This is a genomic window from Cellulomonas endophytica (assembly GCF_004123805.1).
In the GTDB taxonomy this organism is placed as follows: Bacteria; Actinomycetota; Actinomycetes; order Actinomycetales; family Cellulomonadaceae; genus Cellulomonas; species Cellulomonas endophytica.
On sequence record NZ_RWJX01000007.1, the window covers coordinates 1 to 57,671 of the forward strand.

Sequence of the window (57,671 nt, forward strand, 5' to 3'; positions counted from 1 at the left end):
GGCGGTGCCGGCGGCGGTCGCGGCGGCTTCGGCGGCGGCGGTCGTCCGGGTGGTCCCGGCGGCGCCCCCGGCGGCGGCGGTGGCTACGGCCCCGCGCGTCCCGGTGGCGGCGGCGGTCGTCCCGGCGGTGCCGGTCGCGGCTCCACGCAGGGCGCCTTCGGGCGCGCCGGCGGCCGTCCGGTCCGCGGGCGCAAGTCCAAGCGGGCGAAGCGCCAGGAGTTCGAGCAGATGCAGGCGCCGTCGCTCGGCGGCGTCAGCGTCCCCCGCGGCAACGGCTCCACGGTCGTCCGCCTGCGGCACGGCTCGTCGCTGAACGACTTCGCGGACAAGATCGACGCGAACCCGGCGTCGCTGGTCACCGTCCTGTTCCACCTGGGCGAGATGGCGACCGCGACGCAGTCTCTCGACGAGGACACGTTCGGCACGCTGGCGCAGGAGCTCGGCTACGTCATCGAGATGGTGTCGGCCGAGGAGGAGGACCGCGAGCTGCTCGAGTCCTTCGACATGGACCTCGACGCCGAGCTCGAGGCCGAGGGCGACGACGAGCTGCAGGCGCGCCCGCCGGTCGTCACCGTCATGGGCCACGTCGACCACGGCAAGACCAAGCTCCTCGACGCCATCCGGTCCACGGACGTCGTCGCGGGCGAGGCCGGCGGCATCACCCAGCACATCGGTGCCTACCAGGTCCGTGCCGAGCACGAGGGCCTCGACCGGGCCGTCACGTTCATCGACACCCCGGGCCACGAGGCGTTCACCGCCATGCGTGCCCGTGGTGCGCAGGTCACCGACATCGCGATCCTCGTGGTCGCGGCGGACGACGGCGTGATGCCCCAGACGATCGAGGCGCTCAACCACGCCCAGGCGGCGAACGTGCCGATCGTGGTCGCGGTGAACAAGGTGGACAAGGAGGGGGCCAACCCCGCCAAGATCCGCCAGCAGCTCACCGAGTACAACCTGGTCGCGGAGGAGTACGGCGGCGAGACGATGTTCGTCGACGTCTCGGCCAAGCAGGGTCAGGGCATCGACAGCCTCATCGAGGCCGTCCTCCTCACGGCGGACGCGGCGCTGGACCTGCGGGCGAACCCCGACAAGGACGCGCGCGGCGTGGCCATCGAGGCGAACCTCGACAAGGGCCGCGGTGCGGTCGCCACGGTGCTGGTCCAGTCCGGCACCCTGCGCGTCGGCGACGCGGTGGTCGCGGGCACGGCCCACGGCCGCGTCCGCGCCATGTTCGACGAGCACGGCGACCCCGTCGTCGAGGCCGGCCCGGCCCGTCCGGTGCAGGTCCTCGGGCTCACGTCCGTCCCGAGCGCCGGCGACACGTTCATCGTCGCCCGCGACGACCGGACCGCCCGTCAGATCGCCGAGAAGCGCGAGGCCGCCGAGCGCGCCGCCCTCCTGGCCAAGCGCCGCAAGCGCATCAGCCTCGAGGACTTCACGCAGGCCCTGCAGCAGGGCAAGGTCGAGACGCTCAACCTCGTCCTCAAGGGCGACGTGTCCGGTGCCGTCGAGGCGCTCGAGGACGCGCTGCTCAAGATCGACGTGGGCGAGGAGGTCGACCTGCGCGTCATCCACCGCGGCGTGGGTGCCATCACGCAGAACGACGTCAACCTCGCCACGGTCGACAACGCGATCATCATCGGCTTCAACGTGAAGTTCGCGGAGCGCGTCGAGGACCTGGCGGACCGCGAGGGCGTCGACGTGCGCTTCTACTCGGTCATCTACCAGGCGATCGACGACGTCGAGGCGGCCCTCAAGGGGATGCTCAAGCCGGAGTACGAGGAGGCCCAGCTCGGTTCCGCCGAGATCCGGGAGATCTTCCGCTCGTCGCGGTTCGGCAACATCGCCGGCTCGATCGTCCGCTCCGGCACGATCGTCCGGAACTCGAAGGCGCGCGTCACCCGCAACGGCAAGGTCGTGGGGGACAACCTCACCATCGAGTCGCTCAAGCGGTTCAAGGACGACGCGACCGAGGTCCGCGAGGGCTTCGAGTGCGGCATCGGCCTGGGGTCGTTCAACGACCTCGAGATCGGGGACGTCATCGAGACGTGGGAGATGCGCGAGAAGCCGCGCAGCTGACACCGGCCGTCTGCAGCCCCGGGCCGTCGCCGGCCGGGGCAGAGGGGAGGACCCATGGCCGACACGCCACGGGCACGCAAGATCGCCGAACGGATCCAGCAGGTCGTCGCGCAGATGCTCGACACCCGGATCAAGGACCCGCGCCTCGGCTTCGTCACCGTCACGGAGGTCCGGGTCACCGGGGACCTCCAGCACGCGGACGTCTTCTACACCGTCCTGGGCGACGAGGAGGCCCGCACCGGCTCGGCCGCGGCCCTCGCCAGCGCGAAGGGCCTCATCCGCTCGGAGGTCGGCAAGGCGACGGGCATCCGCCTGACGCCCACGATCGACTTCCACCTCGACGCCGTGCCCGAGACGGCCGCGCAGCTCGCGTCGGCGCTCGCCGAGGCGCAGCGCCGGGACGCCGAGGTGGCGGCCCTGGCCGCCCGCGCGTCCTACGCCGGCGAGGCCGACCCCTACCGCCGCCCGGTGGAGGACGACGAGGACGACGCGGGCACGGCCGACCGCGCCTGAGCGCGTCCGACCGGACCGACCGCACGACGCAGCACGACCGACGCAGGGCCCGGGCCGCCACGGCCCGGGCCCTGCGTCGTCCCCGACGTGCTCGCGCCGGCGTGAGGGCGCCCGCGTCGCCCGCGGGAACGGGTGCTGCACCGGCCGTCCGCCGCGCGGCGCCGGGACGGGCGGACCCCCGCGCGCCGGCCCGCCGGCGCAGCATCCCTCCGGGGACCGGACCGTGGCGGCGGCAGCGCCGGCGGTGCCCCGGGCGGCGGGTGAGAGCATGGCGCGCGTGAGCAGCCCAACCGCACGTCCGCGCCGCCCGACCGCACCGGACGGGGTCGTCGTGGTCGACAAGCCGGCGGGCTGGACGAGCCACGACGTGGTGGCGCGGATGCGCCGGCTGGCGGGCACCCGCAAGGTCGGGCACGGCGGCACGCTCGACCCCATGGCGACGGGCGTGCTCGTCGTCGGCATCGGCCGTGCCACGCGCCTGCTCACGTGGGTCTCGGGCGCCGACAAGGAGTACACGGCCACCGTCCGCCTGGGGGTCAGCACCACGACGGACGACGCCGAGGGCGAGACCGTCGCGACCCCCGGCGCCGCCGGCACCACCCGCGCCGAGGTCGAGGCGGCGGCCCTGCCGCTCACGGGGCAGATCCTCCAGGTGCCCAGCGCCGTGTCGGCGATCAAGGTCGACGGGCAGCGCGCCTACGCCCGGGTGCGGGCGGGGGAGAGCGTCGAGCTGGCCGCCCGCCCCGTCACGGTCAGCGTGCTGGAGGTGGGGGAGATGCGCCCCGGACGGGTCGAGGACGGTGACGGCGACGGCGAGGGCACCGACGTGCTCGACGTCGACGTGCGGGTCGTGTGCACCTCGGGCACCTACGTGCGCGCGCTCGCCCGCGACCTCGGCGCCGCGCTGGGCACCGGCGGCCACCTCACGGCGCTGCGGCGCACGCGGGTCGGCGGCTTCGACCTGGCGCAGGCCCGGACCCTCGAGGCGCTGGCCGAGGTGCCGGAGGACACGCCGCTGGCCGTCCTCGACCCCGCCGCCGCGGCGCGGGCCACCCTGCCCGTGCGCGACCTCGACGAGCGCGAGGCCCGCAGCCTCTCCTACGGGCAGCCCGTCGAGCTGCGCCCGGGCCGCTCCGGCCCCGCCGCCGCCATCGGCCCGGACGGCGTCCTCGTCGCCGTGCTCGAGCCCCGAGACGACCGCGACCGCCCTCTGCTGGTCCTCACCCCCGCGGGCTCCTGAGCCGGGTGGTGGACGGCGGCGCCGCGCCGACCGCCGGGACGGCGCCGCCCGCCGCCCGCACCGCCCCACCGGCACCGCCGGGCGTGCGGCGCGTACCCGGACGGTCCTGCGGGGTGGCACCCTTGTCCGCTGGGCCGCACCGGGCGGCCGCGAGGGAGGCACGCGTGCACGTCTGGCGGGGTCTGGCCCAGGTGCCGGCCGGCTGGGGGCCGTCCGTGGTGACGCTGGGCAACTTCGACGGCGTCCACCGCGGCCACGCGGGCGTGCTGGCGGAGATGGCGGCGGACGCCCGTGCCGCCGACCTGCGGTCCGTCGCGGTGACGTTCTCCCCGCACCCCGCGCAGGTGCACCGCCCCGACACGGCGCCGCCGCAGCTCACGGGCGACGCGGACCGGCTCGAGCTGCTCGCCGACTGCGGCCTCGACGCCGTGCTGCTCGAGCACTACACGCTCGCCTTCGCCCGCCAGACGCCGCGGGAGTTCGTGCAGCGGTACCTCGTGGGGGCGCTGGGCGCCCGGGTCGTCGTCGTCGGGCGGGACGTGCGCTTCGGCTGGCAGAACAGCGGCGACCTGGCGACGATGCGCGCGCTCGGCGCGGAGCTGGGCTTCACGGTGGACGTCGTGGACGACCTCGTCGACGAGGCGCCCGCCGACCCGGCGGACGGGCGGCGCCGGCTGTCGTCGACGTGGGTGCGCGAGCTGCTCGCGGCGGGGGACGTCGCCGGCGCCGCCGCCCTGCTGGGCCGGCCGCACCGGCTGCGCGGCCTCGTCGTCCACGGGGACGCCCGCGGCCGCGAGCTGGGCTACCCGACGGCCAACCTCGCGCAGGACGCCGCGGGCATGGTCCCCGCCGACGGCGTCTACGCCGGCCGGCTGCGGCGCGTGCGGCGCGCGGACGGCACGCCCTACGCCCCGGTCGACGCGGACGTCGTGCTGCCCGCCGCCGTCTCCATCGGGACGAACCCCACCTTCGACGGCGTGCAGCGCCGCGTGGAGGCCTACGTGCTCGACCGCACGGACCTCGACCTCTACGACGAGGAGGTCGTCGTGGAGCTGCTCGTCCGGCTGCGGCCCACGCTGCGCTTCGACGGCGTCGAGCCGCTCCTGGAGCAGATGGCCCGGGACGTGGCCGACGCGCGGGCGCTGCTGGGCGCCCCCGAGCCCGCGTAGGACCGGGCCGCCGCGCCGGGGTCCTCCCGGGCGGCGGCCCCTCCCGCGGGCCGGGCGGGGTCAGCCCTCGCGCGCCGCGACCTCGAGGGCCGCGTCGACGTCCGCGACGAGGTCCGCGACGTCCTCGATGCCGACGGACAGCCGGACGAGGTCGTCCGGCACCTCCAGGGCCGACCCGGCGACGGACGCGTGCGTCATCGCCGCGGGCAGCTCGACGAGGGACTCGACGCCGCCGAGCGACTCGGCCAGCGTGAAGAGGCGCGTGGCGGCGCAGAAGGCCCGCGCCCGCGCCTCGCTGCCCAGGCGGAACGCCACCATGCCGCCGAAGGCGCGCATCTGCCGCGACGCGACCGCGTGCCCGGGGTCGTCGGGCAGCCCGGGGTAGTGCACCGCGGTGACGGCGGGGTGCGCCTGCAGGTGCGCCGCGAGCTCGGCGGCGTTGGCGCTGTGCCGCTCCATGCGCACGGCCAGGGTGCGCAGCCCGCGCAGCGTGAGCCACGCGTCGAACGGCCCGGCCACCGCCCCGGCGGCGTTCTGGAGGAAGCCCACGGCGTCGGCGACGGCGTCCGTGCCCGTCGGCCCGACGAGCCCGAGCGGCAGGCGCACGCCCGCGCCGACGACGAGCGCCCCGCCGACCACGTCCGAGTGCCCGCCGATGTACTTCGTCGTGGAGTGCACGACGACGTCCGCGCCGAGCGCGAGGGGCTGCTGCAGGTAGGGCGAGGCGAAGGTGTTGTCGACGACGAGGAGGGCGCCCGCGGCGTGGGCGATCTCGGCCAGGCGCGGGATGTCGGCGACGCCGAGCAGCGGGTTCGTCGGCGTCTCGACCCACACGACGCCGGTCTCACCGGGACGCACGGCGGCGGCCACCGCGTCGGGGTCGCCGAGGCGTGCCGGCGTGTGCGCGACGCCCCAGGGCTCGAGGACGCGCGCCACGAGGCGGTAGGTGCCGCCGTAGGCGTCGTCGGGGATGACGACGTGCCGCCCCGGGGTCAGCGTGGCGCGCAGGAGGACGTCCTCGGCGGCCAGGCCCGAGGAGAACGCGAAGGCGCGCTCGCCGCCCTCGACGGCCGCCAGGGCCGTCTGGAGGGCGTCCCGGGTCGGGTTGCCCGAGCGCGAGTACTCGTAGCCGTTGCGCAGGCCGCCGACGCCGTCCTGGGCGTAGGTGGACACCTGGTAGATCGGCGGCACGACCGCGCCCGTCGTCGGGTCGGGCTCGAGCCCGGCGTGCACGGCGCGGGTGGAGAACCCCGAGGGGCGCCCGTCGGGGGCGGTGGTGCTCGCGTCCGGGGTGCCGCCGGTGCTCGTGCCGGCGTCCGTGCCGCGGCCCTCGGAGGGCGTGCGGGGCTGGTGGGGCGCCGTCGCGCCGGGGTCGGTGGTCACGGGGTCCTCCTGCGAGAGGTCGGCGGGGGCGTCGGGGGTCGGGGGTGGACGGCGGTCAGCGTGCGGCGTGCTCGAGGAGGTCGGCGCGCGTGAGGACGCCGGCGGGGCGCCCCTCGTCGACGACGAGCAGCGCGTCCGCGTCCTGCAGCGCGGCCGTGGCGGCGGCGACGGGCTCGCCCGCGCCGACCTGGGGGAGCGGGTCCGCGAGGTGCTTGCGGACGGGGTCGGACAGGCGCGCGGAGCCGCTCCACAGGGCGTCGAGCAGCCCGCGCTCGGTGACGGCACCCAGCACCTCGCCGAGCGTGACGGGCGGCTCCTCCGTGACGACGGGCAGCTGGGACACGCCGTACTCGCGCAGGATCTCGATGGCGTCGCGGACCGTCTCGTTCGGGTGGGTGTGCACGAGCGCGGGCAGGCCCCCGCTCTTGCCGCGCATCACGTCCCCGACGGTCGCGCCCGTGCCCTCCTCGCGCAGGAAGCCGTACGAGCGCATCCACGGGTCGGAGAAGATCTTCGACAGGTAGCCGCGGCCGCTGTCGGGCAGCAGCACCACGACCACCGCCCGGGCGGCGGCCTCCGGGTCCTCGCGCTCGAGCCGCTCGGCCACGCGCAGCGCCGCGACGACCGCCATGCCGGAGGACCCCCCGACGAGGAGCGCCTCCTCGCGCGCGAGGCGACGGGTCATGGCGAAGGACTCCGCGTCGTCGACGGCGAGGACCTCGTCGGGCACGGCCGGGTCGTAGGCGCTCGGCCAGAAGTCCTCGCCGACGCCCTCCACGAGGTACGGCCGGCCCGTGCCGCCCGAGTAGACCGAGCCCTCGGGGTCCGCGCCGACGACCACGACCGGCCCCTCCGGGCGGTCCCGGCTCACGTCGTGCAGGTAGCGCCCCGTGCCGCTGATGGTGCCGCCCGTGCCGACGCCGGTGACGAAGTGCGTGACGCGCCCCTCCGTCGCCGCCCAGATCTCGGGACCCGTCGACGCGTAGTGGCTCGCGGGCCCGTCGGGGTTGGCGTACTGGTTCGGCTGCCAGGCGCCCGGCGTCTCGCGGACGATGCGGGAGGCGACGCCGTAGTACGAGTCGGGGCTGTCCGGCGGGACCGACGTGGGGGTGATGACGACGTCCGCGCCGTAGGCCCGCAGCACGTCCCGCTTCTCGGGGCTCACCTTGTCCGGGCAGACGAACACGCAGCGGTAGCCGCGGCGCTGCGCGACGAGCGCCAGGCCGACGCCCGTGTTGCCGGAGGTGGGCTCGACGATCGTGCCGCCCGGGCGCAGGTCGCCCCGGCGCTCCGCCTCCGCGACGATGCGGGCCGCGATCCGGTCCTTCACGGAGCCGCCGGGGTTGACGTACTCCACCTTCGCCAGCACGGTGGCGGAGAGGCCGGCCGTCACGGCGTGGAGGCGGACGAGCGGGGTGCCGCCGACGAGGTCGGCGACGTGGTCGACGTACTGCACGGGCTCTCAGGCCTCTCGTCCACGGGTCAGGTGCGTCCCGCCACTGTGCCACGACCGGCCCGGGCGCCCGTGCTGGTACTCTGGACGACGCCGTTCGATCGGCCGCGGAACGAGAGAGCCCGGGTGGACGTGCCCCGGAGCACCGCGCAACGAGACACCAGGGAGAGACGTGCCGCTCGACAACGCCACGAAGCAGACCATCATGACCGAGTACGCCACGCACGAGGGCGACACCGGTTCCCCCGAGGTGCAGATCGCGGTGCTCACGCAGCGCATCAAGGACCTCACCGAGCACCTGAAGGCCCACAAGCACGACCACCACAGCCGCCGTGGGCTGCTGCTGCTGGTCGGCCGGCGTCGTCGCCTGCTGGGCTACCTGCAGAAGATCGACATCGCCCGCTACCGCTCGATCATCGAGCGGCTCGGCCTGCGCCGCTGAACCACCGGACCAGCCCGGACCCCCCGCGGGTCCGGGCTGGTCCCGCGTGAGGGCCGCAGGCCCACCGCACCACCGCTGAGCACCAGAGCACGACAGTCACCAGAGCACGACGAGCACCAGAGCACGACGAGCACCAGAGCACGACCGGCACCACCGCACGACAGCACCACGTCACCACGCGAACCGCGCCGGCCCGCCTGCGCACGGTCCTCGGTAGTGGCCGCCAGCAGCCCCGACGCCGGGCGCTGCGACGGCCTCGATCGAAGACCGCCCGGGACCGGGCCGGCGCCCCCCGATCCTTAAGGAGGGCACCCGTGGAGGGTCCCGAGATCCAGTTCGCCGAGGCCGTCATCGACAACGGCTCCTTCGGCACGCGCACCGTCCGCTTCGAGACGGGCCGTCTCGCCAAGCAGGCCGCCGGTGCGGCCGTCGCCTACCTCGACGGCGACACGATGCTCCTGTCGGCCACGACGGCCGGCAAGCACCCCAAGGAGCAGTTCGACTTCTTCCCCCTGACGGTCGACGTCGAGGAGCGCCAGTACGCCGCGGGCAAGATCCCCGGCGCGTTCTTCCGCCGCGAGGGCCGCCCGTCCACGGACGCGATCCTCGCGTGCCGCCTCATCGACCGCCCCCTGCGCCCCCTGTTCGTCAAGGGCCTGCGCAACGAGGTCCAGGTCGTCGTCACCGTCCTGTCGATCCACCCGGACGACTCCTACGACGTGCTGGCCATCAACGCCGCGTCGATCTCCACGCAGATCTCCGGCCTGCCCTTCTCCGGCCCGGTCGGCGCCACGCGCATCGCGCTCGTCGACGGCCAGTGGGTCGCCTTCCCCCGCTACTCCGAGCGCGCCCGCGCCACGTTCGACATGGTCGTGGCCGGCCGCGTCGTCGGCGACGACGTCGCCATCGCGATGATCGAGGCCGAGGCGCCGGACAAGAGCTGGGACCTCATCCACGGCGGCGGCGGCACCGCCCCGACCGAGGACGTCGTCGCGGCGGGCCTCGAGGCCGCCAAGCCGTTCATCCGCGCGCTCGTCGTCGCCCAGCAGGAGCTGGCGGCGAAGTCCGCGAAGGAGACGCAGTCCTTCCCGACGTTCCCGGACTACCAGGACGACGTCTTCGCCGCCGTCGAGCAGGCCTCCTCGGCCCGCCTCGGCGCCGCGCTGTCCATCGCGGACAAGCAGGAGCGCGAGGGCCGCCTGGACGAGATCAAGTCCGAGATCCTCGACGAGCTGGCGGACGAGTTCGCCGGCCGCGAGAAGGAGGTCTCGGCGGCGTACCGCTCCGTGCAGAAGAAGCTCATCCGTCAGCGCATCCTCACGGACGGCTTCCGCATCGACGGCCGCGGCCTGCGCGACATCCGCACGCTCTCGGCCGAGGTCGAGGTCCTGCCCCGCGTGCACGGCTCGGCGATCTTCGAGCGCGGCGAGACCCAGATCATGGGTGTCACCACGCTGAACATGCTCCGCATGGAGCAGCAGATCGACTCGCTCTCGCCCGAGACGCGCAAGCGGTACATGCACCACTACAACTTCCCGCCCTACTCCACGGGCGAGACGGGCCGCGTCGGCTCCCCGAAGCGCCGCGAGATCGGCCACGGGGCGCTCGCCGAGCGCGCCATCGTGCCGGTGCTCCCCAGCCGCGAGGACTTCCCCTACGCGATCCGCCAGGTCTCCGAGGCCCTCGGCTCCAACGGCTCGACCTCCATGGGCTCCGTCTGCGCCGCGACGCTGTCGCTGCTCAACGCGGGCGTCCCGCTGAAGGCGCCCGTCGCGGGCATCGCGATGGGCCTCGTGTCCGACACGGTGAACGGTGAGACCCGCTACGCGGCGCTCACCGACATCCTCGGTGCGGAGGACGCCTTCGGCGACATGGACTTCAAGGTCGCCGGCACGCGCGAGTTCGTCACGGCCATCCAGCTCGACACGAAGCTCGACGGCATCCCCGCCTCCGTCCTGGCCGGCGCGCTGACGCAGGCCAAGGAGGCGCGCCTGGCGATCCTCGACGTCATCTCCGAGGCGATCGACGTGCCCGACGAGATGAGCCCCTTCGCCCCGCGGGTCATCTCGGTCAAGGTCCCGGTGGACAAGATCGGCGAGGTCATCGGCCCGAAGGGCAAGATGATCAACCAGATCCAGGAGGAGACCGGCGCCGACATCTCCATCGAGGACGACGGCACGGTCTACATCGGCGCGGTGGACGGCCCGTCCGCCGAGGCCGCGCGGGCGGCGATCAACGCGATCGCCAACCCGCACATGCCCGAGGTGGGCGAGCGCTTCGTCGGGACGGTCGTCAAGACCACGACCTTCGGCGCCTTCGTCTCCCTGTCCCCGGGCAAGGACGGGCTCCTGCACATCTCGCAGATCCGCAAGCTGGTGGGCGGCCGCCGCGTCGAGAACGTCGAGGACGTGCTGGCCATCGGCCAGAAGGTCCAGGTCGAGATCGGCGAGATCGACCCCCGCGGCAAGCTCTCCCTGCACGCGGTCGTCGAGGAGGGCGCGGACGGCGAGGCCGCCCCCGCCGCCTCGACGGTCGACGCCTGACGGTGCCGCTGGACCTGCCGCTCGTCGCCCCGGGCGTCACCGGGGCGGAGCTGTCCGCCGGGCAGGAGGGTGACGGTCTCGTCCGTCGCTCCGTCCTGCCCGGCGGGGTCCGGGTGCTCACGGAGCACATGCCCGGGCTCCGCTCGGCCACCGTGGGCGCCTGGATCGGCGTCGGCTCGCGCGACGAGGAGTCGGGCCACCTCGGCTCGACGCACTTCCTCGAGCACCTGCTCTTCAAGGGGACCGCGCGGCGCACGGCGATGGACATCGCCGAGGCGTTCGACGCCGTCGGCGGCGAGGCCAACGCCGCCACCGGCAAGGAGCACACCTGCTACTACGCGCGGGTGCTGGACGAGGACCTGCCCATGGCCGTGGACGTCATCACGGACATGGTCACCTCGGCCAGGCTCGACACGGACGAGCTGGAGACCGAGCGCGGGGTGATCCTCGAGGAGCTCGCGATGAACGACGACGACCCGAGCGACGTCGTCCACGAGCAGTTCGCCCTCGTGGCGCTGGGGGAGCACCCGCTCGCCCGGCCCATCGGCGGCACGCCCGACCACATCCGGGCCGTGCCGCGCGACGCCGTGTGGGAGCACTACCGCGACCACTACCGGCCCGAGCGGCTCGTCGTGAGCGCGGCGGGCAACGTCGACCACGACGCCCTCTGCGCCCAGATCGAGGCCGCGGTGGCCGCCGGCGGCTGGACCCTCGACCCGGCGGCGGCCCCCGCGGCGCGGCGCGTGGCGGGGCGCGACCTGCCGCCGGGCACCGGCGGCCTCCCGGCGGACGCGCGCGAGCGCACCGTGCGGCGGCAGACGGAGCAGGCGAACGTCGTCGTCGGGTGCGCCGGCCTCACGGCCACGGACCCGCGGCGCTTCACGCTCTCGGTCCTCAACGCCGTCCTCGGCGGCGGGATGTCCTCGCGCCTCTTCCAGGAGGTGCGCGAGAAGCGTGGCCTGGCGTACTCCACGTACTCCTTCTCCTCCGGCCACGCCGACACCGGCGTCTTCGGCCTCTACGCCGGCTGCACGCCCGCGAAGGTCGACGAGGTGACGGCGCTGCTCGTCGCCGAGTGGGAGCGCCTGGCGGACGGCGGGGTCGACGAGGCCGAGCTCGAGCGCGGCATCGGCCAGCTCTCGGGCGGGCTCGTGCTCGGCATGGAGGACACGGGCTCGCGCATGAGCCGGCTGGGCAAGGCCGAGCTCGTGCACGGGGAGCTGCTCAGCGTCGACGAGTCGCTGACCCGCGTCCGCGAGGTCACCGGCCGCGAGGTGCAGGAGCTCGCGGCCGAGCTGCTCGGCCGGCCCCGCACGGTCGTGCGCGTGGGCCCGCTCGGTGACTGAGCACGCAGGCGCCCCGGCGCCGAGGACCGCGGCCCTCCGGGTCGCGGTCCTCGGCGCGTCCGGGCGCATGGGCGGCCACGTCGTCCGTGCCGTCCGCGCCGCCCCGGGGCTGGAGCTCGTCGCCGAGGTGACCTCCTCGGCCGGTCTGGACGCCCTCCTCGACGCACCGGCCGGCGAGCGCCCCGACGTCGCCGTCGACTTCACCGTGCCGGGCGTGACCGAGATCAACGTGCAGGCCCTGGTCGGGGCGGGCGTGCACGCGGTCGTCGGCACGACGGGCTGGGACGCCGACGCCCTCGACCGCGTCCGGGGCGCGCTCGACGCGGCGCCCGGGGTCGGCGTGGTCGTCGCCCCGAACTTCGCGCTGTCGGCCGTGCTCGCCATGACCTTCGCGGCACGGGCGGCGCGCTTCTTCGAGTCCGTCGAGGTCGTCGAGCTCCACCACCCGGACAAGCTCGACGCCCCGTCCGGCACGGCGCTGCACACCGCACGGGCGGTCGCGGCGGCGCGCGCGGCGGCCGGCCTCGGGCCCGTCCCCGACGCCACGGCCTCGTCGCTCGACGGTGCCCGCGGTGCCGACGTCGACGGGGTCCGCGTCCATGCCGTCCGGCTGCGCGGGCTCGTCGCGCACGAGGAGATCCTCCTCGGCAACGCCGGCGAGCAGCTGACGATCCGCACGGACTCCTTCGACCGGTCGAGCTTCATGCCGGGCGTGCTGCTCGCCGTCCGCGAGGTCGTGCGCCGGCCCGGGCTCACCGTCGGGCTGGAGCACCTCCTGGACCTCGGGGCGTGAGCGCCGCCCGGCGCCGCGTGCCGGTCGCGCTGCTCGGCGCGCTGGCCCTGACGGCGCTGCTGGGGCTGTACGTCGTGCTCGTCGTGTCGCGCGCCTGGGCGCTCGTCACCTCCGGGCAGGCGGTCGGCGTCGCCCTCGGGCTCGCGTTCCTCGTGCTGCCGCTCGTCGTCCTCGTGCTCATCGCACGCGAGTGGCGCCTCGCGGCCGACGTGCAACGCATGGCCGACGCGCTGGCCGCCGCGGGGGAGCTGCCCGTCGACGACCTGCCGCGCTCGCCCGGCGGACGCGTGGACCGCACGGCGGCGCTGGCCGCGTTCGAGACGGCCCGCACGGAGGCCGAGGCGGACCCCGACAGCTGGGCCGTCCGGTACCGGCTGGCCTTCGCCTACGACGCCGCGGGCGACCGCCGCCGCGCCCGCGAGAACCTCCGGCTGGCCCGCACGCTGTGGCGGGCCGCGGGGGCGCCGGGTCCGGGCGGCGCCGGCAGGCGTTGACCACCGTCGGGTGACGGGTTCACCCGGACGGCTCAGCCCGACACCCGTCCGGCCGATGGGACGGAGGACGGGGGCTGCGTCCGCGAGCCCCCCTGCCCGGAGGACCCGCAGATGCCAGTGATCGCACGGACCCGTCCGACCGCCACGAGGGCGAGGTCCGCCCGGCGGCCCCTCGCCGCGCTGGGCGTGCTCGCCCTGCTCGGGGTCGTGGTGCCTGCGGGCGCCGCGTCCGCGGCCAACAGCGGCTCCGTCAGCAAGGTGTCCGGCGAGGAGAAGGTGGACGGCACCGCCACCTACGGCTTCTCCTGCACCATGGACAGCGGCACCGGGAACGCCTTCTCGTGGCGCCTCATGAACACCGCGACGACCGTCGAGTACCAGCGGGGTGACGCGACGGACTACACGGTGAACACCGGGACGAGCCGCTCGGGCACCTTCTCGATCACCTTCACGGGTCTGGCCGCGGGCACCTACCGCATCCAGGGCATGTGCTGGACGGACCCGACGCGGAGCTACGGCTACGTCCCGGCGGTCGCGTACGCCTCCGTCGCGCCCGGGTCGGTCGCCACGACCACGTCCCTGTCCGCGTCCCCGACGACCGTCGTGGCCGGTCGCAGCAGCACCCTCACGGCGTCCGTCCCCGGCGCCCCCGCCGGCGGCCAGGTCGAGTTCCTCGTGGACGGCGCCCCGGTCGGCACCGCGCCCCTCGGCACGGGCCGCACCGCGACCCTCACCCGCGCGTTCCCGACCACCGCCGCCGTGACCGCGCGGTACGTCGGCGCCTCCGGCTACCTGCCCTCGACCTCGGCGCCGCGCACCGTCACGGCGCTGACCACCGTCGTCGCGCCCTCCCCGGCCACCCTCTCGGCGCCCGTCGTCGTCGGCACCCCCGTCACCGTCGCGACCGGCACCTGGTCGCCGACCGTCGCCGACGGCACGGCGCTGACCTACCGCTGGACCGTCGGCGGCGAGACCGTCGGGACCGGCGCCTCCTACACGCCGGTCCCCGCCGACCTGGGCCGCGACCTCGCCGTCGACGTCACTGGGACGCACCCCGAGCTCGCCCCGGGGACCTCGGCGACGGTGACGGGCGGCCCGCAGGCCGTCGGCCGGGGCACGCTCGCCGCGGGCGCGCTGACCCTGGAGGGCACGCAGGACGGGGCCGCCGTGCTGGGCACGCCGCTCGTCGTCGACCCCTCCGGCTGGGCGGCCGGCACCGGCTTCGTCCACCGCTGGAGCGTGGGCGGCGCCGACGTCCCCGGCGCGACCGGCCCCTCGTACACGCCGCGGCCGCAGGACCTCGGGCGACCCGTCGCCGTCACGGTGACCGCGCAGGCTCCCGGCATGACGGACCTGGTCCGCACGCTCGACGCCGCGCCCGCCGTGGTCACCCCCACCCTCGCGGTCCGGCCTGACGGCGTCGTCGTCGGGCAGGACGCCCCCGTGCACGTGACGGTCGCCGGTCCCGAGGGCGGCCCGGTCCCGACCGGCACGGTCCAGGTGACGCTGACCGCCCCCGACGGGGCCACCACGGTCCTCGCGGCCCCGCTCGTCGGTGGCGCGGCCGACGTGACGGCCCCCGCGCCGGCCGTGGGCGATCACGCCGTCACCGCCGTCTACACCCCGGACGCCGGCGCGCTGCCCGACGGCGGCACGACGGCGGTCGCGCCCTACACGACGGCGACCGGCTCCGCGACGCTGTCGGTCGCGAAGGCGTCGCCGACCGTCACCGTGCCGACAGGCGTCTCCGTCCCCGTCGCCACCGCGGGCATCGTCGTCGCCCGCGTCGCCGGAGCCCGGCTCCCGGAGACCTTCGTCCTCGAGGAGGGCGGTGCCCCGGTCCTCGAGGGCACCGTGCCCGTCGACGGGGTGCTGGAGCTGACGCTGCCCGTCCTCGCGCCGGGCACGCACGAGCTCGTGCTGCGCTTCCCCGAGGGCGCCTCGACGCTCGCGGCGGAGTCGGCGCTGCGCGTCTCCGTCCAGGGCGAGCCGGAGCGCGAGGGGCTGCTCCCGACCGCCGCGCTCGCGACGCCCGAGAAGGCCACCGCGCCGGGGCAGCCGATGGAGCTCGTCGCCGAGGGCTTCGACGAGGGCGAGACGGTCGCCTTCTACCTGCACTCCGACCCGGTCCTCCTCGGCACCGCCGTGGCGGGTGCTGACGGCACGGCCCGACTGCTCGTCACGGTCCCCGACACCGCGCCGACCGGTGAGCACACGGTGGTCGCCACCGGTGGGACGTCGGGGCGCTGGGCCGCGCTCGAGCTCGAGCTCGCCGTGGCGTCCGCACCGGCCCCGGGCACCCCGACGGCGCCCACGACCGGGACCAGCCCGGTGACGGCGACCGTGACGGAGGCGACGGTCCCGGCGACCGCCGCCGGCGCGGGGACGCGCCCCGCGGCGACCACGACGCGGACGGCGGCGCGGCTGGCCGCGACCGGGGCCGAGACGGGTGCCGTCACCGCGCTCGCCTGGGGCATGGTGCTCCTGGGCGGTGCCCTGGTGGTCGTGCGCCGCCGCCGGGCCCACGCCTGACCGGAGCACAAGGAGCGGAGCAGGGCCCCGGGCAGCCGCCCGGGCCCTGCTCCGTCGTGCCTCCCGTTCCCGCATCCCGTGGCGGCACCTTGGACGCGTCGGCGCCCGGCGGGGTGCGACCCCCGCGCTAGCGTCGGCGGCATGGCCTGCCGACTGAGCGAGCTCGTCCTCGACTGCCGTGACCCCCGGGCTCTGGCGGACTTCTGGTGCGCCGTCCTGGGGTACGTCGTGCTCGACGAGGACGACGGCGCCCTCGAGATCGGCCCGACGGCCGGGTTCGGCGGCCCGGCCCCGACGATCATCCTGTCGCCCTCGTCGGAGCCGCGGACGGGCAAGCTCCGGCTGCACCTGGACGTGAACCCGACGGACCGCGACCAGGACGCGGAGCTGGAGCGCCTGCTCGCCCTCGGGGCGCGGCGCGCGGACGTCGGGCAGACGGGCGAGGAGTCCTGGCACGTGCTGGCCGACCCGGAGGGCAACGAGTTCTGCCTGCTTCGCCGGCGCCTCGACCCGCTCTAGGTCCCGACCGCTGCAGGGGCGTCAGCCGAGGCGCTGCGCCAGCGAGACGAGGAGGCCCTCCGGGCCGCGCACGTAGGCCATGCGCCACGCGTCCTCATACCGCCCCACCCCGCCGACGAGGCCCCAGCCGTCGGCCGCGAGCCGCTCGACGAGCCCGTCGAGGTCGTCGACCTCGAAGGCCACGTTGCGCAGGCCGAGCGCGTTCGCCATGGCCCCCGGCTGGCTGGGGGCGTGGTCGGGGCGCTCGAAGGTCGACAGCTCCAGGCACGTGCCGCCCCCGGGCGGGCGCAGCATGACGATCCGGGTCCGCGCACCGGTCATGCCGATCACGGTGTCGAGGAACTCGCCCTCGATCGGCATCGGCCCGCCGTCGACCTCGAGCCCGATCCCGACGAAGAACGCCGTGACCGCGCCGAGGTCGGCGACGGTGATGCCGACGTGGTCGAAGCGACGGACCTGCGCCATGGGGACCTCCGGGACGACGGGGCGCACGCCGGCGGCGTGCCCTCACGGGGTCCAGACCGGCGGGGCGTGCCGTCCTCATCGGCCCCGGCCGCCGCATGATGGCGGTCATGGCCACCACCTCGGCCCGCGCGCTGCGGCTGCTGTCGACGCTCGCCGGCGGGCGGGTGTGGCCGGCGGCGGACCTCGCCCAGCGCCTGGAGGTGTCCGCACGGACGCTGCGGCGCGACGTCGACACGCTGCGCGGCCTCGGGTACACGGTCCAGCCCGTCAAGGGCGTCGGGGGCGGCTACCGCCTCGTCGGGGGCGCCCGGCTCCCGCCGCTGGTCCTCGACGAGGAGCAGGTCGTCGCGATCGCCGTGTCCCTGCAGGCGGCGCCGCGGGTGCTCGCGGGGCTCGACGGCGCCGCCGCGTCCGCCCTGGCGAGCGTGCGACAGGTCATGCCGGAGCGGCTGCGGCTGGAGTCCGACGCCCTCGTCGTCACCGCGCTGCCCAACCTGTGGGAGTTCCCGGCGGACCTCATCGACGCGGGCGTCGTGCGCGCGGTCGGCGCGGCGGTCCGGCGCCGCCACCTCCTGCGCGTCGTGGTCGACGGCGGGGACGGCGGGGCTGACGGCGCGGGGGAGGCCGTGCTGCTCGAGCCGTACGCCGTCGTCGTGTGGGCGGCGCGGTGGTACCTCGTGGCCGCCGACCCCGCCGGGTCCTCGGACGGCCGGTGGCGGGTCCTGCGGCTCGACCGCCTGACCGTGCGTGCACCGACGGGGACGCCCTTCGCGCCGCGCCCGCTCCCGCCCGGCGGGATTGCGACGCTCGTGCAGGAGACGCCCGACCGCGGCGACGTCCTCGCGTCCTGGCCGTGCCAGGGGTCGGCGGAGCTGGCGGTGCCCGCGCCGCTCGCGGCCCGGTTCGCGCCCGGAGGAGCGGTCGTCGAGCACGTGACGGAGGGCGTGTGCCGGCTGCGCATGGGCGCGTGGTCGTGGACCGGCCTGGCCGGCCTCTACCTCACGTTCGCGGCGGAGCTGCGTGCGGTCGAGCCCGACGAGCTGCGGGCGGCGCTGCGCGGGATCCGCGAGCGCGTCGACCGGTCGGAGGCGGCCACGGCCGACGACGCCGGTCGCGTCGACGACCGCCGAGGTCCGTGAGCCCTGCGGCCATCCGGTGTCCGCTCCGCCTGCCACCGTCGACCCCGCGACCGGTGACCGCCGCGTCGAGGCCGTCGGCACCCGCGCCGGGCGGCACGGAGGGACGACCATGCGGACGATCATCATCGGCGGCGGCATCGGGGGCCTGGCGCTCGCGGCCGGCCTGCGGCGCCACGGCCTCGACGTCACCGTGCACGAACGGGACACGGACCTCGCCGCCACCGGCGGGTACCACATCACGCTCGACACGGCGGCCCTGGCGGCGCTGCGCGCGCTCGTCGGTCCGGAGCACCTCGAGCGGCTCCTGGCCTCGGCGTCCGCGGTCCGGCGCCGCCCGCCGGACGTCTGGTGGGACTGGCGCGCCCGCCCGCTCGGCCCGGTCGAGGTGAAGGGCCTCGACCGCGACAGCGTCGACGTCGACCGCATCACCCTGCGGCTGCTGCTCGCGGAGGCCGCCGGCGACGCGCTCCACGTGGGCCGGACCTGCGTCGGGGTGGAGCGGGAGCTCGCGCCGGGCCCGGCCACCGGGGTCGGCGCGACCGGTGGGGGCGGTCCCGTGCGCGCCCGGTTCGCCGACGGCACCGTCGAGCACGGGGACCTGCTCGTCGGCGCCGACGGGACGGGCTCCCTCGTGGCGCGGCACCTCGCCGGCGGCCCCACGTCGCGCCCGGCGGGCGTCCTCGGGGTCTCGGGCCGCACGGCCGCCGCCGCCCTCGACCCCGACGAGCGCGAGCGCCTCGGCCCGCGCTCCAGCCTCGGCGTCGGCCCGGCCGGCACGGCGCTGTACGCCGGCTTCCTCGACCCCGAGGGGTTCGCCGTGCTCGACGCGGCACCGCAGCGCGCGGCCGTCACGGTCGGCCCCACGTACATCTGGGGCGTGATGGTGCCCGACACCCCGGACTCGGCGGCGTGGCGCGGGCTGTCCGGTGCCGAGCTGCGGGACGCGACGCTGGGGGCGCTGCGCCGCGTCGGGTGGTCCGAGCGCGCGCTGCAGGTCGTCGCCCGCACGGGCACGGACGGGGTCGCGGCCTACCGCTTCCACGCCGGGCCGGACGACGTGCGCGAGATGGCGCCCTGGCCGGCCGGGCCGATCACCGCGCTCGGCGACGCCGTCCACGCCACGCCGCCCACCGCGGGCAAGGGGGCGGGCACGGCCCTCGTCGACGCCGCCGCCCTGCTCGAGGGGCTGCTCGCCGTCCGGGCCGGCACCACCACGCCGCTCCTGGCGGTCAGCGCCTTCGAGCAGGCCATGCGCCACCGCGGCACGGCCGTGGTCGCGCTGTCCATGGTCACCGTCCGCCGCGTGCTCGCCAGCAGCACCCCGGCCGGCTCGGCGCTGACCCGCGCGTCCCTGCCCCTGCTCGCGGGCGCCACCGCGCTGCGCACCCGACGGGAGCGCCGTGGCTGACCGGGCCCTCCCGGGGGCCGCCGTGCGGCAGGATGCCCCGCGAGCGGGACGGGGCAGGGACGGGGCGGTCCGAGCCCGGTCGCCGGGGCGGTCAGGACCGCGGTCCTCGTCGCGGTCGGCTCCTTCGCCGCAGGCGTGGTCCTCGCCGGGGTCCGGCTGACGCGGCCGACGCAGCGGACGTCCCCGGCACGGCGGGGCCCCGCGGGTGGCAGGCTGCGGCCGTGATCCCTCCCGCCCCGCCGCCTGCCCGGCTCGAGGCCGCCCGGTACCTCGCCGCGCTGCGGGCGGACGCGGCCCGGCTGCGCGCCCTGGCGCTCCGGGCGGACCCCGCCTCGCCCGTCCCCGCCTGCCCGGGGTGGACGGTCGACGACCTCCTCCGCCACGTCGCCGACGTCCACCTGCGGCAGGCGGCGGCGATCGCGGAGGGGCAACGCGTGCCGCCCGGCGACCCGGCGGGGGCGGCGGCGCCCGAGGAGAGCACCGTCGCGCACCTCGACCGGGCCGCCGCCCGCATCCTCGCGGCCGTCGACCGGCCCGCGAGCACCCCCTGCTGGACGTGGCCGGAGCCCCGCGGGCGGCTGGCGTTCTGGCAGCGGCGGATGGCGCAGGAGACGCTGATCCACCGGGTCGACCTGGAGCAGGCGACGGGCGAGCCGTCCGACCTCGCCGACGACCTCGCGCTGGACGGCGTCGACGAGGTGCTGACGGTCTTCCTCCCGCTCTCCCTGCCGTCCGACGGCCCGGGGCTCGGCATCGGCCCGGACCTGCGGGCGTCGGTCCTCGTCGGGTCCGGTGCCGTGGCCTGGGGCGTGGAGGTCACGGGGGCGACGGCCCGGGTCGCGGCCGGCGCACCGGCGGGTGCCGCGCAGGTCCGGGGGGACCCGGCGGCGCTGCTGCTGTGGCTGTGGGGCAGGGGCGGTGAGGAGGGGCTGGACGTCCAGGGGGACCGGGGCCAGGTCGCCGCGCTGCGGCGGGCCCTCGTCGCGGCGACGCAGTAGGCGGGGCGGACCCACCCTTGCCCGTGCCGGTCGGGCCACGGCAGGCTGGGGCCCCCGGTCCGGTCGGAGGAACCCCATGGGCACGCTCGTGTACGCGGCCAACGCCTCGCTCGACGGCTACCTCGAGGACGAGGAGGGCCGGTTCGACTGGTCGGAGCCCGACGAGGCCGTGCACGCGTTCTGGAACGGGCACGAGGAGCGGGTCGGCACCTCGCTCTACGGCCGCCGGATGTACGAGACGATGCGCGTCTGGGAGACCCACGACTGGCTCGCCGACGAGCCGCAGGTGGTGCGCGACTACGCCGGCATCTGGCGCGACGCCGACAAGGTCGTCTACTCCACGACGCTCGAGAGGGTCACGACCGCCCGCACCCGCCTCGAGCGCCGCTTCGACCCCGACGCCGTCCGGGCGCTGAAGCAGGGGTCCAGCCGGGAGCTGAGCGTCGGCGGCGCGACGATCGCCGCCGAGGCGTTCCGGCACGGCCTCGTCGACGAGTGCGTGCTCGTCCTGTGCCCCGTCGTGGTGGGCGGCGGGAAGCCGGCGCTCCCCCGGGGCCTCCGGCTCGACCTGGAGCTGCTCGACGAGGGGCGCTTCGCCAACGGCTGGGTCCACCTGCGCTACCGCGTGGGGAACGCCCGCTGACCCACCGTGCGGACCCTGGGCGGCTCGCGCAGGGGCGTCCGGGCGTCCGGGCGTCCGGCTCAGGGTGTCGCGGTCGCGTCCTCCTCGGCGGCCCCGACCACGACCCGGGGCCGTGGGACCGGCGTGCCGTACCCGAGGAGCCGGGCGCGCGCGGCGGCCGCGAGCAGCCGCGGGTGCAGCAGGACCAGCGGCGGCGCCATGAGGTGGAAGACGCCGGCCACCCGCTCCTGGGTGGCGGTGTCGCCGTGCGCCGCCAGCCGCCCCAGCTCGCGGGTCCAGCGGCCCAGCAGCGCCGGCACCCGGCCCTCGCGACCGGGCACCGTGGCGTAGCGGCGGTCCTCGCCGGTCGCCATCGCCCACGGCAGGGCGGTGAGGCGGCCGAACCTGCGCTGCAGCCGGCGCGTGCTGCGCCCGGGACGCCACCCGCGGCGCACCTCGTCGCGCAGCGCGACCGCCTCGAGCGCGGCGACCGCCACGCCCTGCCCGTAGATGGGGTTGAACGCGCACAGGGCGTCCCCGAGCATGAGGACGCCGTCGGGCAGCGCCGTGCGGCGGCCCGGCCGGTGGCGTCGGTTGGCGGTCCGGCGGTGGACGACCACCTCCGTCACGGGCTCCCCGGCGGCGGCCAGCTCGGCCAGCACCGGGTCGGGCAGCGCCGCGAGCCCGGCCCGGAACGCCTCCGGGTCGCGCCCGGGCCGCCGGTCCCCGATCCCGACGGCGCCGACGAGCCACCGGCCGTCCTCGACCGGCAGCGCGATCCCGCCCACCGGCCGCCCGGGGGAGGCGAGGACGATCACGCCGGCGGTGAGGACGCGGTCCCGGCTCAGGGCGTAGGCCCGGCTGGCGTACCCGACGCCGGCGTCGACCTCCTCCGTCGGCGGGACGGGCAGGCCGAGCGCGCGGAGCCACACCGGCAGGCGGGAGGCCCGCCCGGACGCGTCGACGACGAGGTCGGCCGGCACCGTGCCGCCGTCCGCCAGGTGCACCTCCCACAGGGCGTCGGGCCCCCCGCGGACGAGCCCGTCGACCCGGACGCCGTCGCGGACCACGACCCCGGGCAGGGCGCGGACCCGGGTGCGCAGCACGTGCTCGAGCAGGGGCCGGGTCGCCGAGAGGACCTCGTACTGCCGGCTCGGCGGCGCCCACCCCTGCTCCCCGAGCCACGCGAGCCTCCCCGTGTCGACGGGCAGCGCCCCGGCCGCCCGCAGGTCCGCCTGCAGGCCCGGCAGCAGGTTCTCGGCGGCCAGGAGCCCGCGGTGGAGCAGGACGTGGGGGTGCCGGTCCTGCGGCGTGCCCGGCCGGGACCGCGGCGCCGTCTGGAGCGTGTCCTTCTCGAGCAGCGTCACCTGCCGGCCCGGCTCCGCGAGCGCGGCGGCGACGAGCAGCCCGGAGACGCTGGCGCCCACGACGACGACCCGGGCCGGTGCCGCTCCGCGTCGGGTCACCGGTGCATCGTCGCGCCCGGCGGGCGGCGCCGGAAGGGCCGGGTCCGGAGGCGCTCGCGGGTGGTTCTCAGCGGGCTGCGGTGCGGGGCGTGCGCGGGCGCGCCGCGCACGGTCGTCAGCCGAGCCAGCGCCACCAGCGCGAGGGCTCGGGACCGGCGTCGGCGGCCTCGTCCTCGTCGCCCTCCTCGCCGAGCGCCCGCGCGGCCCCGGCGAGGTCCTCCGCGGTGAGCGTCATGACGTCGAGACGCTCGAGCGCCTCGAGGCCGTCGGCGCCCCCGCCCGCGTCCCGGGTGAGGCGCAGCGCCTGGCGGTTGAGCGCCTGCTCGAACAGGGTACGGACGAAGCGCGCGTTCCCGGACTCCTCCCCGTGGCGCAGCCCGGCGAGGACGCCCCGGAGGGTCTCCTCGGCGTCGGGCTCGAGCACGTACTCGTGCTGGGTCAGGACGCGCGCGAAGATCTCCCGCAGCTCCTGCGTCGAGTAGTCCGGGAAGCTGATCTCGCGCGCGAACCGGGAGCGCAGCCCCGGGTTGGACAGCAGGAAGGCGTCCATGAGCCGGGGGTAGCCGGCGACGATGACCACGAGCCGGTGGCGGTGGTCCTCCATGCGCTTGAGCAGCACCTCGATGGCCTCGGACCCGAAGTCGACGCGGCCGTCGCCCTCGGGGGTCAGGGAGTACGCCTCGTCGATGAAGAGCACGCCGTCCAGCGCCCGGCGGATCACCGCGTCGGTCTTGATCGCGGTGGCGCCCACGTACTGCCCGACGAGGGCGGCCCGGTCCACCTCGACGAGGTGGCCCTTCTGCAGCAGGCCGACCGCCCGGTACATCTCCGCCAGCAGCCGCGCGACCGTGGTCTTGCCCGTGCCGGGGTTGCCCAGGAAGACGAGGTGCTGGGAGGTCGCGACCTCGGGGAGCCCGTGGGCCTTGCGGCGCGCCTGGACCTGCAGGAGGGCGACGAGCGCCCGCACCTGCTCCTTCACGGACTCGAGCCCGACGAGCGCGTCGAGCTCCGCCTGCACCGCGGCGAGCGGCCGGGCCGGTCCGGGACGGGCGCCGAAGAGGTCGTCCACGCCCGGCAGGCCGGACCGCGGCAGGCGGTCCCCGAGGCGGCCGACCGTCTCGCGCAGCTCGTCCAGCGGTGTGCGGCGGGAGGCCATGCGACGAGCGTACGGCGGGCGGCGGGACGCGCCCCTCCGGACCTCCACGCCCCCGCGGCGCCTAGCCCGCGGCGACCACGACCGGCAGCTCCGCCGTGCCGGCCCGCAGGGTCGCGGGCCCAGGGGTCACCTCGCCCGGGAGCCGGACCTGCCACGACACGGTGAAGTCCGCGTCGGCGTCGGCGGTGCCGAGCTCCCACGAGCGGTCCCCCTGCTCGAGGACGAGGGGGATGTCGGTCTCCGGCTGCGGCTCGCCGACGTCAGGTCTCGAGGGCGGCTCCGGACCGCTGCACCCCGGGCCGGTGACGGTGCTGGAGGTGTCCGCGCACCGGTCCATGAAGGGCTCGCCGACGACGACGACAGGGCCGTCGCGGGCGAGCTCGACCGGGGCGACGTCGGTGACCTCGCCCGAGGGGGGAGCGGCGCCGTCGACCGCGAGCACCGGCGCCGGGCAGCCCGCGCGCGCCGGGGCGGGGACGAACGTCCCGAGCCCGGCCGCGACCACGCCCGCGACGAGGCAGGCGCGGACCGTTCGGCTCCCCATACCCGCATGCTGTCGCGACGGGTCGCGGCCGTGCAACGACCCGTCGCCGGCCAGAGGTCCTCGGGGGCCCGGAGGCGATGGACACCGCGCGGCTCGATCAGGATGATCGGACCCGGGACGCGCGTCCCGACCGGACGGGGGAACCGTGGTGCGTCGAGCAGCGGGAGCCGGGGCCGTGGCCGTCCTGCTCGCGGCGGGCTGCACCGTCGCACCCGTGACGCAGGGGCTGCCGGAACCCGACCGGGCCGTCCCCACGCTGGCGAAGCTCGAGGGGCACGCACCGGAGCTGAGGCTGCCCGCGGACGCCTTCGCGGCCCTCGAGATCGCATACGACGAGAGCACCGCCCTGCAGCTCTGGGTCCTGTCCCGGGCGGACGACCTGCCCGCGGCCGACGGCGACCCGGACGAGCCCGGGCGGTACGGCTCCCTGGCCGACGTGGACTTCGACAGCCACGTCGTGGCGCTGTGGTCCTCGGGGCAGTCCGGCACGTGCCCCTCCTGGCTGGCCTCCGTGGAGGGCGACCCGGACGGGGTGACGCTCCGCGAGGCGGACCTGGTCTCGGGTGGCTGCACCGAGGACTACGTCCCCTACCGGTCCGTCGTCGCGGTCCCGCGGGACCGCCTGCCGGAGGTCGGCTCCGCCGACGCCACGGGCGACGCCCGCCTCCTCGCGTACCCGGCCCAGCACGACGACCTGCGGGTCGTCCTGCGCCCGTGGACGCCGCCCGCGGCCTGACGGTCCTCAGCAGGGCGTCCCGCCGTCGACGGATGACGTCCCGTTCCCGCCCCACGGGGCGCGTCGACCTCGGCGGCCCCGTCAGGGCCGCCGGACCCAGCCGAGCCGGAGCGCGACCGCGTCGGCGACCGCCGTCGGGAAGGCGGGCCAGTCAGGCTCGAGCCGGGCGCGCGCGAGACGGAACAGCGCCAGCGCCGCCTCCTCGACGGGCCAGGCCAAAGCGTCGTCGATCTCCGCGGCGACGTCCGGGACCGCCGCCTCGAGCCGCCGCGACGGGTCGAGGGGCTCGGGGTGGGCGCCGGCGGGGGCCAGACGGGCGCGGACCGCCCGCAGCAGGTGGCCCAGCGCCCACGCGCGGACCATGAGTCCCGCAGCGACGCGCTCGCCGCGGCGGGCGCGGCCGACCCCGATGAGGAGCTTCACCAGCGCGAGCGTCGTCTCGTTCGCGGCGTCGACCGCCGGCGCGGGCTGCGCGGCGCCCGCCGCCACGAGCCGGGCCGCGGTGCCGTCCACGTCGAGCACGACGCGGTGGTCGTCGCCGACCGGGGCGCCGGCGAGCTCGGTCTCCGTGGCGGCGGCGAACTCCAGGACGTGGCCGTCGTCGTAGAGGGCGGTGAAGCCCACGGCACCCTCGCGGGCGACGCCGACGAGGTGCTCGGGGTCGGGCAGCCAGCGGTGCACGTCGCGCAGGCGCTCGACCGCGTCGGGCGCGGCGAGCACGAAGAAGTCGTGGTCGGACCACTCGTCCCGTCGGCTCGGCTCGGCCGCCGACCCGAGCAGCAGGAGGGCCACGACGCCGGGCTGGGCGCGGACCGCCGCCCTCAGCGCGGCCGTGCGCTCCTCGAAGGGTCGTCGCTGGTCCATCCGGGCCTCTCGTCCGCAGGGGTGGGTGTCAGGAGCGGTGCAGCAGCACCGGGGAAGGCGGGTCTGCGAGAGGGTCGAGCAGCACGGTCGTCCCTCGTCCCTCGTCCCGCGTCCGGCGTCAGGCCTCCGGAGCGGGGTGCTCCTGGAGCCACGCCTTGCGGACGCGGACCTGGGCCCGGTCGAGCCAGGCGTCCGTCACGAGCTCGGCCAGCAGGTCGACCGGCAGCGCGTCGAGGCGCAGGAGGACCACGGGGTAGCCGACGAAGTGCGGGGTGGTGAAGGCGACCTCGGGCCGCTCCTGGATCAGCGCCGCCTTCTCCTCCTCGTCGGCGACGCGCACGGCGAGGACGGGGCCGTCGGGTGCGGCGTCGCCGAGGTGCTCGAGGTCGGCGCGCCGCAGCGGGCGCTCCCACGTGACGAGCCGGCCGTGCGTGCTCCACCGCCGCGCGCCCTGCACCGTCTCGGCGACGACCTCGGGCATCGCCTCCGCCGCGCGCGCCACGTCCTCCCACGTCGCCATGCGCCGAGGCTAGGGGCGCGGGGACCGGGGGAGAAGGCCCTCAGATGGTGGCGGCCCACCGCTCCTCGCGGACGGTCCGCGGCGCCCCGTCCGGCCCGGTGCCGGTGGCGAGGGTGCGCCGGACGCCCTGGGGCCCGAGGCCGGCACCGCGCAGGAAGGCGCGGCGCCCCTCGTCGCCGTCGAGGACCCACGTGTGGACCTGGTCCGCGCCGTCCGTGCGCAGGGTGTCGACGGCGGCCGCCAGCAGCCGGGAGCCGTGGCCCGCGCGCCGGTGCCCGGGGTCGACCTCGAGCGCCAGGAGGACGCCGCCGGGCGCGCCGCGGCCCGGGGGTCCCTCGGGGCCGGGCTCGTCGGGGACGAGGCCGAGCGAGACGAGGCCGACCACGCGGGGCCCGTCGCAGGCGACGAGGACCCGGTAGCCGCCGGCGGGCGGCGCGGTGACGGCCGCTGCCCACTGCTCCGTCATCGCCGTCTCGTCGAGGCGGTCGAGCACGTCGGGGCCGAGCACCTCGGTGTGCGTGCCGCGCCACGCGGCCACCTGGACGCGGGCGAGCGCCCGCTCGTCGCCGGGGACCGCGGGTCGCACGGAGACGTCGGCCGTGGGGCCGGACAGGAGCCCGGACGGCAGCGCGTCGTGGCCGTGCCCCGCGTGGGGGTCGGGTGCGGGGGCGGCCCCGTCGCCGGAGCCGGTCCGGCCGCCGGTCGGGTCGCTCACAGCGCCACGTACACGGGCTCGAGGTACTCCTCGATGCCCGCCTCGCCGCCCTCGCGGCCCATGCCGGAGGACTTCACGCCGCCGAACGGCGCCGAGGCGTCCGACACCATCCCGCGGTTGATCCCCAGCATGCCGGTCTCCAGGTCCTCGGCCAGGCGCATGACCCGCCCGACGTCGCGCGTGAAGGCGTAGGCGACGAGCCCGTACTCCGTGCCGTTCGCGAGCGCGACGCCCTCGGCCTCCGAGCCGAACGTCACGACGGGCGCGACCGGCCCGAAGATCTCCTCCGTGACGACCCGCTGGTCCGGCTGCACGTCGGACAGCACCGTCGGTGCGTAGAAGTAGCCGCGCCGGCCCACGCGCTCGCCGCCGGTGCGGATCGTCGCACCGCCGTCGGCCGCCTCCGTCACGAGCGCCTCGACGTGGTCGACCGCGTCCGCCTCGATGAGCGGCCCCACCGTGACGCCGTCCTGCGCGCCGTGCCCGACGACGAGGCGGTCGAACGCCTCCGTCAGGCGCGCGGTGAACTCCGCGGCGACCCCCCTCTGCACGAGGAAGCGGTTCGCCGCGACGCACGTCTGCCCCGCGTTGCGCATCTTCGCCGCGACGGCGCCCTCGACCGCGGCGTCGAGGTCCGCGTCGTCGAAGACGAGGAACGGCGCGTTGCCGCCGAGCTCCATCGACGTGCGCAGCACCCCGTCGGCCGCGGCCTTGAGCAGCGTGCGCCCGACCTCCGTCGACCCCGTGAACGACAGCTTGCGCAGCCGCGGGTCGGGCAGCAGGGCCCCGGAGATCCGGCGGGCCGACGAGGACGGCACCACGTTGACCACGCCGGCGGGCAGGTCCCGCGCCTCGAGCTCGGCGCGCACGATCTCCGCGACGGCCGCGGTCGTCAGCGGCGTGAGCTGCGCGGGCTTCACGACGACGGGGCAGCCGGCCGCGAGGGCGGGCGCGAGCTTGCGGGCGATCATCGCGATGGGGAAGTTCCACGGCGTGATGAGCAGCGCCGGCCCGACGGGGCGCCGCAGCACGAGCTGGTGGTGCGTGCCCGCGGGCGCGCGGCGCGTCAGGCCCTCCAGGCGCACCGCCTCCTCGGAGTACCAGCGCACGTACTCCGCGGCGTAGAGCACCTCCGCGCGCGCCTCGGCCAGCGGCTTGCCGCCCTCGGCCGTGATGATCGCGGCGAGGTCGTCGGCGCGGGCGCGCATCTCGTCGAACACCGCCCGCAGCAGGTCCGAGCGCACCCGGGGGGCCGTCCGCCGCCAGGGCTCCGCGGCGGCCGCCGCCGCCGTCAGCGCGTCGAGGGCGTCCCTCTCCGTCCCGTCCGCGACGTCCGCCAGGACCTCCTCCGTGCCCGGGTCGGAGACCGTGAACGTGCCGCCGCCGTGGGCGGGCCGCCAGCGTCCGTCGACGAGGACGCCGGTCGGCAGGTGCGCCGCCACCGTCGGGGGCAGGGTCGAGGTCCTCGTCGCGCTCATGGCGCCATCCTCGCCCTGCGGCCCGACGGGCGCCACGACCACCCGGGGCCGGGGGCGGCTCGTCGTCCCCCGAGGCGGCCGCCGGTGCGCCGCCGGACCCCGGGCCCACCCCTAGAGTGAGCGGCATGACGGACCGCGTGCCGACGCCGTACGAGGACCTCCTCCGGCTCGTGCTGGAGACGGGGACGCCGAAGGCGGACCGGACGGGGACGGGGACGCGCAGCCTCTTCGGCCACCAGATCCGCTTCGACCTCGCCCAGGGCTTCCCGCTCGTCACGACGAAGCGGGTCCACCTGCGCTCGGTCGTCTACGAGCTCCTGTGGTTCCTGCGCGGCGACTCCAACGTCCGCTGGCTCCAGGAGCACGGCGTGAGCATCTGGGACGAGTGGGCGGACGCCGACGGCGAGCTCGGGCCGGTCTACGGCGTGCAGTGGCGGTCGTGGCCGACCCCGGACGGCGGCCACGTCGACCAGATCACGCGCGTGGTGGAGGACCTGCGCCGCGACCCCGACTCCCGGCGGCTCGTCGTGTCCGCCTGGAACGTCGCGGACGTGCCCCGGATGGCGCTGGCGCCCTGCCACGCGCTCTTCCAGTTCTACGTCGCCGACGGCCGGCTCTCCTGCCAGCTCTACCAGCGCTCGGCGGACATGTTCCTCGGCGTGCCGTTCAACATCGCCTCGTACGCCCTCCTCACGCACATGGTCGCGCAGCAGGCGGGGCTCGAGGTCGGCGACTTCGTCTGGACGGGCGGGGACTGCCACGTCTACGACAACCACGTGGACCAGGTGCGCGAGCAGCTCTCGCGCGAGCCCTTCCGGTACCCCGCCCTGCGGCTGCGGCCGGCCCCGTCGATCCTCGAGTACGCGTTCGAGGACGTCGAGGTCCTCGACTACCTCCACCACCCGGGCATCAAGGCCCCCGTGGCCGTCTGACCATGGGCCTCAAGCTCATCTGGGCCCAGACGCCCGACGGCGTCATCGGCCTCGACAACGACCTGCCGTGGCGGATCCCCGAGGACCTCGCCCGGTTCCGGCGGCTCACCTCCGGGCACCCCGTCGTCATGGGCCGGCGCACCTGGGAGTCGCTGCCCGAGATCTACCGGCCGCTGCCCGGACGCGACAACGTCGTGCTCACGCACGACCGCGGCTACGACGCCCCCGGGGCGGTCGTCGCGACGAGCCTCGACGACGCGCTCGCGGTCGTCGGCGACCGCGACGCCTGGGTCATCGGCGGCGGCACGCTCTACGCGGACGCGCTGACGCACGCCGACACCGTCGAGGTGACGATCGTCGACCGGGCCACGGTGGGGGACACCTTCGCCCCCGTGCTCGACGAGCGGCGCTGGGTGCAGACGGCCCACGAGCCGGCCGAGGGCTGGTACTCCTCCGTCACGGAGGGCACCCGCTACCGCTTCATCACCTACGGCCACCGGCCGCAGTCGCAGCCGGCCGTCGACCCGCGCCTGCAGGCCCCGCACGCGGTGCGCTGCGACTGGGGCCGGGCCGGCGCGCGCGCCGTGGCGGCCGGGTCCGACCGGATCGCCGTCGTCGTCGACGTGCTGACGTTCACGACGACGGTGGCCGCGGCCTGCGCCGCGGGCATCGAGGTGGCGCCCTTCCGCTGGCACGACCCCCGCGCCGCCGGGTACGCCGAGCGGGAGAGCGCGGTGCTCGCGGGGTCGCGCTCGACGGGCGGGCCCAGCCTGTCCCCGGGGTCCGTGCGCGCGTCGGGGCTCTCGCGTCTCGTCCTGCCCTCGCCGAACGGCGCCACCACGGCGCTGACCATCGCCGCCACGGGCGCGGAGGTCGTGGCGGGGAGCATCCGCAACGCCGACGCCGTCGCCCGGTGGTGCGCCGCCCGGCTGGCGACGGACCCGCACCTCGTCGTCGGGGTCGTGCCGGCGGGGGAGGGCTGGCCGGACGGCGCCTTCCGCCCGAGCGTCGAGGACCTGTGGGGGGCGGGCGCCGTCATCGAGGCGCTGCGCCGCCACGGCGTCACCGACCGCTCCGTCGAGGCCGAGGCCGCGCGCCAGGCGTGGCTGGCCGTCGCGGACGACCCGGTGGGGGCGCTGCGGGAGTCGGCGTCCGGGCGGGAGCTGTCCGAGCGCGGCTGGGCGGACGACGTCGTGGCGGCGGCGGACCTGGACGCCGACGGGGTCGCGCCCGTGCTCGTCGACGGCTGGTTCCGAGGTCGCACCCCGGAGGCGGCCGGCGCGGCCGGGCCGGGCGGCGGGACGGTAGCCTGACGCCCATGCCTCCCGTCGCCACCCCCGGGCGGCCCTTCGGGGCCGTGCTCACCGCCATGGTGACCCCGATGCACGCCGACGGCTCCCTCGACCTGGCGTCGGCGGTCGCGCTCGCGCGGCACCTCGTCGACGAGGGGAACGACGGGCTGGTGCTCAACGGCACCACCGGCGAGGCGCCCACCACGCACGCGCCGGAGAAGGCCGACCTCGTCGCCGCCGTCGTCGAGGCGGTCGGCGACCGCGCCTGGGTCGTCGCCGGGGCGGGCTCGAACGACACCCTGCACGCCGCCCGCATGGCCGAACAGGCGGCGGCCGCCGGGGCGCACGGCCTGCTGGTGGTGTCCCCGTACTACTCCCGCCCCTCCCAGGCGGGGATCGTCGCCCACGTGGAGGCGGTCGCGGACGCGGGGGGTGGCCTGCCCGTCATGCTCTACGACGTCCCCGGGCGCACCGGCGTCCGGCTCGCGCCCGCGACCGTCGACCACCTGGCCGGCCACCCCGCGGTCGTCGCCGTCAAGGACGCGACCGGGGACGTGCTCGCCGCGGCCGCCGCCATCCAGCGCACCGGCCTGGCCTGGTACTCCGGCGACGACGGGCTCTACCTCTCCCTGCTCGCCCACGGCGGCGTCGGCATCGTCTCCGTCGTGGGGCACGTCGCCTCCCGCGGGCTGGCGCAGCTGACCCGCTGCTGGGACGCGGGCGACACCGCGGGCGCCCTCGCCGCGTTCCGGGCCGTCATGCCCGCCGTGGTGGCGCTCAACGGCGCCGGCTTCCAGGCCGTCGCCTCCAAGGCCGCGCTCGAGGTCCTCGGCCGCCTGCCGAACCGCGTGCTGCGCCTGCCGTACCTGCCGGCGACCGAGGAGGAGGTGGCCGCCGTCCGTGACGGGCTGCGGGCCGCCGGGCTCCTGGAGCCGGTCGTCTCCTGACCACCGCGCCGGCGCGCCCCGTCGGCGGCGCGCCCGGACCCCGCCCCGCCGACCTGCGAGGAGCCCTGTGAGCCACCCCCATCCCGAGCTGACCCTTCCCCCGCCCCTGCCCCGGGGCGGCCTGCGCGTCGTCGCGCTCGGCGGGCTGGGCGAGGTCGGGCGCAACATGGCCGTGCTCGAGCACGCCGGACGCCTGCTGATCATCGACTGCGGCGTCCTCTTCCCCGAGGACCACCAGCCCGGCGTCGACCTCATCCTCCCGGACTTCGACTACATCCGGGACCGCCTCGACGACATCGAGGCCATCGTCCTCACGCACGGCCACGAGGACCACATCGGCGCCGTGCCGTACCTGCTCCGTCTGCGCCGGGACATCCCGGTGGTCGGGTCGCAGCTCACGCTCGCGTTCCTCGAGGCCAAGCTCAAGGAGCACGGCATCACCCCCCTCACCCTGGCGGTGAAGGAGGGGCAGGTCGAGCAGCTCGGCCCGTTCGGCTGCGAGTTCGTCGCGGTGAACCACTCCATCCCCGACGCGCTCGCCGTGGCCGTGCGCACCGCCGCCGGCCTCGTGCTGCACACCGGCGACTTCAAGATGGACCAGCTGCCGCTCGACGGGCGCATCACGGACCTGCGCGCCTTCGCCCGCCTCGGCGAGGAGGGCGTCGACCTCTTCATGGTCGACTCCACCAACGCCGAGGTCCCGGGCTTCGTCGCGCAGGAGCGCGGCATCGGGCCGGTGCTCGACAACGTCTTCCAGGACTCCGCGCGCCGGATCATCGTGGCGTCGTTCGCCTCGCACGTGCACCGCGTGCAGCAGGTGCTCGACGCGGCCGCCGCGCACGGCCGCCGCGTGGCGCTCGTCGGGCGGTCCATGGTCCGCAACATGCAGATCGCCGCCGACCTGGGCTACCTCAAGGTGCCGGACGGCGTGCTCATCGACATCAAGCGCGTGGACTCCCTGCGCGACGACGAGATCGTCCTCATGTGCACCGGCTCCCAGGGCGAGCCCATGGCGGCGCTGTCGCGCATGGCCAACGGGGACCACCGCGTCACCGTGGGACGCGGCGACACCGTCATCCTCGCCTCCTCGCTCATCCCGGGGAACGAGAACGCCGTCTTCCGCGTCATCAACGGCCTCACCCGGCTCGGCGCCCGCGTCGTGCACTCCGGCAACGCCAAGGTGCACGTGTCCGGCCACGCCAGCGCCGGGGAGCTGCAGTACTGCTACAACATCCTCAAGCCGCGCAACGTCATGCCCGTGCACGGCGAGGTGCGCCACCTCGTGGCCAACGGCGCCATCGCGGTGCAGACCGGCGTCCCGGCCGACCGGGTCGTGCTCGCCGAGGACGGCGTGGTCGTCGACCTCGTCGACGGGGTGGCGCGCGTCGTCGGGGCGGTGCCCTGCGGGTACGTCTACGTCGACGGCTCCAGCGTCGGCGGCGTCACCGAGGCCCAGCTCAAGGACCGTCGGGTGCTCGGCGTCGAGGGCTTCGTGTCCATCTTCGCGGTCGTGAGCTCGCAGGACGGCAAGGTGCTCGCGGGCCCGCAGATCACGGCCCGCGGGTTCGCGGAGCCGGACGCGGTCTTCGACGACGTGCTGCCCGAGCTCACGCGCGCCCTCGAGGAGGCCGCGCGCACCGGGACGGACTCCTACGGGCTGCAGCAGGTCATGCGCCGCGTCGTGGGCCGCTGGGTGTCGGGTCGCCTGCGCCGCCGCCCGATGATCATCCCCGTGGTGGTCGAGGCCTGACCGCTCCGCCGGTCCCGCGGGGGACCGGACCGACGACCGCCCCGGCCGGGTCGCCGCGCCCTGCGCGCCGACCCGGCCGGGGCGTCGTCGTCCGCGGCGGGCGGGTCCGGGTGAGGTCCCTGCCGGTGCACGGTGCTCCTGCTCCACCGCCCGGGGGCCCTCAGCGGCTGCTGCCGGCGACCCCGCCGGCCGGGTCGTCGGCCACCGCGTCCGTCCGGCCGGTCGCGGCGGTGCGGCCCGTCCCGCCGGTGCCGTCGGCCGTCGCGACCGTCCCGGTCCCCCCGCCGAGTCCGAGGGCCACGACGCCCGGGCCGGCGGCCGCCAGCAGGTCGGCGTAGCGGTCGGCGCGCTCGGCCTCCTCGCCCGGGAGCAGACCGGACAGCTCGAGCGAGACCGCCCCGTGCACGAGCGCCCACAGGTCGAGGGCGATCCGCAGGTGGGCCGGGCTGGGGGCGTCGGGGAGGGTGCGGGCGACCGCGGCGCGCAGCAGCGAGAAGGACGCGGTCCCGGTGGGCTCGGGACGGTCGGCGGCGGGGACGGCCGCCTCGAACATCGCGCGGTAGGCGTGGGGCGCGTCCAGGGCGTGCGCGCGGTAGGCCAGGCCCAGCGCGAGGAGGTCGGCGCGGGCGTCGCCCGTGGCGGGGACCTGCGCCAGCCGCGCGGCGAAGGCGTCCTGGGCGGAGCGGCCCACCGCCCGCACGAGGTCCTCCCGGCTGCCGAACAGCGCGTACACCGCCGAGGCGGAGGTGCCCACGCGCGCCGCGACGTCCCGGACCGTGAGGGCGGCGCTGCCCCCCTGGGCGACGACGTCCGTCGCCTCGGCGAGCAGGCGCGCGCGCAGGGCCTCGTCGTGGCTCTTGGGTCGGGGCACGGCGGGAGTCTAGCGATCCGTGACGTCGTTCTGTAACACTGTTCTGGAAAGGTGTTCGGAATCGGCGGGCGCTGCGGGCGCACGGAGGTGCACGGTGCTGGAGCTCACGGGGGACGCGCGGACCACGGCGGGGGTCGTCCTGCTCACGGTGGTCGCCATCGAGTCCGGCGGGGTGTTCCTCCTCCGGCTGCTGCTGGGCCGCGAGGAGGCGACGGACTTCCAGCGCAGCGCCTACCGGGCGGGGCACGCCCACGCCGGCGTGCTCGTCCTGCTGGGGCTGCTGTGCGTGCTGCTGGCGGAGGCGACGACGCTCGACGGGCTCGCCCGCTGGTACGGGGCCACGGGGGCGCTCGTCGCCGCGGTCCTCATGCCCGCGGGTTTCTTCCTCGGCGCCGCCGGCCGGGGGCGCACGCGACCGAACCGGCTGTTCGCCCTCGTCCCGGTCGGGGCCGTCGTGCTCGCCGGAGGGGTCGTGACGCTCGCCGTCGGCCTGCTGCGCGGCTGAGGGCCCCGCGGGTGCCCCGGCGGGTCGTCCGACGACCGCCGACACGCGCGACCCGGGCTGGGGGGCGCGGCGCCGGGTCGTGGCTACGGTGAGCACCATGGCCTCCCGTCCGTCCACGACCGCCGTGCGGTCCGCCCGCACGACGACGGGGCGCGCCGGGAGCACCCGTCCGCCGGCGCGCCCGTCCGGCGCGCACCCGGTCGGCGCGCCGCACCGCAGCGCGCTGCCCGTCCGGATGCTCCGCGGCGCGTTCATGGGCGTCGCGCACGTCGTCGGCGGGACGGCCCGGCGCGTGGGGCGCGGCGCCCGCGACCTCGACCCGGCGCACCGCCGCGACGGGATCGCCTTCACGCTGCTCGGGCTGGCGGTCGTGGTCGCGGCACGCGAGTGGTGGGCGCTGTCGGGCACCGCCGGGGACGTCATCCACGCCGTGGTCGCCGGGACGTTCGGCGTCGTCGGCGTCGCCGTGCCGATCGGCCTGCTCGCCCTCGCCGTCCGCCTCATGCGGCACCCCGAGCAGGGCGAGACCACGTCGCGGCGCTCCATCGGCGTCGGTGCGCTCGTCGTCGCGGTCTGCGGCCTCGTCCACCTCGAGCGCGGGCTCCCCGCGCCGGCGGACGGGTTCGCGCCCGTGCGCGCCGCCGGCGGCGTCGTCGGCTACCTCGTCGCGACGCCGCTGGAGCACCTCGTCTCCGCCGTCCCGACGGTGCTGCTCCTGCTCCTGCTGGCGTTCTTCGGGCTGCTCGTCGTCACGGCGACGCCCGTCCACCTCGTCGTGCCCCGGCTGCGGGCGGCCTACCACTGGCTCACCGGCGGCCGGCGGGGCGCCGCCGCGGACGCGGACGCCGCCGGCGGGACGGACGCGGCGGGGGAGGACGACGCGCCGACCGCCGTGCTCGGCCGCGCGCGCGGCGGCCGCACCCGCGTCCTCGGCACCGCCGGCCGGGCGGGCGGGGACCCCGACGACGAGGACGCCCCCGACGTCCCGCTGCCCGCACCCGGCAGCCTGCGCGGCACGCCGTCCGGCGCCACGGCCCTCGAGCCGGCGACGCCGAGCCGCAGCCTGCGCGACCGTCTGCTCCGCCGGGGCGGCACGTCGCGTGCGCAGGAGCCCCCCGCCGACGCCGACGGCCCCCTGGACCGCTACGAGGGCGACGAGGCATACGCGCAGGCCGTCGCCGTCGAGGGCGGCGAGGCCCCGGCCGCCGACGGGCCGGACGGGCCGGGTGGTCCCGGTGCGCGGGGGGTCGGGGGCCGGACGGGTCGCGGACGCGGCGTGCCCGCCGGCCTCGGGGCGACGGCCGTCCCCCCGGTGCCCGACCCCGAGGCGACCGCCGTGCTCGGTGCGGGGGCCGCGGCCGCCGGCGCGCCCGACACCGTGCCCCACGGCGTCCCCGTGACGGACGTGTGGCGCGAGCCGGAGGTCGACGAGCCCCTCGTCGCCCCGCCCACGAGCGGCGTGCCCGCCGGCGTCCAGCCCATGCTCGAGGGCGACGTCCTCTACACGCTGCCCTCCGACGACGTCCTCGCCCCGGGCGCCCCGCACAAGGTGCGCTCGGCGGCGAACGACCGGGTCGTCGCCTCCCTCACCTCCGTCCTCGAGCAGTTCGAGATCGACGCGCAGGTCACCGGCTTCACCCGCGGCCCGACGGTCACGCGCTACGAGGTCGAGCTGGGCCCGGGCGTGAAGGTCGAGCGCGTCACGGCGCTGTCGCGGAACATCGCCTACGCGGTGGCGAGCGCGGACGTCCGGATCCTCTCGCCGATCCCCGGCAAGTCGGCCATCGGCATCGAGATCCCCAACACGGACCGCGAGACGGTCTCGCTCGGCGACGTGCTGCGCTCCGGCGCCGCCCGCCGCGTCGAGCACCCCATGGCGATCGGCGTCGGCAAGGACGTCGAGGGCGGCTACGTCGTCGCGAACCTCGCCAAGATGCCCCACCTGCTCGTCGCCGGCGCCACCGGTGCGGGCAAGTCGAGCTTCGTCAACTCGATGATCGTCTCCATCCTCATGCGGGCCACGCCCGAGCAGGTGCGGATGGTGCTCGTCGACCCCAAGCGCGTCGAGCTGACCCTCTACGAGGGCATCCCGCACCTCATCACCCCGATCATCACGAACCCCAAGAAGGCCGCCGAGGCGCTCGAGTGGGTCGTGCGGGAGATGGAGGCGCGCTACGACGACCTCGCGATGTTCGGGTTCAAGCACATCGACGACTTCAACGCCGCCGTCCGCGCCGGCAAGGTCAAGCCGCTCCCGGGGTCCGAGCGCAAGATCGCGACGTACCCGTACCTGCTGGTCATCGTCGACGAGCTCGCCGACCTCATGATGGTCGCCCCCCGCGACGTCGAGGCGTCCATCCAGCGCATCACGCAGCTCGCGCGCGCGGCCGGCATCCACCTCGTGCTCGCGACGCAGCGGCCGTCCGTCGACGTGGTCACCGGCCTCATCAAGGCCAACGTGCCGTCCCGCCTGGCCTTCGCCACGTCGTCGCTCACCGACTCCCGCGTCGTGCTGGACCAGCCCGGCGCCGAGAAGCTCATCGGTCAGGGCGACGCGCTGTTCCTGCCCATGGGCGCCGCCAAGCCCATGCGCACCCAGGGCGCCTGGGTGGCCGAGTCCGAGATCCACGCCGTCGTCGAGCACGTGAAGACGCAGCTCAAGCCGACCTACCGGCCCGACGTCATCGCGGCGGCGCCGAAGAAGCAGGTCGACGACGACATCGGCGACGACCTGGACCTGCTGCTGCAGGCCGCGGAGCTCGTCGTGACCTCGCAGTTCGGGTCGACCTCCATGCTGCAGCGCAAGCTGCGCGTCGGGTTCGCCAAGGCGGGCCGCCTCATGGACCTGCTCGAGTCCCGGGAGATCGTCGGCCCGTCCGAGGGGTCGAAGGCCCGCGAGGTGCTCGTGCAGCCCGACGACCTGCCCGCCGCCCTGGCCATGCTGCGCGGCGCCGACCTCGCCGGCGGCGACGACGCGGACGAGGGCTTCCCCGGCGACCCGCCGGTGGCGCGGGACTACTACGACGACGAGGCGTAGCGCCTCGTCGGACGTCGGGCGTCGGACGTCGGGCGGCCCGGACCCGCGGGCCTCCGCGGACGGGCGGCCGGACCCACGCGGGCGGCCGGACCCATCCGGGTCGCCCGACCCACCCGGGCCGCCGGACCCATCCGGGCCGCCGGTCCCACCTTCGACGAGATGCCGGTCCCGGTCGGGTCGCAGGGGCCTGTGCGGCCCGGAGAGGCATCTCGTGGGCCGGGACCGCCTGCGGGGCCGTGGCCACGCGCGGGTGGTCAGGGGGCCGCGGGGCGCGGGACCGCCTCGACGCGGGCACGGGTGCCGTCGGCGAAGGGGTCGGGCGGGGACGTCGCCTCCGGCGCGGTCGTGCCGACGGCGGCCGCGACGCGGGCGCGCCGGTCCTGCACCTCGGGCACGGGCAGGGTCGGCGTCCCGGCGGTGAGGTCGGCGAGGGCGTGGACGCGGTGGCCGCCGTGCCGGTCGACGGTGACGCCCGTCCAGGTCACCCCGACGACCCGGGGCGGTCCCGCGGGCGTCCCGGTGGCCGGGTCCGCGCCCGTCGCGCGCACCGTCGCGGTGAGCAGGAGGCCCGACGAGGTCTCGGGCACGCAGCACTCCGCGTCCTGGTTGGACACGAGGTTGCCCAGGCCGTACGCCACCCACATGCCCGTGCCGTCGACGCCGCCGGGGAGCCTCTCCACGGGCTGCGGGACGTGCGCGTGGTGGCCCAGGACGAGGTCGACGACGCCCGAGCCCGCCAGCTCCCGGGCCGCGGCCCGCTGCTCGGGGGCCGGCTCCGTCCGGTACTCGACGCAGCAGTGGAGGCTGACCACGACGAGGTCCGCCCCGCCGGCACGGGCCGCACCGGCCGCCGCGACGAGCGCGGGCACGTCGATGCGGTCGACGGACCACGGGGCGGCCACCGGCATCCCGTTCGTCCCGTACGTGGCCGCCAGGTGCGCCACGGTGATCGTCCGCCCGGCGTCCTCGACCCGGTAGAGCTGCGGCAGCGCCGCCTCCGCCGCGGAGCGGGCCGTCCCGACGTGGCCCAGGCCCGCCGCGTCCAGCGCGTCGAGCGTCGCGGTGACCCCGGCGGCGCCGCGGTCGACGGCGTGGTTCGAGGCGGTCGAGCACCCGTCCCACCCGGCCTGCGCGAGGTCGCCGACGAGCGCGGCCGGCGCACCGAAGAGCGGGTACCCGGTCGGGGCGACCCCGGGCGGTGCGACCGGCACCTCGAGGTGGCAGAGCGCGAGGTCCGCGCCGCGCACCCAGGGGTCGAGCGGTGCCAGCAGGGGCGAGAAGTCGACGGTGCCGTCCGGGGCGGTGGCCGACGCGAGGACGGGCTCGTGCGGCAGCACGTCCCCGGCGGCCACGATCGTGACGGTGGCGTCCGGCTCGGGGACCGGCTCCGGCGCCGGGGCGGGGGCCGGGGTCGGGGCCGTCGCGGAGGGCGTGGCACCGGGGGAGCCGGTGCCGTCCACGGTGCCGCTGCCGCCGCCCGACGGTGCACCCGGGGTCGCCACGTCGGCGGCGCCGGCGGTGCGGAGGGCGAGGACCGCCACCGCCACGACGAGGACCACGAGGACGGCGAGCAGGCCGACGACCACGCCGGCGCGGCGCGGACGAGGGACCATGGCGGGACGGTACCGGGGCGGGCGGCTGCGCCGGTCCGCGCGGCCCCAGCGCGTCGCGACCGCCCGGCCGAGCGCGTCGGGGCCCGGGAGGCCGGTCCGGGCGTCGCCGTTAGGCTGGGGCCGTGCCCGCCGCCCCGTCCCCGTGGACGGCCGCGAACGTCGTCACGATGCTGCGGATCCTGCTCGTGCCGGCCTTCGCCGCCGCCCTCGTCGTCGACGGCGGGCGGGACGGGGTGTGGCGCTGGGCCGCGCTGGGCGTCTTCGTCCTCGCCGCCGCGACGGACCGCGTGGACGGCTGGCTCGCGCGGCGCTCGGACTCGGTCACCGACCTCGGCAAGCTCCTGGACCCCATCGCGGACAAGCTCCTCATGGGCGCCGCTCTCGTGCTCCTCTCGTGGCAGGGCGAGCTGTGGTGGTGGGTGACGGCGGTGGTCCTCGTCCGCGAGCTCGGCATCACGCTCCTGCGGCTGGCGCTGCTGCGCATGGTGGTCCTGCCCGCGTCCCGCGGCGGCAAGGCGAAGACCGTGCTGCAGACCGTCGCCCTCGGCCTGTACCTGCTGCCGCTGGACCGGCTCCCCGCGCTCGTGGGCGTGGTGGCGGCCGTCGTCATGGCGGCGGCCCTGCTGGTCACGGTCCTCACGGGGCTCGACTACGTCCGGACCGCCCTGCGCGTGCGGGCGCAGGACCGGCGTGCGCGGGCGGACGGCCGGCCGGCCGCCGGTCCCGTCCCCGGCGCCGCCGGGCCGGGCGCCCCGCGGTGACGGGGGCGGGTCCCGCGGCGACCGACGCGACCGCCCGTCGCCTCCTGCAGGCGCTGGAGGAGCGGGGCCTGACGGTGGCCGCGGCCGAGTCGCTCACGGGTGGGCTCGTCGTCGCGGCGCTCGTCGCCGTGCCCGGGGCCTCGACGGTCCTGCGCGGCGGCGTCGTCGCGTACGCGACCGACCTCAAGGCCCGCCTGCTCGGCGTCGACGCGCGCCTGCTCGACGAGCGCGGCCCGGTCGACCCCGACGTCGCCCGCGCCATGGCCGAGGGCGTCCGGGACCGGCTCCGCGCCGACGTCGGCCTCGCGACGACCGGGGTGGCCGGACCCGGCCCGCAGGACGGGCACCCGGCGGGCGAGGTGCACGTCGCGGTGGCGCTCCCCGGGCGCACGGAGGTCGCCTCCCACCGTCTGGCCGGGGAGCGGCCGGAGGTCCGGGACGCGACGGTGGGGGCGGTGCTGGAGCTCGCCGTGCGGCTCGTCGCGCCGGACGGCGGCCGGGGCCTGCCCGGTCCGGCCTGAGGCCGGGCTGAGGTGCGGCCGTCTACCGGCTGCGGAGCGGCCGCCGGGGGAACACCGTCGTCGGGAGGGGCGTTAGGCCGCTCGTGATGGTGACGAAGCTGCCGATGGAACGGTCCGGCGCGTACCACAGGGCACCGGGGTACGGTGGGTCCTCCACCGCTCCCGTCGCCGCGGGCCGCGGTCCGGCGGCCCGACCGGCCGACGGACGGGGCCCGACAGGACGCGGACCGGTGGTGCGCACGGCAGCGGTGCAGGTGACAGGACGTCGGTCAGGGCGTGGTGGGGCAGGGCAGGCGGTCGGCGACCGGTCGGTCGTGACCCGCGACCCCGGTCGGACCTCGGACGAGGATCGTGGCACGAGAGGGGGAGCCCAGATGGTCGTACTGCGTCGAGAGATCGGTGACGTGCTGCGCGATGCGCGGCAGCGGCAGGGGCGGACCCTGCGTGAGGTGTCGTCGGCGGCCCGGGTGTCCCTGGGCTACCTGAGCGAGGTGGAGCGCGGCCAGAAGGAGGCCTCGTCGGAGCTGCTGCAGAGCATCTGCGCGGCGCTGTCGGTGCCCATGTCGATCGTGCTCCGCGAGGTCAGCGACCGCATCGCGGTGGCCGAGGGGCTGTTCGTGCCCGACACGGTGCCCGCCGACCTCGAGGTCCGCGTGGGGCGCACGCCGGACGACGACTGGGACCGTCCCCGGTCGGAGCTCGCACCCGTCGGCTGAGAGCCGCACGGACGGCAGGACCCTGCGGTCCGCGGGCGGCGCCGCCGCGGACCACCGGACGAGCCCGTCACCCCGCCGGGGGTGGCGGGCTCGTCGCTGTCCAGGGTGCCGGCGCGGCGGCCGGGTGCGGGGCCGGTCGCGGCGGCGCCTGCCTGCTGCGGCGGGGCCGGCCGGGTCAGCGGGTCGTCCGAGCCCAGCGGTGGACCGTCGGGGGAGCCGCCCGGCCCTCGGGGTCGGCCTGGCAGCGCGGGCACCAGGTGACGGGGCGCGCGGTGGGCATGACGCCCGCCGAACCCTCCAGCAGCGGCGTCCGGCACCGGGTGCACGGCGCACCGGCGCGGGCGTGGACCCGTCCGGGCCCGTCCCCGGTGACCACGGAGCGGCGCATCTGCAGCCGTGCGACCCGCAGGACCGCCTCCGGCTCCGGCACGTCGCGAGCCGGCGTCCACGGCCACACGCGGCGCGCGAAGAGCGACTCGGCCATGTAGACGGTGCCCAGCCCCGCGACGACCGTCTGGTCGAGGAGCACCTCGGCGACGGGCCGGCGTCCCTGGGCCTCCCACCGTCGCAGGGCCTCCGCCAGGCCCGGGCCGTCCCAGCGGCGTGCCCCGGGGGCGTCGATGCCGAGCCCTGGCCAGGTGACCCGGGGGAGCGCCGCGGTGGGCTCCTCGGGCTCGGGCAGGAAGTCGTCGTCCAGCACGTCGGGGCCGAGGTGCCCGACGAGGCCTCCCTCGTCCGCCGTGGGCACGACGTCGAGCATGCCGAGGAGCAGGCCCAGCGCCGTCCAGCCGGCGCCCGCCACGACGGCGCGGACCCGGGGCGAGCGGCCCGCCGCCTCGGGCGAGCCGGTGCGCACGATCCGCCACGAGCCGTCCATGCGCAGGTGCGTGTGGAGGGTGCGGCCGTCGGAGAAGCGGGTGAGCAGGTGCTTGCCGTAGGGCCGGGTGCCGACGACCGTCGCGCCCGTGAACGTCGCGGTCGCCGCCGACGGCCACCGCAGGTCCGTGCGGACCACCCCCTGGCCCGCGAGGGCGAGGTCGAGCCGCTGCCCCGTCCGTCGCAGGACGTCACCCTCGGGCACGTCGCCCCCGCACGGCGGTCACGACTGCCCCCGGATCGAGAGGCCGCGCGGGGTGGCCAGGAACCCGGCGGCGAGGAACGCCTCGCCGATCGCGGACCGCAGCACCTCGCCCGCCAGCACCTCCGCTCCGTCCGCCCGCGCCACCGTCAGCCGCCCGGTGCCGCGCGTCCGGATCGCCGCCACGAGCGCCTGGGCGGCCAGCAGGAGGACCGGGGCCTCGTCCGTGAACGACAGGACCGTCCTGCCGCCGCGCTCGAGGTACAGGACCAGGGCGCCGTCGACGAGGACGACGAGCGCGCCCGCCTTGCGCCCGGGCCGGTGCCGACCGGTCGCGGCGGGGTCCTCGCGCCCCTCGGGCGGGTCCGGCCACGCCAGCGCGGCGCCGTAGGGGTTCGCCGGGTCGGTGGCGGCGAGCACCACGGGGTAGGTCCCGCCTTCCTCGCCCGTGCCCTCCGCGCCCGTGGGTGGCAGCTGCCAGGGCAGCGCCGGCCCCTCCGACCGCCGCTCCGCCGCGAGCGTGAGCCGCTCCCGGCTGCGGGTGACGGTCTCCGCATCCGTCCGCAGCCGGTCGACGGCACCGGGCAGCGCGAACTGGGAGCCGCCGAGCCCCTCGACGAAGTACCCACGGCGCACCTGCCCGCCCGCCTCGAGCGCGACGAGCACGCGGTACACGTCCGCGAAGCGGCCGCCGATGCCCTCGGCGGGGGCGACCGCCCGGGTGAGCACGCCGTGGCGGTCGAGGAGCTGGGCCGCCAGCGCGTGGGCGCGCACGGTCGGGTCGGGCTCGCGCCCGGGGAGCACGGACCAGCGGCCCCCTGCCGCCCCGGCCGCCAGCGCGGCCGCGAGGGCGGCCGTGCCTCCGGGCGTGTCGTCGTGGACCGGGCCCTCCGCGGACGCCCGGGCGGCACCGTCGGCCGCTGCCGCGTGCCCCGGGGGCTCGGCCCCCGCCGCACGGGGCAGCGGCATCCCGCCGAGCCGTCCGACGGTGCGCAGGCCCAGTCGGGGCCGCAGCGCGCGGCTGCGCGGCGGCGCCTGCCGGGTGCGGTGCGCGGTGGAGCCCGTGCCGAGCCAGGCGCGCAGCGGGGCGAGGCTGTCGTTCGTCACGCGGCCGGCCCAGACGAGGTCCCAGAGGGCGGTCGCCAGCCGGCCCGACGGCACGGGTCCGCCGTCCTCGAGCAGGGTGGCCACCCGGCTGCCCAGCGCCGACAGGAACCAGGCGCCGCCGCCCTCGAGCGCCGCGAGCGCCGCGGTGTGCAGCGGGGTGGGTGCGAAGGCCTCGTCGACGGGTGGCAGGGTGAGGTCGGCGACGGCGGCAGGGTGCAGGGCGACGAGCCCGTCGTGCCCGCTCAGCGTGCCGTGCCCGGACCAGACGACCTCGCCGGCCGCGATGAGCTCGTCGAGCATCGCGGGGACGTAGTCCGCGACCCGGGCGGGCAGGACGTGCGTCTCGAGGGCCGAGGCCGGCACGACCGCGCCGGCGAGCTGCTCGACGACGCGGGCCACCCCGTCGACCCCGCGGTGGGTCGCGGCGCCCGCGGAGCGCCCCGGGCCCACCGTGGGTCGCACGCCGTGCCAGCGGGGCAGGAAGACGCCGAGCGCGGCGGGCTCGACGGGCTCGACCTGCGCGCGCAGCACGGCGAGGCTGCGGCGGCGCAGCGTGCGCAGCACCTCGGCGTCGCAGTACTCGTCGCCCGTGCCGCCCAGCACCTCGGGGCGCAGACGCCCCTGCACGAGGACGCGCGAGGACTCCAGACGGCGCAGCACGTCCGTCACGACGGCGACGCCCAGCCCGAACCGGGACGCGACCGCCTGGGCCGGGAAAGGGCCGTGGGTGCGCGCGTACCGCCGGACGAGGTCGCCGAGGGGGTCGGGCAGGACCTCGGTGAACACCTCCGGGACCCCGACGGGGAGGGCGACCCCCAGCGCGTCGCGCAGGCGGCCCGCGTCCTCGACGGCCGCCCACTGGGCCGCGTCCTCGGCGGGCACGCCGCCGAGGCGGACGGACAGGGCACGCCGGGAGCGCTCGAGCTCGGCGAGCCAGCCCGGGACGGCCTCGGCGTGCTCGGCCTCCGTGCGTGCCCGGACGCCGGCGAGGGTGAGGGGCCCGTGGCGGCGCAGGACGTCCGCGACGCCCTCCATCGAGCGCGCGCGCCGGTCGGGCGCCGTGCCCGCCAGCTCCGCCTCCGTCCGCTCGACCGCCGAGGGGTCGAGCAGGTCGGCGAGCTGCGACTCCCCGCCCTGGCCGAGCAGCTCCGCGAGCAGGGTCGGGTCCAGGGTGAGGGCGGCCGCCCGGCGCTCGGCCAGGGGGGCGTCCCCGTCGTAGAGGAACTGCGCGGTGTAGCCGAACAGCAGGGACTGCGCGAACGGCGACGGGTGCGGGGTGGTGACCTCGACGACCCGGATGCGGCGCGCCGCGACGTCCCGCATGAGCTCGGCCAGCGCGGCGGTGTCGAAGTCGTCCTGCAGGCACTCGCGCACGGCCTCGAGCAGGATCGGGAACTCGGGGTACTGGGCCGCCACCTGGAGCAGCTGGGCGGAGCGCTGGCGCTGCTGCCACAGGGGCTGGCGGCGGTCGGGCCGGCGCCGCGGCAGGAGCAGAGCACGGCTGGCGGCCTCGCGGAAGCGCGCGCCGAACATCGCCGAGCCTCCGAGCTCGGAGCGGACGAGGTCGAGCACCTCCTCCGGCTCGACCAGCAGGTCCGCCACCGTGATGCCCGGCCCGTCGCCGCCGGAGCCGTCGGAGTCGGGGTCCCAGGCGTCGGTGTCGAGCACGTCGGGCAGCCGCAGGACGATGCCGTCGTCGCTGTGCAGCGCGGCCGCGTCGACCCCGAAGCGCTCCCGCAGCCGCGCGCCGATCACCAGCGCCCAGGGCGCGTGGACGCGGGCGCCGTAGGGGGAGTGCAGCACCACGCGCCAGTCGCCCAGCTCGTCGCGGAACCGCTCGAGGACGAGGGTCCGGTCCGTCGGCACCTGGCCGGTCGCCTCCGCCTGCTCGCGCACGTAGGTCAGGAGGTTGTCCGCGGCCCACGCGTCGAGGCCCGCCCCCTCCACCTGCGTGCGCGCCTCGGCGTCCGGCTTGCCGACGAGCTCGCGCACCCAGCCGCCCATGGCGCGGCCGAGCTCCGCCGGGCGGCCGGGGGAGTCGCCCTTCCAGAAGGGCAGGCGCCCGGGCACCCCGGGGGCCGGGACGACGAGCACCCGGTCGGGGGTGATGTCCTCGATGCGCCAGGTGCTGGAGCCGAGCGTGAAGGTGTCGCCGACGCGCGACTCGTAGACCATCTCCTCGTCGAGCTCCCCGACGCGCCGCCCGCCGCGCTGGCGCCCCACGCCGCCGCGCTCGGCGTCGACGGGGACGTCGGAGGTCGTCGAGCCCGCAGCGAGGAAGACGCCGAACAGGCCGCGGTCGGGGATCGTCCCGCCGCTGGTGACCGCCAGGCGCAGGGCCCCCGGCCGCGCGGTGAGCACGTCCGTGACGCGGTCCCACACGAGCCGGGGCCGCAGCTCCGCGAACTCCTCGCTCGGGTAGCGGCCGGCGAGCATGTCGAGGACCGCGCGCAGGGTGGCCTCGCCCAGGCCCACGTACGGCGCCGACCGGCGCACGACGCGGGCGAGGTCGGGCACGGACCAGTCGTCGACCGCGACCATCGCGACGACCTGCTGCGCGAGCACGTCGAGCGGGTTGGCGGGGACGGCGAGCGACTCCAGCTCGCCCCGGCGCATCCGCTCGGCCGTCACGGCCGCCGGCACGAGCTCGCCGCGGAAGGTCGGGAACACGACGCCGTGCGAGACGGCTCCCACCTGGTGCCCGGCACGCCCGACGCGCTGGAGGCCGCTCGCGACCGACGGGGGCGCCCCCACCTGCACCACGAGGTCGATGGCCCCCATGTCGATGCCGAGCTCGAGCGAGCTCGTCGCGACGACCGCCGGCAGCCGGCCGGCCTTGAGCTCCGACTCCGTCCGCGTGCGCTCCGCCCGGCTCATGGAGCCGTGGTGGGCGCGCGCGAGGACCGTCGCGGCGTCGCGCGTGTCGACGCCGGCCGCCGCCCCGGACTGCGCCGGCACCGCGGCGGGCTGCACGGTGCCCGGGTCGGGCACGTCCACGCCCTGCCGCTCCGCCCAGACCTCGTTGACCCGGGCGGTCAGCCGCTCCGCGCCCCGGCGCGAGTTCGTGAAGACGAGGGTGGAGCGGTGCTCGGCCACGAGGTCGACGACGCGCTCCTCCACGTGCGGCCACACGGACGGCCGGGGCGTCGTCCCGCCGCCCTGCCCCGTGAGGTCGAGCTCGCCGGCCGGCACGGAGCCCTCGGGCTGCGGCCGGTCGTGCGCCGGCCCGGCGGACCCCAGGTCGCCGAGGTCCGGCACGGGCACGACGACGTCGACCTCGATGGTCTTCGTCGAGGGCGGCTGCACGACGCGCACGCGGCGGCCCCCCTCCTCGGGAGGACGGGCGCCCCCGAGGAACGCGGCCACCGCGTCGACCGGGCGCACCGTGGCCGAGAGCCCCACGCGCTGGGCCGGCCCGGGCCCGCCCGGGACCTCCAGCAGCGCGTCGAGGCGCTCGAGCGAGAGGGCCAGGTGCGCGCCGCGCTTCGTCCCCGCGACGGCGTGGATCTCGTCGACGATCACCGTGCGCACCCCGGACAGGCCCGCCCGGGCCGCCGAGGTGAGCACGAGGTAGAGGGACTCCGGCGTGGTGATGAGGACGTCCGGGGGCGTCGTGGCGAACGCCCGCCGCTCCTGCGGCGGCGTGTCCCCGGTGCGGATCCCGACCGTCACGTCGGGCAGCGTGCGCCCCAGCCGCTGCGCCGCCTGGCGGATCCCGACGAGCGGCGAGCGCAGGTTGCGCTCCACGTCCGTGGCGAGGGCCTTCAGGGGGGAGACGTACACGACGCGGCACCGGCGCACGGCCTCCTCCGCCGGCGGCCCCGTGAGCAGGCCGTCGAGGGCCCAGAGGAACGCGGCGAGCGTCTTGCCCGAGCCCGTGGGCGCCACGACGAGCGCGTGCTCGCCGCCGGCGACCGCCTCCCACGCCCCCGTCTGCGCGGCCGTGGGCGCGGCGAACGCGCCCGTGAACCACGCCCGGGTGGGCTCGGAGAAGCGGTCGGTCACCACGCCGGTCATCGTCGCAGGGGCCGCCGACACGTGCGCGCCGCCCCTCAGCGGGGTGGCAGGCTGGTGCCGTGACCTACCGCGAGTTCTGGGCCCTCGTCGACGAGGTGCTCGGGCGCGCCCAGGGCCGGGTGCTCGTGCGCGAGCTCGTCCTGGGACCGGTGGGCGACCGCACGGCGCAGGCCGCCCTCGACGACGGGGTGCCGCCGCGCGAGGTGTGGCACGCGCTGTGCGACGCCCTCGAGGTCCCCGACGCCCGCCGGTTCGGCGCCTCGCACCGCCCCGCGCCGCCGCGTCGGCGCTGAAGGGCGGACGCCGGCCGGGCGCCCCGGCCGGCGTCCCCGTCCCCCGCCGGGCCCGACGCCCTCGTCGCGTGCACCCCCCGGCGTGTCGGACGACCTCGAACACCTGTTCGGCTAGCGTGGGCCACGGCTGACGACGATCCCTGCGCCGAGCCGCCCCCAGCCCGTCCCCGAGACGGGCCCTCCCGGGGGTGGCGGCCGGGCCGGGACCGCGTGTCGGTGGTCGGGCATACCGTCAGCCGCGTCGCAGACCAGCCCCCGCAGGCGCAGCGATCCCGCTGCTCGAGACCGACAGGTGGACACCATGCCCGTAGCACCCAAGGACCGCGAGAAGGCCCTCGAGGTCGCCCTCAGCCAGATCGACCGCCAGTTCGGCAAGGGGTCGATCATGCGTCTCGGCGAGGACAACCGTCCCCCCGTCGAGGTCATCCCGACGGGCTCCATCGCGCTGGACGTCGCGCTCGGCATCGGCGGGCTGCCCCGCGGCCGCGTCATCGAGATCTACGGCCCCGAGTCCTCCGGCAAGACGACGGTCGCGCTCCACGCCGTCGCCAACGCGCAGCGGGCCGGCGGCATCGCGGCCTTCATCGACGCGGAGCACGCCCTCGACCCGGAGTACGCCAAGAAGCTCGGCGTCGACACGGACGCGCTCCTGGTGTCGCAGCCGGACACGGGGGAGCAGGCCCTCGAGATCATGGACATGCTGATCCGCTCCGGCGCGATCGACATCGTGGTCATCGACTCCGTCGCGGCGCTCGTGCCGAAGGCGGAGATCGAGGGCGAGATGGGCGACAGCCACGTCGGTCTCCAGGCCCGCCTCATGTCCCAGGCGCTCCGCAAGATCACCGGTGCGCTGAACGCCTCGGGCACCACGGCGATCTTCATCAACCAGCTGCGCGAGAAGATCGGCGTGTTCTTCGGCTCGCCCGAGACGACGACCGGTGGCAAGGCGCTGAAGTTCTACGCCTCCGTGCGCATGGACATCCGCCGCATCGAGACCCTCAAGGAGGGCACGGAGGCGGTCGGCAACCGGACCCGGGTCAAGGTCGTGAAGAACAAGATGGCCCCGCCCTTCAAGCAGGCGGAGTTCGACATCCTCTACGGCGTGGGGATCTCCCGCGAGGGAAGCCTCATCGACATGGGCGTCGAGCACGGGTTCGTGCGCAAGTCCGGCTCCTGGTTCACCTACGAGGGCGACCAGCTCGGCCAGGGCAAGGAGAACGCCCGCGCCTTCCTTCGGGACAACCCCGACCTGGCGGAGGAGCTGGACAAGAAGATCAAGGAGAAGCTCGGCGTCGGGGTGCGGGTCGAGGCGCCCGCCGCCGAGGCCGTCCCGGTCGACTTCTGACCGGACGAGCCGTGACCGCACGGACGGGCGGAGGTCGTCGGGGGCGGCGCGGGGACGAGCCGCCCCCGACGGGTGCCGCGGCGGAGGACCGGGAACCCGACCCGGAGGGTGTGGCGCGCGCGGTGGCCCTGCGGATGCTCACGGGGGCTCCCCGCAGCCGGCACCAGCTCGAGGAGGCGCTCGCGCGGCGGGAGGTGCCCGAGGAGGTCGCCGGCCGCGTCCTCGACCGCTTCACCGAGGTCGGGCTCGTCGACGACGAGGAGTACGCCCGCATGCTCGTGCGGTCGCGCCACAGCGAGCGGGGGCTCTCGCGCCGCGCCCTCGGCGTCGAGCTGCGCCGCAAGGGCGTCGACGACGAGACCGCCCAGGCGGCCCTGGCGACCATCGACGGGGACGACGAGGAGCGGGCCGCCCGGGTGCTCGTCCGCAAGCGGCTCGCGGGCACCCGGGGTCTCGAGCGCGAGGTGCGCGTCCGTCGCACGCTCGCCGCGCTCGGGCGCAAGGGATACGCCCCGGGGCTCGTGCTGGGCCTCGTCCGGGAGGAGCTCGCGCTCGAGGGCGAGGAGTCGGACGACGACGCCTGGCCCCTGCCCGAGGACTGAGCGGCGGCGGAGGGGGCACGACGGGCGTCGGTGCGCCCCTCGTGCCCGGTCCGTAGCCGCGCCGGCCTCGCGGGGCTCGTCGCTCCGTCCACCGGACGATCCGGCGCAGGAGGGTGTCGACCTCGCGGGCTCGTCGCTCCGTCCACCGGACGAGCCGGCGCAGGAGGGTCCGGTGACCTCGCGGCGGACGGGCCGGCTGGACGGCGGCCGGCTCGGTGTGCGCGAGGATGAGCGCGGGTCGGCGCCGGTCGCGGACCCGTCCCGGCGGTGGCCCCGTGCGGGGGTGGTGGCGCTCGGGAGGTGCGGTGGAGGACAGGGTCCTGCTCGTGACGGCGGTCGTGGCGGCACTCGTCGCCGTCGTGGGCGTGCTGCTGGTGCTCGTCGTCGTCGTGCGCGGCGGCGGTGCCGGGGGTCGCGCGCCCTCGCGCTCCCCCCGACCGGGCACGGTGCCGGCCGCCCAGGGCGGCTCGGGCGGGCAGGTGCACAGCCCCCCGGCCCCGGCCACGGCCCCCGTCGCGGCTCCACGCCCCGCGAGCGGCGCGGGCGTGGGCAGCAGCGAGGAGCGCGACCGGCTCCTCCTCGGAGCCCGGAGCGAGGCGGAGCAGGTCGTCGCGGCGGCGCGGTCGGAGGCCGAGGGCCTGCGCGCGAAGGCGGAGCAGGTCACCGCGGCGGCGCTGGCGGAGGCGGCGCGCCTGCGGGACGAGGCCGCGGCCGCCGTGGAGCAGCTCCGGGAGGCGGTGGCGCGGGACGCGCGCGACGACGCCGCGCGCGAGGCGGCACAGGTGCGGGAGGCGGCGCTGCTCGCGGCCGCGGCGACGCGCGAGGAGGCGCTCCGGTCGGCGGCCGCCGAGCGCGACGCGGCGCTGCGCGAGGCGGCGGGCCTGCGGGAGGACGCCCTGCGGGACGCGGCGGGGGTGCGGGAGGCGGCCGCCCGGGAGACGGCCGAGCTGCGCGCCGCGGCCGACCGCGATGCGACGCGCACCCGGGAGGGCGCGGACGCGGAGGTCGCCCGACGGCTGGAGGAGCTCTCGGGCCTGGACGCCACGTCCGCCCGGGAGGAGCTGGTCCGGCGGCTCACGACGGAGGCCGAGCGGGCCGGAGCTGCGTCGGTCCGTCGCGCGGAGGCGGCGGCGCGCCGCACCGCCCAGGCGCGGGCGCTCCGCGTCGTCACGACGGCCGTCCAGCGGCTGGCGGTGCCGACCAGCCGCGAGGTGTCCGTCGTGACGCTGACGCTGCCCGCGCCGGAGCTCAAGGGCCGCATCATCGGCAAGGAGGGGCGGAACATCCGCACGTTCGAAGCGCTGACGGGGGTCAACGTGCTCGTCGACGAGACCCCGGGCGTCGTGGTGCTCTCGTGCTTCGACCCCGAGCGGCGGGAGGTCGCCCAGATCGCGCTCGAGGCGCTCCTGCTCGACGGCCGCATCACCCCGCCGCGCATCGAGGCGGCCTACGCGGAGGCGCTCGCCGGCGCGGACGAGAGGGCGGAGGCCGCGGGCCACGACGCCGCCGAGCGCGCCGGCGTCACGGGCCTGCACCCCGAGCTCGTGCGCACCCTGGGCCGGCTGCGCCTGCGGACCTCGTACGGCCAGAACGTGCTGGAGCACCTCGTCGAGAGCGCGCTGCTCGCGGCCACCATGGCGGGCGAGGTGGGGGCGGACGTCACCGTCGCCCGGCGCGGGGCGTTCCTGCACGACGTCGGCAAGGCGCTCACGGGCGAGGTGCCGGGCACGCACGCCGTCGTGGGGGCGGCCCTGGTGCGCCGCTGCGACGAGGGCGAGGACGTCGCCAACGCGGTCGAGGCCCACCACGACGAGGTCCCGGCGCGCACGGTGGAGGCGGTCCTCGTGCAGGCGGCCGACGCGATCTCGGCCGCCCGCCCCGGCGCGCGCCACGACGAGCTCGACCAGCTTGTGGAGCGGCTCGGCCGGCTGGAGGCGCTCGTGTCCGAGCACAGCGGCGTGCGCCGCGTCCTGGCGATGTCGGCGGGCCGCGAGGTGCGGGTCCTCGTCGAGCCGAGCGAGGTCGACGACGCCGCGATGCACCCCCTGGCGGAGGCCGTCGCGCGGCACATCGAGGAGGAGCTCACCTACCCCGGGGAGATCAAGGTGACGGTGGTCCGGGAGCTGCGCGCGAGCGCGACCGCCGGCTGACGCGGGACGGCCGGGTGCGCGAGCCCCCGGCCGTCGGCGCCCGCCGCCCGCGCGCCCTCGGCGCGGCGCGTCAGTCGGGGTCGACGACGAGGCTCGGCGCCTCGGCCCGCGCGGCGCCCGCCGTCCGGCGGTCGACGGACGTGGCCAGCCGCTCCGCGAAGCGCGTCAGCAGGTAGTTGAGCGCGATGAACACCAGTGCGGCGACGAGCAGCGCCTGGAGGATGTTGCCCTGGCCGGACCCCAGGCGGCGGGCGGAGTCGAGCAGCTCGCCGTAGGTGATGATCTGCCCGAGCGCCGTGTCCTTGAGGATGACGACGAGCTGGCTGGCGATCGCGGGCAGCATGGCGATGAGGGCCTGCGGCACCTCCACCAGGCGCAGCGACTGCGGCGGGCGGAGCCCGATGGCCAGGGCCGCCTCGCGCTGGCCGCGAGGGAGGTTGTGCACGCCGGAGCGCACGAGCTCGGCGAACACGGACCCGTTGTAGAGGGTCAGGCCCAGCACGACCGCGAGGAACGGGGCGTCGGGCGCCTCGACGAGGTCGGAGTACCCCAGGGCCAGCCAGAAGAAGATCATCATGAGCAGCACGGGGACGGCGCGGAAGAACTCCACGACCAGGCCGGACACCCAGCGCACGGCAGCGACCTGGGACAGCCGCCCGAGGCCGAAGACGAGGCCGAAGAGGCCGGACGTCACGATCGCGACGGCGGCGGCGCGCAGGGTGTCGAGCAGGCCGGGCAGGAGGAAGTTCGTCCACGTGCTCGGGTCGAGGAACGGCGTCCACAGGCTCGCGGCGAGCTGGCCCTTGTCCGCCAGGCGCCACAGGGCGAGGACGGCGATGCCCGCCACCACGACGGTGGCCACCACGTTGAACACGCGCATCCGCCGGCGGGCGGCGGGTCCGGGGGCGTCGAAGAGGACGCTGCGGGCGCTCACCGCGCCACCGACAGCCGGCGCGACAGCGCGGTCGTGGCCAGGCCCACGGGCACGACGACGACGACGTACCCGAGGGCGAAGGTGGCGAAGATCGCGAGGATCACGTCGGGGCGGTTCTCGATCATGGTGCGCATGAGCCCCGAGGTCTCCGGGACGGACGCCGCGGCGGCGACCGTCGAGTTCTTGATGAGGGCGATGAGCACGTTGCCCAGGGGCGCCACGGCACCGCGGAAGGCCTGGGGCAGGATGACGAGGCGCGCGGACTGCCCGAAGCCCAGGCCGATCGCCCGGGCCGCCTCGGCCTGGCCCACCGGGACGGTGTTGACGCCGGAGCGCAGCGCCTCGCAGACGAAGGCGGCGTGATAGACGGCGAGGCCGAGGACGGCGAGCCGGAAGAAGTTCGTCTGGAAGTCGCTGCTCAGCGTGATGCCGAGCTGGCCCCAGAGCCCGAGGGCGCAGAACACGATGATGATCGTCAGGGGCGTGTTGCGCAGGAACGTGACGTAGGTGCCGCCGGCCCAGCGCAGGCTCGGCACCGGGCTGATCCGCATGACGGCCAGGACGGTGCCGATCGCGAGGCTGCCGATGGCGGCGAAGAACGTCAGCGCGAGGTTGGTCCCGAAGGCGCCCAGCACGTCGAACTGCGAGAACAGCGACGAGAACTGCGCGAGGTAGCCGTCGTCCACGCGGCCCTCCTGTCGTCGGCTCGGGCGCCCGGGGTCGCCGGGCGCGGGGGACGGCCCCGCCCGCGGGGGTGCCGCGGGCGGGGCCGGACGGTCAGGCGCAGGCGGCCGGCGTGGGCGGGTTGAGCTCCTCGTTGGCGCTGTAGCCGGAGGCGCCGACGTTGTCCTCGAGGATCTGCTCCCAGCTGCCGTCCTCGATCATCGTGGTGATCGCCTCGTTCACGGCCTCGCACTGGTCGCTGTCCAGCGGCAGGCCGACGCCGTAGTTCTCCTCGGAGAACGGGTTGCCGACGACCTTGACCTTGCCCTCGTTGGCGGGCTGGGCGGCCAGGCCCGCGAGGATGATGTCGTCCGTCGTGACGGCGTCCACCTGCCCGGCGGTCAGGGCGGTGACGCACTCGGCGTAGCCCGGCTGCTCCAGCAGGTTCGTGCCCGTGGCGTACTCGTCCTTGATGCGCTGGGCGGAGGTGGAGCCCGTGACGGAGCACAGGTTCTTGCCCTCGAGGTCCTCGGGGCCGGAGATGGAGTCGTCGTCCGCCGCGACGAGGAGGTCCTGGCCGGCGACGAAGTACGGCCCGGCGAAGGAGACGACCTCCTTGCGGGTGTCGGTGATGGAGTAGGTCGCGAAGATCATGTCGACCTGGCCCGTCTGCAGCATCGTCTCGCGCTGCGCGGACGGGGCCTGGACCCACTCGATCTGGTCCTCGGCGTAGCCGAGCTGCTCCGCGACGTAGCGGGCGACGTCGACGTCGAAGCCCGTGTACTCGCTGCCGTCCTGGTAGCCCAGGCCGGGCTGGTCGAACTTGATGCCGATGCGGATGCTCTCGCCGCCGCCGGAGCCCTCGCTGCTCCCGGCGCCGGTGGTCTCGTCGGCGCCGGCGTCGCTGCCGCCCCCGCTGGAGCAGGCGGCGAGCGTGAGCGTCGCCGCGGCGGTCATGGCCAGGGCCAGTCGTGCGCGCATGGTGGGTGCCCTTCGGGTGTCGGGTGCCGGGGTTCCGGCGCGGTGGTCCGGGTCGGGCCCGGGGACCGGTCGGTCGACCGGGCGTCGGTCGGGTCGTGCGGCCCGCGGTGGCGGGACGGGTGGCGTCCGGGGCGGCGGAGGTGCACCGCGCCGGGGCGGGGTCAGTGGCTGAGGATCTTGGAGAGGAAGTCGCGGGCGCGGTCGCTGCGGGGGCTGGTGAAGAACGCCTCCGGCTCGGCCTGCTCGACGACCTGGCCGCCGTCCATGAAGACGACGCGGTGGGCGGCACGGCGGGCGAAGCCCATCTCGTGCGTGACGACGAGCATCGTCATGCCCTCGCGGGCGAGGGAGGTCATCACGTCGAGGACCTCGTTGATCATCTCCGGGTCCAGCGCCGAGGTCGGCTCGTCGAAGAGCATGACCTTGGGGTCCATGGCCAGGGCCCGGGCGATCGCCACGCGCTGCTGCTGCCCCCCCGAGAGCTGGGCGGGCAGCTTCTGCGCCTGGTTGGCGACACCGACGCGGTCGAGCAGCTCCAGCGCCCGCGCCTTCGCGGCCGCCGGCTTGACGCCCTTCGCCTTGACGGGGCCGAGCGTCACGTTGTCGAGCACCGTCTTGTGCGCGAACAGGTTGAACGACTGGAAGACCATCCCGACGTCCGCCCGCAGGCGGGCGAGGGCGCGGCCCTCGGCGGGCAGGGGCACGCCGTCGATGGTGATGGTCCCGGAGTCGATCGTCTCCAGCCGGTTGATCGTGCGGCACAGGGTCGACTTGCCCGAGCCGGAGGGCCCGATGAGCACGACGACCTCGCCCCGCCCGATGCTGAGGTCGATGTCCCGCAGGACGTGCAGCGCCCCGAAGTGCTTCTGCACGCCGCTCATGACGACGAGGGGCTCGTGGGCGCCGCCACGGCCGGCGGTCCCGGGCTCCGGACGGGGCGCGACGGGGGTGCCGACGGCAGGTGCGGGCTCGACCATGCGATGAAACTAGGCGCTGGCCAGCGCGCGGGCCAGCACCGACGGGTGCGTCCCCGGTCACGGTCGTGCAACGCCGGGGTACGCCGACGACCTCCGCCGCGTCCGCGGACGCGGCGGGCACGCGGCGGGGACGCGCCCGACGGCGCCGGGCGTGGCGGACGGGCTCGGGCACGCGCGGGCACGAGCGGGCGGGTGGGGCCGTGGCCGGCGGCGGGAGGGCCGCCGCACGGGGACGGCGGGCGGCGCCGACGCGCGTCGTACCCTGGACCGCGATGTCCACCACCCTGCCCGCGCCCCTGCTCGCGCCCCTGCCCGGCACCGCGTCGAGCAGCCCGCCCCCGACCGCCGGCACCGCGACCGGACCCGGCGCGGGGCCCGCCGCCGTCGCCGCGACGGCCGGTCCCGCGCCCGCGCGGACGTACCTGGTGAAGACGCTGGGCTGCCAGATGAACGTCCACGACTCCGAGCACATGGCCGGCATGCTCGAGGCGGCGGGCTACGTGGCGGCCGACCCCGCCCGCGCCGCCGCGGAGGACGCCGACGTCATCGTCATCAACACGTGCGCGGTCCGCGAGAACGCGGCGGACAAGCTCTACGGCAACCTCGGGCGGCTCGCCGGCCTCAAGCGTGAGCGGCCGGGCCTGCAGATCGCCGTCGGCGGCTGCCTCGCGCAGAAGGACCGGTCCGGCATCGTCGAGCGGGCGCCGTGGGTGGACGTCGTCTTCGGCACGCACAACCTGGACGTGCTGCCGGTGCTCCTCGAGCGCGCGCGCCACAACGCGCGGGCCGAGGTGGAGATCGCCGAGAGCCTGCAGGTCTTCCCCTCGACGCTGCCCACCCGCCGCGAGTCCGTCTACGCGGGGTGGGTGTCCATCAGCGTCGGGTGCAACAACACCTGCACCTTCTGCATCGTGCCGCACCTGCGCGGCAAGGAGCGCGACCGGCGTCCGGGCGACGTGCTCGCCGAGGTCGAGGCCCTCGTCGCCCAGGGCGCGGTGGAGGTGACGCTGCTCGGCCAGAACGTCAACTCCTACGGCGTGGAGTTCGGCGACCGCGGCGCCTTCGCGTCGCTGCTGCGCGCGGCGGGGGCCGTCGAGGGCCTCGAGCGCCTGCGGTTCACGAGCCCGCACCCCGCGTCCTTCACCGACGACGTCATCGAGGCGATGGCGGTCACGCCGGCGGTGATGCCGCAGCTGCACATGCCGCTGCAGTCGGGCTCCGACCGCGTCCTGCGCGCGATGCGCCGGTCCTACCGGGCGGAGCGCTTCCTCGGCATCCTCGACCGGGTCCGGGCCGCGATCCCCGACGCCGCCATCACGACGGACGTCATCGTCGGGTTCCCGGGCGAGACGGAGGAGGACTTCGCCGCCACGCTCGACGTGGTGGAGCGCTCGCGCTTCGCCTCCGCCTTCACCTTCCAGTACTCGCCGCGGCCGGGGACGCCCGCCGCCGACCTGCCGGACCAGCTGCCCAAGGCGGTGGTGCAGGAGCGGTACGAGCGGCTCGCCGCGCTGCAGGAGCGGATCTCCCTCGAGGAGAACGCCGCCCAGGTCGGCCGGACGGTCGAGGTGCTGGTCGCCGAGGGGGAGGGCCGCAAGGACGGCGCCTCCCGCCGCATCTCCGGCCGGGCCCGGGACAACCGCCTCGTGCACCTCGCGCTGCCCGCGGGCCTGGCCCCGGTCGACGCCCCGCGCCCGGGGGACCTCGTGCGCGTCACGGTCACGCACGGCGCGCCCCACCACCTCGTCGCCGACTCCGCCCTGGACGGGGGGACCTTCGCCGTCCGCCGCACCCGGGCCGGGGACGCGTGGGCCGCCCGCGCCGCCGCGGGGACCCCCGGGGAGGGGACGGCCCCGGCCGCCGACGAGGCCCACGGCGGCTGCGGCACCTCCGGACCGGCCGGGCCCGTCGTGCTCGGCCTGCCCCTCGTCGGGCGCCCGGCCACGCGTCCCTAGGACCCGC

Annotated in this window: 48 protein-coding genes; 30 read left to right on the forward strand and 18 right to left on the reverse strand. The window is 76.8% G+C overall.

Annotation, left to right across the window (positions count from 1 at the left end):
• The 4 genes from infB to EJA20_RS03490 all read left to right on the forward strand — a co-directional run.
• The coding region (gene infB, locus EJA20_RS03475; RefSeq protein WP_129336787.1) for a translation initiation factor IF-2 at window positions 1–2,079 on the forward strand (2,079 nt) is incomplete at its 5' end.
• A gap of 54 nt (window positions 2,080–2,133) precedes the next feature.
• A complete protein-coding gene (rbfA, locus tag EJA20_RS03480) occupies window positions 2,134–2,592 on the forward strand; it encodes a 30S ribosome-binding factor RbfA (protein WP_129336788.1) in 459 nt (152 codons plus the stop codon).
• A gap of 268 nt (window positions 2,593–2,860) precedes the next feature.
• A complete protein-coding gene (gene truB, locus EJA20_RS03485; RefSeq protein WP_129336789.1) occupies window positions 2,861–3,832 on the forward strand; it encodes a tRNA pseudouridine(55) synthase TruB in 972 nt (323 codons plus the stop codon).
• Between the two features lie 164 nt (window positions 3,833–3,996).
• Entirely contained in the window at window positions 3,997–5,001 is a 1,005-nt protein-coding gene (locus EJA20_RS03490; protein ID WP_129336790.1) for a bifunctional riboflavin kinase/FAD synthetase, read from the forward strand.
• Between the two features lie 60 nt (window positions 5,002–5,061).
• Here the strand turns inward: EJA20_RS03490 and EJA20_RS03495 are convergent, their stop codons facing one another.
• Both EJA20_RS03495 and EJA20_RS03500 read right to left on the reverse strand, forming a co-directional pair.
• Window positions 5,062–6,384 carry a cystathionine gamma-synthase gene (locus EJA20_RS03495; protein WP_129336791.1) on the reverse strand — a complete coding sequence of 441 codons (1,323 nt, stop codon included), beginning with the start codon at window positions 6,382–6,384 and terminating at the stop codon, window positions 5,062–5,064.
• Window positions 6,385–6,439: 55 nt separating this feature from the next.
• Complete coding sequence (locus EJA20_RS03500; RefSeq protein WP_129336792.1) at window positions 6,440–7,840, reverse strand: cystathionine beta-synthase; 1,401 nt, start codon at window positions 7,838–7,840, stop codon at window positions 6,440–6,442.
• A gap of 169 nt (window positions 7,841–8,009) precedes the next feature.
• On the opposite strand from EJA20_RS03500, the gene rpsO reads away from it, so the two are divergent.
• The 7 genes from rpsO to EJA20_RS03535 all read left to right on the forward strand — a co-directional run bounded on the left by rpsO (window position 8,010) and on the right by EJA20_RS03535 (window position 16,506).
• Window positions 8,010–8,279 carry a 30S ribosomal protein S15 gene (rpsO, locus tag EJA20_RS03505; RefSeq protein ID WP_129336793.1) on the forward strand — a complete coding sequence of 90 codons (270 nt, stop codon included), beginning with the start codon at window positions 8,010–8,012 and terminating at the stop codon, window positions 8,277–8,279.
• A 314-nt stretch (window positions 8,280–8,593) separates the two neighbouring features.
• Complete coding sequence (locus tag EJA20_RS03510) at window positions 8,594–10,822, forward strand: polyribonucleotide nucleotidyltransferase (protein WP_129336794.1); 2,229 nt, start codon at window positions 8,594–8,596, stop codon at window positions 10,820–10,822.
• A 2-nt stretch (window positions 10,823–10,824) separates the two neighbouring features.
• A complete protein-coding gene (locus EJA20_RS03515) occupies window positions 10,825–12,168 on the forward strand; it encodes a M16 family metallopeptidase (protein WP_129336795.1) in 1,344 nt (447 codons plus the stop codon).
• On the forward strand, window positions 12,161–12,961 hold the full coding sequence (gene dapB, locus EJA20_RS03520; RefSeq protein ID WP_276319520.1) for a 4-hydroxy-tetrahydrodipicolinate reductase: 801 nt from the start codon (window positions 12,161–12,163) through the stop codon (window positions 12,959–12,961). Before EJA20_RS03515 ends, dapB begins: the two co-directional genes overlap by 8 nt.
• A complete protein-coding gene (locus tag EJA20_RS03525; protein WP_129336796.1) occupies window positions 12,958–13,455 on the forward strand; it encodes a hypothetical protein in 498 nt (165 codons plus the stop codon). The genes dapB and EJA20_RS03525 overlap by 4 nt, the downstream gene beginning before the upstream one ends.
• Before the next feature lie 111 nt (window positions 13,456–13,566).
• A complete protein-coding gene (locus EJA20_RS03530; protein ID WP_129336797.1) occupies window positions 13,567–15,987 on the forward strand; it encodes an Ig-like domain repeat protein in 2,421 nt (806 codons plus the stop codon).
• Window positions 15,988–16,128: 141 nt separating this feature from the next.
• On the forward strand, window positions 16,129–16,506 hold the full coding sequence (locus EJA20_RS03535) for a VOC family protein (protein ID WP_129336798.1): 378 nt from the start codon (window positions 16,129–16,131) through the stop codon (window positions 16,504–16,506).
• A gap of 21 nt (window positions 16,507–16,527) precedes the next feature.
• Here EJA20_RS03535 and EJA20_RS03540 read toward each other — a convergent pair whose 3' ends face one another.
• Window positions 16,528–16,998: a VOC family protein gene (locus EJA20_RS03540; protein ID WP_338068792.1), complete on the reverse strand. Its 471-nt coding sequence runs from the start codon at window positions 16,996–16,998 to the stop codon at window positions 16,528–16,530.
• Between the two features lie 80 nt (window positions 16,999–17,078).
• On the opposite strand from EJA20_RS03540, the gene EJA20_RS03545 reads away from it, so the two are divergent.
• From EJA20_RS03545 to EJA20_RS03560, 4 genes are all read left to right on the forward strand, one after another.
• On the forward strand, window positions 17,079–18,110 hold the full coding sequence (locus EJA20_RS03545) for a helix-turn-helix transcriptional regulator (protein ID WP_129336799.1): 1,032 nt from the start codon (window positions 17,079–17,081) through the stop codon (window positions 18,108–18,110).
• Window positions 18,111–18,219: 109 nt separating this feature from the next.
• On the forward strand, window positions 18,220–19,518 hold the full coding sequence (locus tag EJA20_RS03550; protein ID WP_129336800.1) for an FAD-dependent oxidoreductase: 1,299 nt from the start codon (window positions 18,220–18,222) through the stop codon (window positions 19,516–19,518).
• 221 nt (window positions 19,519–19,739) lie between these two features.
• On the forward strand, window positions 19,740–20,516 hold the full coding sequence (locus EJA20_RS19690) for a maleylpyruvate isomerase family mycothiol-dependent enzyme (protein ID WP_164983815.1): 777 nt from the start codon (window positions 19,740–19,742) through the stop codon (window positions 20,514–20,516).
• A 76-nt stretch (window positions 20,517–20,592) separates the two neighbouring features.
• Window positions 20,593–21,159 carry a dihydrofolate reductase family protein gene (locus tag EJA20_RS03560; protein ID WP_129336802.1) on the forward strand — a complete coding sequence of 189 codons (567 nt, stop codon included), beginning with the start codon at window positions 20,593–20,595 and terminating at the stop codon, window positions 21,157–21,159.
• Window positions 21,160–21,218: 59 nt separating this feature from the next.
• Here EJA20_RS03560 and EJA20_RS03565 read toward each other — a convergent pair whose 3' ends face one another.
• The 3 genes from EJA20_RS03565 to EJA20_RS03575 all read right to left on the reverse strand — a co-directional run bounded on the left by EJA20_RS03565 (window position 21,219) and on the right by EJA20_RS03575 (window position 24,304).
• Window positions 21,219–22,604 (reverse strand): NAD(P)/FAD-dependent oxidoreductase, encoded by a 1,386-nt coding sequence (locus EJA20_RS03565; RefSeq protein WP_129336803.1) that lies wholly within the window; start codon window positions 22,602–22,604, stop codon window positions 21,219–21,221.
• Between the two features lie 115 nt (window positions 22,605–22,719).
• Window positions 22,720–23,760, reverse strand: coding sequence for an AAA family ATPase (locus tag EJA20_RS03570; protein WP_129336804.1), 1,041 nt, complete (start codon window positions 23,758–23,760; stop codon window positions 22,720–22,722).
• Between the two features lie 61 nt (window positions 23,761–23,821).
• Complete coding sequence (locus EJA20_RS03575; protein ID WP_129336805.1) at window positions 23,822–24,304, reverse strand: hypothetical protein; 483 nt, start codon at window positions 24,302–24,304, stop codon at window positions 23,822–23,824.
• Window positions 24,305–24,518: 214 nt separating this feature from the next.
• On the opposite strand from EJA20_RS03575, the gene EJA20_RS03580 reads away from it, so the two are divergent.
• A complete protein-coding gene (locus EJA20_RS03580; RefSeq protein WP_129336806.1) occupies window positions 24,519–25,040 on the forward strand; it encodes a hypothetical protein in 522 nt (173 codons plus the stop codon).
• Between the two features lie 81 nt (window positions 25,041–25,121).
• Here EJA20_RS03580 and EJA20_RS03585 read toward each other — a convergent pair whose 3' ends face one another.
• The 4 genes from EJA20_RS03585 to EJA20_RS03600 all read right to left on the reverse strand — a co-directional run bounded on the left by EJA20_RS03585 (window position 25,122) and on the right by EJA20_RS03600 (window position 28,617).
• A complete protein-coding gene (locus tag EJA20_RS03585; RefSeq protein ID WP_129336807.1) occupies window positions 25,122–25,904 on the reverse strand; it encodes a hypothetical protein in 783 nt (260 codons plus the stop codon).
• Between the two features lie 118 nt (window positions 25,905–26,022).
• Complete coding sequence (locus EJA20_RS03590; RefSeq protein WP_129336808.1) at window positions 26,023–26,424, reverse strand: MmcQ/YjbR family DNA-binding protein; 402 nt, start codon at window positions 26,422–26,424, stop codon at window positions 26,023–26,025.
• Window positions 26,425–26,464: 40 nt separating this feature from the next.
• Complete coding sequence (locus EJA20_RS03595) at window positions 26,465–27,139, reverse strand: GNAT family N-acetyltransferase (RefSeq protein ID WP_338068793.1); 675 nt, start codon at window positions 27,137–27,139, stop codon at window positions 26,465–26,467.
• Complete coding sequence (locus tag EJA20_RS03600; protein ID WP_129336809.1) at window positions 27,136–28,617, reverse strand: NAD-dependent succinate-semialdehyde dehydrogenase; 1,482 nt, start codon at window positions 28,615–28,617, stop codon at window positions 27,136–27,138. Before EJA20_RS03600 ends, EJA20_RS03595 begins: the two co-directional genes overlap by 4 nt.
• Before the next feature lie 125 nt (window positions 28,618–28,742).
• On the opposite strand from EJA20_RS03600, the gene EJA20_RS03605 reads away from it, so the two are divergent.
• From EJA20_RS03605 to EJA20_RS03625, 4 genes are all read left to right on the forward strand, one after another.
• Window positions 28,743–29,549, forward strand: coding sequence for a thymidylate synthase (locus tag EJA20_RS03605; protein WP_129336810.1), 807 nt, complete (start codon window positions 28,743–28,745; stop codon window positions 29,547–29,549).
• Between the two features lie 2 nt (window positions 29,550–29,551).
• On the forward strand, window positions 29,552–30,862 hold the full coding sequence (locus tag EJA20_RS19345; RefSeq protein ID WP_240674981.1) for a dihydrofolate reductase: 1,311 nt from the start codon (window positions 29,552–29,554) through the stop codon (window positions 30,860–30,862).
• 5 nt (window positions 30,863–30,867) lie between these two features.
• Window positions 30,868–31,788, forward strand: coding sequence for a 4-hydroxy-tetrahydrodipicolinate synthase (gene dapA / locus EJA20_RS03620; protein WP_129336811.1), 921 nt, complete (start codon window positions 30,868–30,870; stop codon window positions 31,786–31,788).
• Between the two features lie 67 nt (window positions 31,789–31,855).
• Window positions 31,856–33,538, forward strand: coding sequence for a ribonuclease J (locus tag EJA20_RS03625; RefSeq protein WP_129336812.1), 1,683 nt, complete (start codon window positions 31,856–31,858; stop codon window positions 33,536–33,538).
• Window positions 33,539–33,698: 160 nt separating this feature from the next.
• Here EJA20_RS03625 and EJA20_RS03630 read toward each other — a convergent pair whose 3' ends face one another.
• Window positions 33,699–34,409 carry a TetR/AcrR family transcriptional regulator gene (locus EJA20_RS03630; protein ID WP_129336813.1) on the reverse strand — a complete coding sequence of 237 codons (711 nt, stop codon included), beginning with the start codon at window positions 34,407–34,409 and terminating at the stop codon, window positions 33,699–33,701.
• A 94-nt stretch (window positions 34,410–34,503) separates the two neighbouring features.
• On the opposite strand from EJA20_RS03630, the gene EJA20_RS03635 reads away from it, so the two are divergent.
• Window positions 34,504–34,914 (forward strand): hypothetical protein, encoded by a 411-nt coding sequence (locus EJA20_RS03635; RefSeq protein WP_129336814.1) that lies wholly within the window; start codon window positions 34,504–34,506, stop codon window positions 34,912–34,914.
• Between the two features lie 97 nt (window positions 34,915–35,011).
• Window positions 35,012–37,951, forward strand: coding sequence for an FtsK/SpoIIIE family DNA translocase (locus tag EJA20_RS19350; protein ID WP_129336815.1), 2,940 nt, complete (start codon window positions 35,012–35,014; stop codon window positions 37,949–37,951).
• A 254-nt stretch (window positions 37,952–38,205) separates the two neighbouring features.
• Here EJA20_RS19350 and EJA20_RS03645 read toward each other — a convergent pair whose 3' ends face one another.
• Entirely contained in the window at window positions 38,206–39,564 is a 1,359-nt protein-coding gene (locus tag EJA20_RS03645) for a CapA family protein (RefSeq protein ID WP_129336816.1), read from the reverse strand.
• 167 nt (window positions 39,565–39,731) lie between these two features.
• On the opposite strand from EJA20_RS03645, the gene EJA20_RS03650 reads away from it, so the two are divergent.
• From EJA20_RS03650 to EJA20_RS03660, 3 genes are all read left to right on the forward strand, one after another.
• Complete coding sequence (locus EJA20_RS03650) at window positions 39,732–40,325, forward strand: CDP-alcohol phosphatidyltransferase family protein (RefSeq protein WP_240675004.1); 594 nt, start codon at window positions 39,732–39,734, stop codon at window positions 40,323–40,325.
• Window positions 40,322–40,846: a CinA family protein gene (locus EJA20_RS03655; RefSeq protein WP_129336818.1), complete on the forward strand. Its 525-nt coding sequence runs from the start codon at window positions 40,322–40,324 to the stop codon at window positions 40,844–40,846. The genes EJA20_RS03650 and EJA20_RS03655 overlap by 4 nt, the downstream gene beginning before the upstream one ends.
• Window positions 40,847–41,220: 374 nt before the next feature.
• Window positions 41,221–41,562, forward strand: a complete 342-nt coding sequence (locus EJA20_RS03660; protein WP_129336819.1) for a helix-turn-helix domain-containing protein — start codon at window positions 41,221–41,223, stop codon at window positions 41,560–41,562.
• 175 nt (window positions 41,563–41,737) lie between these two features.
• Here EJA20_RS03660 and EJA20_RS03665 read toward each other — a convergent pair whose 3' ends face one another.
• Together EJA20_RS03665 and EJA20_RS03670 are read right to left on the reverse strand one after the other, a co-directional pair.
• A complete protein-coding gene (locus EJA20_RS03665; protein ID WP_129336820.1) occupies window positions 41,738–42,643 on the reverse strand; it encodes a DNA-formamidopyrimidine glycosylase family protein in 906 nt (301 codons plus the stop codon).
• Between the two features lie 18 nt (window positions 42,644–42,661).
• Window positions 42,662–47,764 carry an Lhr family ATP-dependent helicase gene (locus tag EJA20_RS03670; protein ID WP_129336821.1) on the reverse strand — a complete coding sequence of 1,701 codons (5,103 nt, stop codon included), beginning with the start codon at window positions 47,762–47,764 and terminating at the stop codon, window positions 42,662–42,664.
• Window positions 47,765–47,823: 59 nt separating this feature from the next.
• Between EJA20_RS03670 and EJA20_RS03675 the strand changes: the two genes are divergently transcribed.
• The 4 genes from EJA20_RS03675 to rny all read left to right on the forward strand — a co-directional run bounded on the left by EJA20_RS03675 (window position 47,824) and on the right by rny (window position 52,154).
• Window positions 47,824–48,057 carry a DUF3046 domain-containing protein gene (locus EJA20_RS03675; RefSeq protein WP_129336822.1) on the forward strand — a complete coding sequence of 78 codons (234 nt, stop codon included), beginning with the start codon at window positions 47,824–47,826 and terminating at the stop codon, window positions 48,055–48,057.
• Between the two features lie 301 nt (window positions 48,058–48,358).
• Entirely contained in the window at window positions 48,359–49,402 is a 1,044-nt protein-coding gene (gene recA, locus EJA20_RS03680; RefSeq protein WP_129336823.1) for a recombinase RecA, read from the forward strand.
• A gap of 110 nt (window positions 49,403–49,512) precedes the next feature.
• On the forward strand, window positions 49,513–50,004 hold the full coding sequence (locus EJA20_RS03685; protein WP_240674983.1) for a regulatory protein RecX: 492 nt from the start codon (window positions 49,513–49,515) through the stop codon (window positions 50,002–50,004).
• A gap of 305 nt (window positions 50,005–50,309) precedes the next feature.
• A complete protein-coding gene (gene rny, locus EJA20_RS03690; protein ID WP_240674986.1) occupies window positions 50,310–52,154 on the forward strand; it encodes a ribonuclease Y in 1,845 nt (614 codons plus the stop codon).
• Window positions 52,155–52,224: 70 nt separating this feature from the next.
• Here the strand turns inward: rny and EJA20_RS03695 are convergent, their stop codons facing one another.
• The 4 genes from EJA20_RS03695 to EJA20_RS03710 all read right to left on the reverse strand — a co-directional run bounded on the left by EJA20_RS03695 (window position 52,225) and on the right by EJA20_RS03710 (window position 55,709).
• Entirely contained in the window at window positions 52,225–53,088 is an 864-nt protein-coding gene (locus tag EJA20_RS03695) for an amino acid ABC transporter permease (RefSeq protein ID WP_420836398.1), read from the reverse strand.
• Window positions 53,085–53,774, reverse strand: a complete 690-nt coding sequence (locus EJA20_RS03700) for an amino acid ABC transporter permease (protein WP_129336825.1) — start codon at window positions 53,772–53,774, stop codon at window positions 53,085–53,087. The genes EJA20_RS03695 and EJA20_RS03700 overlap by 4 nt, the downstream gene beginning before the upstream one ends.
• 91 nt (window positions 53,775–53,865) lie before the next feature.
• Window positions 53,866–54,732: a glutamate ABC transporter substrate-binding protein gene (locus EJA20_RS03705; RefSeq protein WP_129336826.1), complete on the reverse strand. Its 867-nt coding sequence runs from the start codon at window positions 54,730–54,732 to the stop codon at window positions 53,866–53,868.
• Window positions 54,733–54,893: 161 nt separating this feature from the next.
• Window positions 54,894–55,709 (reverse strand): amino acid ABC transporter ATP-binding protein, encoded by an 816-nt coding sequence (locus EJA20_RS03710; RefSeq protein WP_129336827.1) that lies wholly within the window; start codon window positions 55,707–55,709, stop codon window positions 54,894–54,896.
• 272 nt (window positions 55,710–55,981) lie between these two features.
• On the opposite strand from EJA20_RS03710, the gene miaB reads away from it, so the two are divergent.
• Window positions 55,982–57,664, forward strand: coding sequence for a tRNA (N6-isopentenyl adenosine(37)-C2)-methylthiotransferase MiaB (gene miaB, locus EJA20_RS03715; RefSeq protein ID WP_129336828.1), 1,683 nt, complete (start codon window positions 55,982–55,984; stop codon window positions 57,662–57,664).
• Window positions 57,665–57,671 lie beyond the last annotated feature (7 nt).

Coding starts and splice junctions, on each gene's coding strand:
- recA (WP_129336823.1), top strand. CDS start 48,359: ATGCCCGTAGCACCCAAGGACCGCGAGAAGGCCCTCGAGGTCGCCCTC.
- EJA20_RS03645 (WP_129336816.1), bottom strand. CDS start 39,564: ATGGTCCCTCGTCCGCGCCGCGCCGGCGTGGTCGTCGGCCTGCTCGCC.
- EJA20_RS03550 (WP_129336800.1), top strand. CDS start 18,220: ATGCGGACGATCATCATCGGCGGCGGCATCGGGGGCCTGGCGCTCGCG.
- EJA20_RS03660 (WP_129336819.1), top strand. CDS start 41,221: ATGGTCGTACTGCGTCGAGAGATCGGTGACGTGCTGCGCGATGCGCGG.
- EJA20_RS03705 (WP_129336826.1), bottom strand. CDS start 54,732: ATGCGCGCACGACTGGCCCTGGCCATGACCGCCGCGGCGACGCTCACG.
- EJA20_RS19350 (WP_129336815.1), top strand. CDS start 35,012: ATGGCCTCCCGTCCGTCCACGACCGCCGTGCGGTCCGCCCGCACGACG.
- rbfA (WP_129336788.1), top strand. CDS start 2,134: ATGGCCGACACGCCACGGGCACGCAAGATCGCCGAACGGATCCAGCAG.
- EJA20_RS03575 (WP_129336805.1), bottom strand. CDS start 24,304: ATGGGGAGCCGAACGGTCCGCGCCTGCCTCGTCGCGGGCGTGGTCGCG.
- EJA20_RS03605 (WP_129336810.1), top strand. CDS start 28,743: ATGACGGACCGCGTGCCGACGCCGTACGAGGACCTCCTCCGGCTCGTG.
- EJA20_RS03545 (WP_129336799.1), top strand. CDS start 17,079: ATGGCCACCACCTCGGCCCGCGCGCTGCGGCTGCTGTCGACGCTCGCC.
- dapA (WP_129336811.1), top strand. CDS start 30,868: ATGCCTCCCGTCGCCACCCCCGGGCGGCCCTTCGGGGCCGTGCTCACC.
- EJA20_RS03670 (WP_129336821.1), bottom strand. CDS start 47,764: ATGACCGGCGTGGTGACCGACCGCTTCTCCGAGCCCACCCGGGCGTGG.
- EJA20_RS03535 (WP_129336798.1), top strand. CDS start 16,129: ATGGCCTGCCGACTGAGCGAGCTCGTCCTCGACTGCCGTGACCCCCGG.
- EJA20_RS03590 (WP_129336808.1), bottom strand. CDS start 26,424: ATGGCGACGTGGGAGGACGTGGCGCGCGCGGCGGAGGCGATGCCCGAG.
- EJA20_RS03600 (WP_129336809.1), bottom strand. CDS start 28,617: ATGAGCGCGACGAGGACCTCGACCCTGCCCCCGACGGTGGCGGCGCAC.
- EJA20_RS19345 (WP_240674981.1), top strand. CDS start 29,552: ATGGGCCTCAAGCTCATCTGGGCCCAGACGCCCGACGGCGTCATCGGC.
- EJA20_RS03560 (WP_129336802.1), top strand. CDS start 20,593: ATGGGCACGCTCGTGTACGCGGCCAACGCCTCGCTCGACGGCTACCTC.
- EJA20_RS03650 (WP_240675004.1), top strand. CDS start 39,732: ATGCTGCGGATCCTGCTCGTGCCGGCCTTCGCCGCCGCCCTCGTCGTC.
- EJA20_RS03585 (WP_129336807.1), bottom strand. CDS start 25,904: ATGGACCAGCGACGACCCTTCGAGGAGCGCACGGCCGCGCTGAGGGCG.
- truB (WP_129336789.1), top strand. CDS start 2,861: ATGGCGCGCGTGAGCAGCCCAACCGCACGTCCGCGCCGCCCGACCGCA.
- EJA20_RS03530 (WP_129336797.1), top strand. CDS start 13,567: ATGCCAGTGATCGCACGGACCCGTCCGACCGCCACGAGGGCGAGGTCC.
- EJA20_RS03710 (WP_129336827.1), bottom strand. CDS start 55,709: ATGGTCGAGCCCGCACCTGCCGTCGGCACCCCCGTCGCGCCCCGTCCG.
- miaB (WP_129336828.1), top strand. CDS start 55,982: ATGTCCACCACCCTGCCCGCGCCCCTGCTCGCGCCCCTGCCCGGCACC.
- EJA20_RS03570 (WP_129336804.1), bottom strand. CDS start 23,760: ATGGCCTCCCGCCGCACACCGCTGGACGAGCTGCGCGAGACGGTCGGC.